The following is a 56494-nucleotide window of genomic DNA, read 5'->3' as shown; positions in this document are numbered from 1 at the left end:
CCCAGGCCGTGTGCATGGACGGCATGCAGTTACGCGGCGTCACCGAGTCGAACGGCATCGGCATCGGATTGCGGTCCAGCGGCGGCACCACGCCCGGCCAATAGTTGCCCAGTTGCAGCCCGTTTCCGTCCGCGCCGAACGCGAACATCGGCCCGACCACCGGGAAGATCACATAGACGACCGGGCCGACCAGCCCGAGCACCAGAAACGTGCGCACCAGATAGTGACTCGGCCAGCGACCGCTGGACACCACCCGGCGCAGCTGCCACACCGCGACCGCGATCGCCGCGACCGGCAGCTCGATGTACACCCAGTGCAGCACCCCGTAGACGACCGGGCCGAGCACGTCGAGCACCCGCCCCATCACCCAGGACGGATCGCCCAGCGCGTGGTCGGCGAGCAGCACGTATTCGTCGAGCACCGCAGGCCTGCTCATGATCGTGACGTGCAACCACACGTCGCCGACCTTGGTGGCGAGGATGAGCAACGCGCCTAGTGCGGCGGCGTGCAGCGCGCTGCGTCGCTCGGTCCCGTCCCAGCGCAGCCACGCGACTATCGCCAGCCCCGTGAGCACGATGACCGGTCCGTTGCCGATCGCGAACGACGCACCGCTCAGCAGCCGGATGCCCGCCCACACCGCGTCGATGGCGACGGCCGCGCTCAGCGCGATGATCCGGTGCCGCGTCGAAATGCCGACCAGCGCAAGGATCAAGCCCGCCCACGGCACCGACATCGATTTGGGGGTACCGACGTAGTCCTGCCACAGACTCCCGAGCGGACCCTGGAACCCTTCGCGTACCGCCACGATCTGCAGCGCGATCAACAGCACCGGCACCGCGGCAACGCCCGCCGCGACCCACACCCGGGTCGGCGGCACACGCAACCGAGGAGCGGCGCTTCCTACTCTGGGTCCCGGGTCTTCGACAAGCACGTCGACCATAGTAAACGGGGGGTGAACGCCATCCCACTGCCCGACTGAACAGTGGGCGACCGATCGCCGGGGGTCTTACTGCTCGAGCTCCTTGACCAGCGCGTCTACCACCGCGACCAGGTCGCCCTGCGCCGCGGCGGCGACTTTGCGCTGCCGCTGGTATGACGCACCTCGCTCCGGGATCTCCGCGACGAAGGCCAATTCGTCCGAGCAGCCGAGCCGTTTGGCGGTCGGCTCCAGCCGGTTCAGCAGATCCGTCACGTCGTCGGTGACCAGTCGCTCGTTGCTCTTGTCGTCGACGATGACGATCGCGTCCAGCCCGTAGCGGGCGGCCCGCCACTTGTTCTCCTGCACGTGCCACGGCGGCAACGACGGCAACGTCTCACCCTCATCGATCCGGCGATCCAGATCGACGATCAGGCAGTGGATCAACGCGGCCAGCGCCGCCAGTTCGGCGCGGGTCGACGTCCCGTCGCACACCCGCACCTCGATGGTGCCCCACTTCGGCGCGGGCCGGATGTCCCAGTGCATGCCGCCGAGCTGTTCGAACACACCGGTTTTGAACTGGTCGTGCACGAAATGCTCGAACTGGTGCCAGTTTTCGAACTGGAACGGCAGGCCCGCGGTGGGTAGTTGCTGGAACATCAGCGTGCGGTTGCTGGCGTAGCCGGTGTCGGCGCCCGCCCACATCGGCGAGGACGCGGACAGCGCGAGCAGATGCGGGTACTGCATGAGCAGCGCGTTCAGGATCGGAAAGACCTTGTCCCGGTGCGAAACTCCGACGTGCACGTGCACGCCCCAGATCATCATCTGGCGGCCCCACCACTGGGTGCGCTCGATCAGCTCGTCGTAGTGCTCCGAGCGGGTCAGCTGCTGGGCCGACCACTGCGCGAACGGATGGGTGCCCGCGCAGAACAGGTCGACGCCGAGCGGGTCGGCGGCGCGCCGGACCGCGTCCATGGTGCCGCGCAGATCGTCCACCGCCTCGCCGACGGTGTCGTGCACCCCCGTGACGAGCTCCACGGTGTTGCGCAACAGCTCCTTGGTCACCTGCGGGGTGCCGTCGTGCGCTTTCAGGTCACCGAGCGAATCGAACACCGCCGCAGCGGTATTCGACAGATCGCGACTCACCTTGTCGACGAGCGCGATCTCCCACTCGATGCCGATGGTGGGCCGGGGCGAACCCGGGAAGGAAACATGTTCTCTGCCTGCCCCGGCCATGTCGGCTCCTGCGCTACTGGATCACACCGCAGGCGACGCGGCCACCCGCGTCGCCCGTTGCTAGCGTCGTGTCATCCGGGCCGGCAACGCCGTCGGCACGGAGGTATCGGTTCGGGATGTTGCCGAAGTTGTCGGCGTCGGCGTGGATCATCAGCGCCTTGTTCTTCAGCTCGTCCAGGGTCACCGCGTCGGTGGTGGTGACCAGCTTGGCCGAGCCGTCCGAGCGCACCTGCAGCGAGCTGAGGTCGCCGCTGGCCGGGTGCGTGTTCGCGCTGCCGACCTGCAGATGGCCACCGGCGGACAGGAAGTCGCCGGACGGGCCGCCGGTCGGCGCGACCGAGTTGGGCTCGCACTTGCCGATCGAGTGCACGTGCAGGCCGTGGAACCCGGGGCGCAGGCCGTGCGCCTCGACGGTGACCTGCAGGTGGTTGCCGTCCTTGACGAAGTTCGCCGTGCCGACCGAGGAGCCCGAGGCGTCCTTCAGGTCGACCTTCACGCCCGCGTTCGCGTCGGCGGTACCGGTTTCCTTGCCGAACTCGCTCAACGGCGGGGCGGACGCACCGCTCCACACCGGCGGGGTCGTTCCCTTGACGTCACTCGACTCCTGGCTGTTGGTGCAGCCTGCGAGGCCGAGTACCGCGACCGCGAGCACCGGGGTCACAGTCCGCCAGGACGGGCGTCGAGTTGTGGACGGGGCCATCGGGGAACTCCTTTACGAGTACCGAGTTTACGAGTAAAGCTGGGTGGACACGTTCGTTACCGGACAAGATGATGCCACGCCCGCCGTGTTGCGCAGTGACAGGCCCGCTCAGCGGCAGGTCACCCAGTTGCGGCGACCGGTCGCCAGTTGTCAGTTACCCGTCACGATGACGGTTACACCGGGCGAGGACTCGCCCAAACCACTCGACTTCGGTTCTGCGGTGATGCCCAACTCTTGCGCGATGGCCAGTCCGGCCTCTTTGTCGCCCGCCGAATTGCCGTAGTACACGGTCGTTTTCGGGATATTGACGCCGGGGTAGTTGCCCGTCTCGACGACATTCCAGCCTTCGGCGGTGAGCTGATTGGCGGTCTTGCCTGCCAGCCCGGCGATCATGCTGTTGTTGAGCACGCGCACCGGAACGGACTTGGCCGCGGCACCGGTGGGGGTGGTCGGCGCCGGGGTGGTGGTCGGCGGCGCGGTCGTGGACGACGGCGGCACCGTGCTGGCCGAGGTGGGTGCGTCGGCCGAGGTCGGCGCGGCGGTGGTCGGCTTGACGGCCGCGGTGGGGGCCGGGGCCTGCGGGACGGTAGTCGCCGACGCCGACTGGTCGGATCCCGCGTTGTCCGCATCGGACTTGGACAGCGACATCGCACCCAGTCCGCCGAACACAATGGCCAGTGCGATCAACACCATCGCCAACGCTCGCAATGGCGGCCCACCGGAGGTGGGATTCGGGTAGCTCACCTACTCGAGCCTAGCCCGGTCATACCTGGAATCCGAGCCGTCGCGCGGCCCTGGCTTTTTGCCTGCTCGCTCGCAACCGGCGCAGCCGCTTGACCAGCATCGGGTCGGCGGCGAGCGCCTCCTGCCGATCCACAACGGCATTGAGCACCTGGTAATACCGGGTGGGCGACATGCCGAACAGCTCCCGGATGGCTTCTTCCTTGGCCCCCGCGTACTTCCACCACTGGCGTTCGAAGGCCAGGATGTCGTGTTCGCGACGGCTGAGACTGTCGCCGTCGCCCGTCGATTCCGCTGCCGTGACATCGTCGCTCGCGGAAGGGTCGCCCTGGATCGCGGAAAGATTCCGTGCCGCTGCGCCGTCCATCTTGCTCCCTCGCCGAGTTACCACCAGACGAAAAATGGTGCTTGTACGTCGCGGATCATTCAACCACGAGACCGTGGGATAGCCAGGGGTACGGCGCGGCGTGTTCGCTACCTGCCGGTAAGCGTGTCGCGGGAAGGTTGCCGCCCCCGCACGGCCGGCGGCCCAGCGGCGCGGCAATAATTGTGTTCATGGCTATCCTCCCGATCGTGATCGTCGGCGACCCGGTTCTGCACAACCCGACCGAGCAGGTCACCCAGTCACCGGAGGAACTGGCCGAGCTCATCGCGGACATGTACGAAACCCTCGACGCCGCGCACGGTGTCGGTCTGGCCGCCAATCAGGTCGGCGTGCCGCTGCGCCTGTTCGTCTACGACTGCCCCGACGTCGCGCCCGACGGCACCGCGAGCAGGCGCCGCGGCGCGGTGATCAACCCGGTGCTGGAGACCTCGGCGATCCCGGAGACCATGCCGGACCCGGACGACGACGAAGAAGGCTGCCTCTCGGTGCCCGGTGAGCAGTACCCGACCGGGCGGGCCGAGTGGGCCAAAGTCACCGGCACCGACGAACGCGGTGAACCGGTGGAGATCGAGGGCAAGGGTTTCTTCGCCCGCATGCTGCAGCACGAGGTCGGGCACCTGGACGGCTTCCTCTACGTCGACGTGCTGATCGGGCGCAATGCCCGCGCGGCGAAGAAGGCGATCAAGCGCAACGGTTGGGGCATACCGGGACTCAGCTGGATCCCCGGGACCGTCGCGGATCCGTTCGGCCATGACGACTGACGCGGACGGCACCTTTCCGCAGATCCCGCTCGGCCGTCGAGTCGTCCTGCGCTACCGGTTGCCCGCGGGTTATCCACAACCACTCACCGATGTGATCGGCGAACTGATCTCGCTGGATCCGCCGACCGTTCGCGACGCCGACGGGCGGACCGTTTCGGTGACCCCGGACCGGGTGGTCGCGCTGAAAGCGGTGGGGCCCAGGCCGATTCGCACCAAGGAGATCAGGTCGCTGGAGGCCGCGGCGGCGGACGCCTGGCCCGGTGTCGAGCACACCTGGATCGACGGCTGGTTCGTGCGGGCCGGGCACGGGTACACCGGACGCGCCAATTCCGCGCTGCCCCTGGGTGGTTCCGAAGGCCCCGCGGTGCTGACGCCGGACGCCATCCACCGGGTCGGCGAGTGGTACACCGCGCAGGGCCTGCCGCTGCTGCTCGCGCTGCCCGACCGGCTCGCGCCCATCCCGCCGGGGTGGGACAGCTGGCGCGAGACCGTCGTGCTGGCCATCGACATCGAGAATTTCGTGCTCCCGCAGGGGCCGTCGATGGTGCGGATCGCCGCCGCGCCGGACGACGCCTGGCTGGAGTTGAACCGTTTCGAGGGCGAAGTGGTGACGCCGCAGCGACTTTCGACGCCGGAGCCGAATGTCGAGGTGCTGACCGCGGTACGCGACGGCGAGCTCGGATTCGCCTCGCTCGGCGTGCCGACGCCGATCGCGATCGGGCGTGGCGCGCTCACCACCGCGCCGGACGGGCGCCGCTGGATCGGGCTCACCTGCGTCGCGGTGGGCGCGGAGCACCGTAGGAAAGGGCTCGGTTCGCTGGTGTGCGCCGAGCTGATCCGGTGGGGTCACGGGCGCGGCGCGACGCACGCGTACCTTCAGGTCGAGCAAGGCAACAGTGCTGCCATCGCGCTGTATCGCGAGCTCGGTTTCGTCGAACACCACATGTATCGCTATGCGGCGCCTGCCGCGCTCGCCCGTACTGCCGACCTGCGGTAGAACGGAATAAGACCCGTATCAAGGAAGGCAGCTGTGCGTCTCGCCACCTGGAACGTCAACTCGATCCGCTCCCGGCTCGATCGGGTTGCGGAGTTCCTGGACCGCCAGGACATCGATGTGCTGGCCCTCCAAGAGACCAAGTGCCGCGACGACCAGTTCCCGTTCGAGCGGTTCGACGAACTCGGGTACGAGGTCGCCCATCTCGGCATCAACCAGTGGAACGGGGTCGCGATCGTCTCCCGGGTCGGGCTGACCGACGTCGAGCTCGCCTTCCCGAACCAGCCCGGCTTCGACAAGGAGGCCGGTGAATCGCTGATCAGCGCGCCCGTCGTCGAGTCACGCGCGCTGGGCGCCACCTGCGGCGGTGTCCGAGTGTGGAGCCTGTACGTGCCCAACGGCCGCGCCCTCGCCGACCCGCACTACGCCTACAAGCTGGAATGGCTTGCCGCGCTGCGGGAAAGCGGTGCCCGCTGGCTCGCCGAAGACCCACAGGCGAAGATCGCCCTGGTCGGTGACTGGAACATCGCCCCCACCGACGACGACGTCTGGGCCCCCGAGCTCTTCATCCACAAGACCCATACCTCCCAACCCGAACGCGACGCCTTCCGAGCCTTCCTCGACACCGGCTTCGCCGACGTCATGCGCCCCTACGCCCCCGGCCCCGGCGTCTACACCTACTGGGACTACACCCAACTCCGCTTCCCCCGCAAAGAGGGCATGCGCATCGACTTCATCCTCGCCTCCCCCACCCTCGCCACCACCACCAAGGACGCCTTCGTCGACCGCGAGGAACGAAAAGGCAAGGGCGCCAGCGACCACGCCCCGGTAATCGCCGAATTCACCGTTTAGCAGCGGGGATCGCCGCAGCCCACTGCTAGACGGCGCACCTCAGTTTTACGGGTTCATTTCGTATGTTCCGGCGAGGGACCTGGCTTGGGTCAATACCTTTTCGAAGCGGGGGCGATCGGCGATCGGGCGGCGGATGAGGTCGAGGGCTCGGGTTTGCTGGGCCTTGGTTGCGGTGGGCTTGGTGTGCAAGGTGAGGGCGTTCTTGGCGAATTCGCGGACGAAATTGTCGAAGATCTGGTCCAGCAGGGCTGGGTCGGTGCCTTCGATTTCTGCTTGTTCGAGGACCAGTTGGGCGTAGGGCAGGGCGGTGAAGAGTTCGCCGAGTGCGAAGAGGAAGTCGACGTCGCGTTGCTGGGTGGCGGTGGGGGATGCGGCGGCGAGCAGGGTTTGGAAGGCCAGGGCCTGGTCGAGGAAGACGGCGACATTCGGTATGTGGGTGAACTTTTCGAAGACCTGGCGCCAGTCGCTGAAGCGGATGCGGCCGAGGCCGCTGCTCGGTCCCTGGCGGAAGAGGAATTCGTCGTCGGCGGGGTCGCGGCGGGTGGGTACCGGGGCGTAGGCGGCGCCGGCCAGTTCGGTGCGCAGCTTCGGGATGGCGGCGCCGGCACGCGGGGCGAGCTTGCGACTCGACCAGCTCAGTGCACCGGAGACGGCGCGGACCGTGCTCTTCGGTGCGGCACCGGCACCGGGCAGGAAGCGCAGGGCGGCGAGGCCCGCGTCGGCGGGGTGGAACATGTAGTTGGCCATGAACTTCAGCGACAGCGCCATGTTCACGTGCACGGTGCCTTCGAGCCGGGGCAGGCCGAACAGGCCGAGCATCGCGATCGGGAAGTACATGTCCTTCTCGAAACCGCGGGCCGCGATCACATCGGCGAGGTCCTCGATGATCCGCTGCCCCTGCCGGGTGACGGTCATCTTCTCGATCGCGTTGAACAGCAGGTAGCGCCGGTCTTCCGGGGAGGCCGACCGCAGGTAATCGATGGCCCGCTCACTGTAGAGCTTCATCGCTATCAGCCGCGCGTACGAGTCGGTCAGCAGTGACTGTACCTGCGGGAACTCGGTCACCTTGTGCCCGAACAGGATTCGGTTCTCGGCGTGCGTCACGGCCTCGTAGTAGGCGTGCTCGCAGGCGCCGACAGCACCGAAGCCGAGATTGAACTTGCCGACATTCACGGTGTTCATCGCCGCGTGGAAAGCCGCCTCGCCGCGGTGCAGGATGTCTTCCTCGGCAACGGGATAGTTCTCCAGATCGAAGGCCGCCACATACATCTGGCTGTCCACGACATTGCCGCGCAGGTGGTAGTTCTCGTGCTGGCTGTCCGCCAGGAAGAACAGGTATCCCTCGTAATCCTGCTGTGTCGGTTTGCTTTCCAGCGCCTTCGAGCTGTCGATGATCGGCTTGTCGGAGCGCCGGCCGAACACCGAGACCAGCGCGGCCTGATTGCCGTTGCCGATGTAGTGCTTGGCGCCGGTGGCCAGGTAGCCGCCGCCGGGCTGCGGCGCGACCATCATGTCGGTGGAGTAGACGTCGGCGCCGTGCTCCTTCTCGGACAGACCGAAGGCGAAGATCTCGCCGGCAGCCAGCAGGGCGGCGGCGCGCCGCTTGGCCGCCGCGTTGTCGCTCTGCCAGATCGGGCCGAGGCCGAGAATGCTGACCTGCCAGACGTACCAGTACTGCATGGAGTAGAAGCCGAGGATCTTGCTCATCATCGCGATCCGCGCGGTGTCCCAGCGCTTGTTCGGATCGCCGTCCGCCTCGGCGGCCGGTGTGAGGAAAGTCGCGAAGACCGCCTCGCGCTTCACGAAATCGAGGAACTCCGCGTACCAGACCCGATCCCGATCCTCCTGCTTGAGCACCGCTTTGCCGCGGGTCTCGAACCAATCGACGGTCGCGCGCAGCAACCGGCGGGTCTCCGCGTCGAACTCGGTGAATTCGCAGGTCTTCGGGTTGAACAGGGTTTCGGTCATCGCTGACTCCTCGGCTGTGGCATAGCGCTCGCACCCGCGTGCAGGTCGCTCGACAAAGACAGTCGGCACTACCCAGCCGACTTCATGCACGACTGTAGCATTAACATTCACACGCGTAGGAAGTTGATCTACAGGCGCAGGACCAGCGAGAACTCCGCAACATGCGCTGCTATGTTGTGCTCATGGGTAGCGATTCGGCCGTGCGACCGCGGCAACGAGCGCCGCACCTCGGCCCGGAACGCCGCCGCCCGCAGGTGCTCGACACCGCGCTGGCCATCGCCGTGGAGCACGGCATCGCGGCGATCACCATGGCCGCCATCGCCGAACGGATGAACGTGACCCGGCCGGTGGTCTACGCCTGCTTCGCCGACCGCGTCGAACTGATCGAAGCGCTGATCCAGCGCGAAGAGAGTTACCTGGTCGACGATCTGCTCGGCGTGATGCGCCGCCGCGACGTGGACGCCGGCGAAACCGTGTTCATCGAAGGCTTCCGCGCACTACTGGAGAAGGCCGCCGCCCGGCCCGACGCCTGGCGCCTGCTCTACGGCAATCCCGATCCGGCCGTTGCGGATTCGTTCGGCCGCGGCCGCGCCCTGGCCATCGAACGCTGCAGCACCCTGCTGCGCCCGACCCTGCGCGCCTGGGGCACCGAAGACGCCGAACGCAAGCTGCCGGTGCTGGTGGAGCTGTGGGTGTCGGCCGGCGAAGGCGCGGTGCGCACACTGCTGGCAGGCGAGGGCGGCTGGACGGCCCAGGACCTCGGCGCCTTCGTCGGCGCAGCGGTCTACCGCGCCCTGCGCCACGCCTGACAAATTGTCAGCAACTTTCTGAACAGCTAGTCGAAATGCCTCCCGATCACCCGATGTTCCGGCAGAATCCGCGCTGACGGGGGCGGATTCCGCCACTGCACCCGCGCGCCCATCACTACGATGGGGACCAGTTGAACCAGGCCACAAGCCAGGCAGGAGGTGCGGTCATGGCGTTCTATCGACAAGTAGGAGCGGTGCCGCCGAAACGGCATACGCAACACCGGGACGAGCAGGGGCAGCTCTATTACGAAGAGCTGATGGGCGAGGAGGGTTTCTCCGGCGATTCCTCACTGCTGTACCACCGTGGGCTGCCGCCCGCGATCGTCGACTCGACGGTGTGGGAGCTGCCCGATCAGTCCACCACTCCGAATCATCCACTGCGCCACCGACATCTGCGGTTGCCCGAGTTGTTCCCCGACGACACCCCGGCCAGGACCGACGCGGTGACCGGACGACGGCTGCTGCTCGGCAACACCGATGTGCGCATCTCCTATGTCGTGGCGAAGGGCAGCTCACCGCTGTACCGCAACGCGATCGGCGACGAGCTGGTCTATGTGGAATCCGGTGCCGCGGTGGTCGAGACGGTCTTCGGCCCGCTGCCCGCGCGCCAGGGCGACCAGGTGCTCATCCCGCGCGCGACCACCCACCGCTGGCTGCCCACCGGCCCGGAACCCTTGCGCGCGTATGTGATCGAGGCGTCCAGCCATATCACCCCGCCGAAGCGGTACCTGTCGAAGTTCGGCCAGCTGCTCGAGCACGCGCCCTACTGCGAGCGCGACCTGCACGGCCCGGCGGAGATCCTGACCGCGACCGGCACCGACGTGGAGGTGCTGGTCAAGCACCGCCCCGGCGGCAAGGTCGTCGGCACCCGGCTGGTGTACGCCACCCACCCGTTCGACGTGGTCGGCTGGGACGGCTGCCTGTATCCGATCACGTTCAACATCAGCGATTTCGAGCCGATCACCGGCCGCATCCACCAGCCGCCGCCGGCTCATCAAGTCTTCGAGGGGACCAACTTCGTGGTCTGCAATTTCGTGCCGCGCAAGGTGGACTATCACCCGCTGTCCATCCCGGTGCCGTACTACCACTCCAACGTCGACTCCGACGAGATCATGTTCTACTGCGGCGGAAACTACGAGGCGCGCAAGGGATCCGGCATCGCACAGGGTTCGGTGTCGGTGCATCCCGGCGGCTACGCGCACGGCCCACAGCCCGGCGCCTACGAGCGCAGCATCGGGCTCGACTACTTCGACGAACTCGCGGTCATGGTCGACACCTTCCGGCCGCTGGAACTCGGCGAAGGCGCTCTCGCCTGTGAAGACCCGGCGTACGCGTGGACCTGGTCCGGACGGGGGCCCGCGTGAAGACTCGCGTCGAAGTACCCGACGATTCCCTGTTCGGTGCGGACAACCTGCCCTACGGGGTGTTCGCTCCGGAGGGCCAGCACTACCGTGTCGGAACACGATTGGGCGATTCGGTCATCGACCTCGCTGCGGCACTGGGTGATCCGGAGTTCGCCGAACCGAGCCTGGCCGCCCTCATGGCACGGGGTCCGGACCATTGGCGGGAGGTGCGTGAACGCATCCGCGAACTGGTAGGCAACGAAATCGATAGCGCCGCAGTACATGCGCTGTCCGAGGTGCAGCTCGGCCTGCCGGTGCCGATCGGCGACTACGTCGACTTCTACGCCAGCATCGACCACGCGACGAACCTCGGCCGCCTGTTCCGGCCGGACAGCGAACCCCTGTTGCCGAATTGGCGGCATCTGCCGGTCGGCTACCACGGGCGGGCAGGCACCGTGGTGGTGTCCGGCACCGAGGTGATCCGGCCGTCCGGCCAGCGCCGGACCGATTCGGGCACACCGGATTTCGGTCCGTCCCGGCGCCTGGACATCGAGGCCGAGCTCGGCTTCCTGGTCGGTGTCGGTTCCGAACTCGGCGATCCGATCGAGACCGGCGAGTTCGCCGAGCGGGTGTTCGGCGTCGCACTGGTCAACGACTGGTCCGCCCGCGATATCCAGGCGTGGGAGTACCAGCCGCTCGGCCCCTTCCTCGGCAAGTCCTTCGCGACCTCGATCGCACCCTGGGTTACGCCGCTGGCCGCGCTGGAATCCGCACGGGTACCGACACCGGAGCAATCCCCGGAGCCCCTGCCCTACCTGCGAGAAAAGGAGCCGTGGGGTCTCGACATCGACCTGACGGTGTCCTGGAACGGGGAGGTGGTCGCGCACCCGCCGTTCTCCCGGATGTACTGGTCGCCCGCGCAGATGCTGGCCCACCTCACCGCGAACGGCGCCGCCACCCGCACCGGTGATCTGTACGCGTCCGGCACCATCTCCGGCCCGGAGCCCGACCAGCGTGGGTCCTTCATCGAACTCTCCTGGGGCGGTAGCGAACCCGTACTGGTGGGCGGCCAGAAGCGCACGTTCCTGGAGGACGGCGACGAGGTGGTCATCACCGCGTCCGCACCGGGCCCCGGCACCGGGCGCATCGGCCTCGGCGAGGTCCGGGGGAGAATTCAGCCCGCGCGTCGTCGCGACTGACCCGAGTAGCCGGACAACAACGACGCGGGGCGGCCGAATCATTCGGCCGCCCCGCGTCGTTTGTCATAAACTATTGTCCCGCAACAGCTCCGCGTCCGGCATTGACCACGGTCACGAACCGGATCAGATCCTCGGTGAGGGTGTCGACGCCGTCCGGGGCGCCACCGTCGTCGTGATGGTGCAGCCAGTCCGCGACGAGTTCGAACATGCCGCCGATGGTGGCCAGCGCCAAGGCCAGCCGAGCCCGCTGCACACCGGCGTCGCTCGCCGGTTCACCGCTCCACACCCGGTCCAGGAAGGCCGCCGACCAACGCCGGTTGCTGCGCCGCATCCGCTCCACCGCGGGCGAGATGCCGCCCGCCTCACCGAAAGTCACCCTGGCCAAGCGCGGGTCGTCGGCGATCGCGTGCACGAACGCCTCGATCACCGGCACGGCGCGCTCGGGCCAGGCCAAGTCGGCGGCCGCGGCGGCGCCGGCGATCACTCGTTGCTGGATCTGCGCGGTGAGTTTCTCTAGCAGTGCGATGTAGCAGGCTTCCTTGCTGTCGAAATGGTCGTAGAACCCCTTGGTTCCGACATACGCGCGCTGGCAGATCTGCTCGATCGATGTTCCCGAATAGCTGTGCTCGGCAAACAGTTCGGTGGCCGCGTCGAGCAGTTGATTGCGCCGCTGTGCGCTGCGCTGTTCGGCGTCGAGTCCACGGATCCGGCGACGAGCCGGCCCCTCGGCAGGCCGCGCGGCGGATTTGCTGCGGGTCATACCTCGACCATAGCTCGACAAGCTTTAGAAAGAGTTCTTGTTGATAACAGGCTCTCATGTTGTAATCGCTGTCACATGATGAGGAAGGACGCACACGTGTCAGTGATCACAGGGGATCGGACCGGTCGTACCCGGTCGGGGCGCACGGTTGCCACGCTGGTGACCATGGCGTGCGCCATGGCCGCCGTGCTGCTCGCCGGCGCAGTCACTCCCACGCAGGCCACCGCAATTCCACTCCCGCACGAAGATTCGTTCTACCAGCCGCCCGAAGGCTTCGAAGCCCAGGAGCCCGGCGCCATTCTCCGATCCCGCGAGGTACGTCTCGCGGCGCTGACCGTTCTTCCGGTGAATGTACGGGCCTGGCAATTGCTTTATCGCACTACGGATCTGAACGAACAACCCACCGCGGCCGTGACCACGGTGGTGCTCCCCGCGCTAGCCGATCCGAATCGGTCCCGGCCACTGGTATCGCTGCAGTTCTACTACGACAGCGCCAATCTGGACTGCTCGCCGTCGTTCGTGTTGCAGCAGGGCGCGGGCCTGGCCGGACTCGAAGGCATCCATTCACAGAGCGAACTGCTCGGGCTGGCCGCGTTGATCAGCCAAGGCTGGGCGGTCTCCATTCCGGACTACGAGGGCGTCAACGGTCACCTCACCGTGCCCAAGGAGCCGGGCTACATGACACTCGACGGCGTCCGTGCCGCCGAACGTTTCGAGCCGCTGGGGCTGGATGGAGCAAACACCCCCGTTGCGTTCTGGGGCTACTCGGGCGGCGGTATGGGCTCCGGCTGGGCGGCCGAAATGCAGCCGACTTACGCACCCGAACTGAACGTGAAAGGCATCGCGCTCGGCGCGCCGACCTCGGATGTGGTGTCGCTGCTGCATGTGAACGGCTCGATGTTCTCCTCGCTGATCGGCATCGGCATTTCCTCACTGCGCAAGGCCTATCCGAAGTTCCGGGAGGCCTCCGACCGGTATCTGAAGCCGGAGGGCCGGGCGCTGATGGACCAGACCGAACGGCAATGCCTGCCGCGCAACGCGCTCACCCAGATGTTCGTCGACTACGGCCGGTTGCTGACCATTCCGATCCCGGACTTCCTCGCGGTGCCCGAGATCAAGGAGGTCTTCGACTCGACCGTGCTCGGCCGCAATATTCCTACCGCACCGATCTTCCTGTACCAGGGCGTGTTCGACGAGGCGGTGCCGGTGTGGACCAATGACCGGCTGTCCCAGCAGTGGTGTGCCGGTGGCGCATCGGTGCTCTACAAGCGCGATCATCTCAGCGAGCATTTGAGCCTGCCGTCGCTCGGCATGGCCGACACGCTCAACTGGCTGAAGGCGCGGCTCGCGCCGAACGCACCCGATCAGTTCGGCTGCCGAACCGAGAATGTCGTGTCCATGCTGGCTGATTTCAACGCGCTGCTGACGCAGATCGAGATCAACCTGAACGCCACCTTCGGCGCGCTCGGTTTCCCGATCGGCCCTCGCGAGCGTTAGTAACAACGTCCGAAGCCTGCCGCCGACCGGAACCCACCGGTCGACGGCAGGCTTTTCTCATTCCACAGCGATGAATTCCGGTCACCCATCACGTCTGCACAGATATCTATCAACTCCGGCCGGGAGGACCATCATGCAGAAGATCGTCACCAACCTCTGGTACGACACCCAGGCAGAAGAAGCCGCCGAGTTCTACTGTTCGCTGTTCGCCGACTCGAAGATCACCCACGTCCAGTACCACACCGAGGCGACCAACCGTCCGACGGATCTGGCGATCACCGTCGACTTCGAACTCAACGGACAGCAGTTCACCGCCATCAACGGTGGCGGCGACTACAACTACACCCATGCCATGTCGCTGCTGGTCAACTGCGAAAGCCAGGACGAGGTCGACCGGCTCTGGGAGGCACTGCTCGCCGACGGCGGCAAGGAGATCGAATGCGGCTGGCTCAACGACAAATACGGGGTGCCGTGGCAGATCTGGCCCGCCGAGGCCACCGAGCTGGTCACCGGCGACGATCGGGAAGCGGTGAACCGCGCCATGCAGGCCATGCTCGGGATGCGGAAGATCGTCCTGCAGCAGATGCGCGACGCCTACCACGGCAAGACGGACTGAGCTCGTACGGCCGGCGCCGGACCGATGCCACCGGCGCCGACCTGCGTCTTCCACCGATCACCTGACGCGCGTTCAGGGTCAGCAGGTACTGTCGGCTTGGAAAATTTCACACGCCAACGGGGGCTCGCACCAGCGGGCTGAGAGGACGGCTAGGGCCGTCGACCGTATGAACCTGACCGGGTAATGCCGGCGTAGGGAGGAAAAATCATGGCATCTGTTGCGTCCAAAGACGGCTCCGAGACAGTCGACACTGTCACCACCGGACCCATCGAAGGCAGCGTCAAGCACTATCACGAGGTCGACGGGCTCCGCGTCCCGGTGCGCCGGGTGAACCTGACCAACGGTGAGCACTTCGACGTCTACGACACCTCGGGTCCGTACACCGACGACTCGGCGGAGATCGACCTGGAGTCGGGTCTGCCGAAGCTCCGCGACACCTGGACCAAGCCTGAGGTCGACGGACCGCCGACCCAGCTCGCCTGGGCCAGGCAAGGCATCATCACCCCCGAGATGCGGTTCATCGCCGCCCGCGAGGGTGTGACGCCCGAGCTGGTACGCGACGAGGTCGCCCTCGGTCGCGCGGTGATCCCGGCCAACCACAAACACCCGGAGCTGGAGCCGACCATCATCGGCAAGAAGTTCCTGGTGAAGATCAATGCGAACATCGGCAACTCGGCCGTCTCGTCCTCCATCGCCGAGGAGGTGGAGAAGATGGTGTGGGCCACCCGCTGGGGCGCCGACACCATCATGGACCTGTCCACCGGCAAGAACATCCACGAGACCCGCGAGTGGATCCTGCGCAACTCCCCCGTGCCGGTCGGCACCGTGCCGATCTACCAGGCGTTGGAGAAGGTGAACGGCGATCCGACCAAGCTCACCTGGGAGATCTACCGCGACACCGTGATCGAGCAGTGCGAGCAGGGCGTGGACTACATGACCGTGCACGCGGGCGTGCTGCTGCGCTACGTGCCGCTGACCGCCAAGCGGGTCACCGGCATCGTCTCGCGCGGCGGATCCATCATGGCCGCATGGTGTTTGGCGCACCACCAGGAGTCGTTCCTGTACACCAACTTCGCCGAGCTGTGCGACATCCTGGCGAAGTACGACGTGACCTTCTCCCTCGGTGACGGCCTGCGCCCCGGCTCCATCGCCGACGCCAACGACGAGGCCCAGTTCGCGGAGCTGCGCACGCTCGGCGAGCTGACGAAGATCGCGAAATCCCATGGCGTGCAGGTGATGATCGAGGGCCCCGGGCACGTGCCGATGCACAAGATCGTGGAGAATGTGCGGCTGGAGGAGGAGCTGTGCGAGGAGGCGCCGTTCTACACCCTCGGCCCGCTCGCCACCGACATCGCGCCCGCCTACGACCACATCACCTCGGCGATCGGCGCCGCGATCATCGCGCAGGCGGGCACGGCGATGCTCTGCTACGTGACCCCGAAGGAACACCTCGGGCTGCCCAACCGCGACGACGTCAAGGTCGGCGTGATCACCTACAAGATCGCCGCACACGCCGCCGACCTGGCCAAGGGTCACCCCCATGCGCAGCAGCGCGACGACGAATTGTCCAAGGCGCGTTTCGAATTCCGCTGGCGCGATCAGTTCGCGCTGTCGCTGGATCCGGACACGGCCCGGGAATACCACGACGAGACCATGCCCGCCGAGCCCGCCAAGACCGCGCACTTCTGCTCCATGTGCGGTCCGAAATTCTGCTCGATGCGCATCTCGGCGGATGTCCGCGAGTACGCGGCGCGTAACCAGCTCACCGATGTCGAGGCGATCGAGGCCGGGATGGCGGCGAAGTCGGCGGAGTTCGTCGACAACGGTAACGCGGTCTACCTGCCCGTCGTTTCGTAGCTTCGTCGACGGGTTCGCCTGTCCGGCAACGCATCCGGTTCCCGCACATCGCTTCAGGTGTGCGGGAATCGGTCGTTTCCGTCCCTGCGCATGATCGCCAGCAGCGACTCGAGGTGATCGGCGGGGACGACTTCCATCCGGTCGCCGCTGCCGCGAATGGTCGCGGCGATGTCGACGGTGATCCGGTTGCGCCACCAGTAGATCGAGCGGCTGACCGGTCTCGACTCCGCCTCGCCCGCGACGAGCAGCTGGGCGAGCAGGCTCATTCCTGCGAAGACGGTGGGGCCGGTGATCGGGTGCACGAGCAGGTGGGTGTGCCTCGGGATGACGAGCAGTGCACCCCAGGGTCCGACGACCGGATAGTCGTCGAGCCAGCGCACGTGCGCCGTGACGAAATCCGAAGCACCGTAGAGCGTTTGGATATCAATGTCGTCCATACCGTCGATCTCGGCCGCCATCAGGTCGAGCCCGCCCTCCGCGCGGGTGTTGCGCTCGGCGATCTCGAACAGATCAGATTCCTTTGCGCCCCAACGCAATGCAGCCGTGTAAGTCACCGGCGTCATGATCTCACCGAAGTCGACCAGCACCCGCTGCAGCAGGCCGGGCGCGACCAACCGCCGCACATCATTGATCAACCCCTTCGTGCGCGCCGAGCAGAGCCGAGTCCGCAGCAGCGGCCGCACCGACTCCAGCCGCGCCATATCCAGATGCCCCGCGGTCAGATCCGCGATCTGCATCTCCAGCCGATCACCGACCAGCGCCGCCCACCGTTGCCGCGGCGCCCGAGCAACCCGCCGCGCCAGCCGCGTACTCGGCAGCACGATCCGAACCCCCGCCGCACCACTGAGCACGAACTCCCCGTCCGACTCCTCGCACCCGAACCCGTGCCGCAGCGCAACCTCACTGACCAGCAGTTTCCACAATCCCGAGGACGACTCCCGCATGACCCCTCGCTCTCGGTCGATACCACCTCCTTCCAGTGTATCGAACATACGTTCGAAGTGAGACGGTGTAGCAGATCCGCGGCCAGGTCAGCTGTGGCTGGGCCGATCCGAGACAGCAGAGTACGTACCTGCAGAGCTTCGGATTCTTAAGGCGGTGGCAGCGGAGCGCTCCGGGGGATAGTCCGGAGGCGGCGGCGTTCCAACAGATATCCCAGAGCGACCACGGCGATCATCGCGGGCACGATCGTGCGCAGATCGATCGGCATGCCGAACAGGTGCGGGACATCGGCAGCGAACTGTGCGTCACGGTGCGACGCACCCGGAAACAGGAACGCACAGGCCGCACCGGTCCACCAGACACCGGCGAACAACGCGCCCACCGCCAGTCGCTCCGGCCCATAGCCGGGGCGCCAGAGATAGATCAGTGCCAGTCCACCCAGGATAGTGGCCAGCGAGATCGTAATACCGTCATGGAATTTGGCATGTGCGGTGAAAGCGGGATTGAAAATGTGCGTCGAGTTGTAGTCGTCGACCCACTGCAGAACGGCGTTGCCGACAGCGGCTATAGACAGTAGCCACCGACCCATCACGGCCTTACCCCAACTTCGGAATCCGTGGTCTTCGGTGACCGACAGCCCGGCGATACGCCCATGAACCTATTCAATGGCAATCCATAACTTCCGCGTTCGCGCCACGCCGGAGCAGCGGTGTCACCCCGGTTCAACGCAAGTCGGAGCTCATTGCGCTTGACCCTGACGTTGCGTGAGGCTCGACGATGCATTCATGACCGACACGTTTTCCGCATTCGATATCAGCCCCGTTCCCGATCCCGCAGTCGACGCCGAACCTGCGGAGCTCTACCGCGGCATCTACGCGATGCCGATGTTCATCACGGCGCCGACGGCGGATCTCGCCGGGTCGGTGGATTTCTGGGTTCGGGGTCTCGGGTTCTTCGATCTGTTCACGGCGCCGGGGCAGGTTACGCACTTGCGCCGCTGGGCGTTTCAGGATGTGTTGCTCGTACCGGGTGAGCGGCCTGCCGATGCGTCGGCGCTCAGCGTGAGTTTCGCGTGTGTGCTGAGCCAGCTCGAGCAGATCGCGACCGCGTGTGAGCAGTTGCGGCCGGGCTGTACAACAGGGCCGCGGGAGATGCCGTGGAACTCGGTGGAGCTGGAGGTCGTCACGCCGGAGAACATCCGGGTGATCATGACGGCGGCCCGGCCCTATGAGCCGAACGGCGCGGCGGCCGAGTACCTGCGGGACATGGGCATCCCGGCGCCCGAGCAGTGACCGGCGTCGGGGCTGACACACTGGACGGTGTGACGAATCGTCCCTTCGCTGAGTCGGCGATAGGCGCCGGCCGCACGGTCGGTGCCGTCGCCGCGCTGGTAGGCGTCACCGTCCGGACGCTGCACCACTGGGATGCGATCGGGCTCGTCTGCCCTTCCGAGCGCAGCTACGCGGGCTACCGGCTCTACACCGCGGCGGACATCGCCCGCATCCATCGGGTACTGGTCTACCGCGAGCTCGGGGTACCGCTGAACGAGGTCGGTGCGTTGCTGGACGCACCGGCAACCGATGCGGCGGCGGCACTGCGCAAACAGCGCGACCAGGTTCGCGAGCGCGTCGCCCGGCTACAGCAGATGGGCGATGCCCTGGATCGCCTGATCGAAGCCAGGGAGTCCGGCATCCTGCTGCCCGCCGAGGAACAGGTGGCGATCTTCGGTCAGCACTGGCAACCCGCTTGGGCCGGCGAGGCGCGCGAGCAGTGGGGTGACACCGCCCAGTGGGCGCAGTTCGCCGAACGTGCCGCGGATCGGACCGCCGAACAGTGGCAACAGATCGCCGAGAGTGTCGAGGCGCTCAACGCGGACCTGGCCGCCGCGTATCGCGCCGGGACGGCGCCGGGCAGCGACTTGGCCAACACGCTGGCGGAGCGGCACCGAGCCTCGATCGGCCTCTACTTCGACTGCACTCATTCGATGCAGGTCTGCTTGGGCCGCAGGCACACTGCCGACCCGGGCTTCACCGCGTTCTACGACGCGATCGAGCCCGGCTTGACCGTGTGGCTGCGCGACATCATCGACGCCAATGCCCGCGCCTACGGCGTCGACCCCGAAACGGCGACCTGGGATTGATAACACTCCCCGATGCGAGTCCATGAACGGCAGCGGACACGACTGCGGCGAATCGCGAGAAGCGGTCTCCTATGAGGAGCACGCGCGGGGAACTAGTGGGAGCCGGTGACCCGAAATCCCTTGGGAACCAACCAGACGGCGACAACAGCGACGACGGCCACAATGGCGGCGGAGACGTAAGCAGTGGTGGTGAGCGCCGCGTCGAACGCGTGCCGGGCGGCGGCGAGGACCTGTTCGCGGGTCGCGGTGTCCAGCCGGCCCGCCACCTCCACCGCACCTCCGATGGATTCCTTTGCCGTATCGAGGTTTTCGCCATGCAACGGCAGGTCGACCATCTCCTCGGTGAAGACGCGCCCGTGGATGCTGCCGAGCAGTGCGACACCGAGCCCGATGCCCAGTTCGTAGTTGGTTTCGGAGACCGCACCGGCCTGCCCGGCGCGTTCGGGCGGCACCGCCGAGACCAGGACGGCGGCGGCCGCGGTGATCGCCAGGCCGTCACCGAGGCCGAAGGACGCGAGCACCAGTGCGACAACGGGATACGTGGTCGGCTCGGGACTGAGCGCGAGTCCGAGGAAGCCGAGCGCCAGCGCGCCGAGTCCGATGGCGAGCACGGCTCGAACGCCGATGTGCTGCATCAACCACGGGGTCGCCAGCGACGCGACCAGCAGCGTCAAGGCCGAGGGCAAGGTGCGTAGCCCCGCCTCGGACGGCGAGTAGCCGTGCACGTACTGCAACCACAGCGAGATCAGGAACAGCGCGGCGCCGATCGCGAGCATGGCCAGCAGCGTGGCGAGGGCGGCGGCCGAGAAGGCGCCGTTGCGGAACAGCCGCACGTCGAGCAGCGGATCGGCGGCGCGGAGCTGGCGGCGGGCGAACCAGGCGAGCAGCAGCACACCGAGCACCAGGATCACCCAGTCCACCGGGTCGGGTGTGCCCTTGGCGACATGCTTGATCCCCCAGGCCAATCCGACAATGCCCGCGATGGACAACACGGCGGCCAGCCAGTCCAGCGAGCCAGCTTGTGGCGCACGGTATTCCGGCAGCAGCCAGGCACCGACCAGCACCGTGAGCACGACCACCGGCACGTTCAACCAGAACGCCGACGCCCAGCCGAACTGCTCGACCACCACGCCGCCGACGAGCGGGCCGATGGTCGCGCCCGCACCGGCCACCGCGGCCCAGATGCCGATGGCGAGGGTGCGCTCGCGCGCGTCGGTGAAGATGTTCCGGATCAGCGACAGCGTCGACGGCATCACCATCGCGCCGCCGATGGCGAGGAGCACCCGTCCGGCTATCAACTGCCATGAGCTCTGCGACGTCGCCGCCACCACCGAGGCCACGCCGAAGAGCACGAAACCCGCAAGGAAGAGCAGCTTTCGACCGACCCGGTCGCCGACCGCGCCCGTGGTGATCAGCAGGCCGCCGAGCACCAGCCCGTAGACGTCGATGATCCACAGCTGCTCGAGCTGCCCCACCTGCAGATCGGCGATCAGCGAAGGCAGCGCTACGTTGAGAATGGTGGCATCCATCGCCACCAGCAGCAGGCTGGCGCACAGCACGGCGAGCATCACCCAGCGGGTGCCGCCCACCGTCGAAACCGCGGCATTCGTCTCCGGCACGCTCGCCGCCATCCTGCCTCCTCGCTCACCCACCGATCCAGCATTCACCGAGTCACAGCAAACACCAAGTAACCAGGCCGCCGGTGCTATCGGAGCGACTGGTCGATCAGCAGGCGAGCGGCCCGATCGGTGCGGTCCACGTCGCCGGTGATCACGCGATCTTGAAGGATGCCGCGCAAGCCCGAAACAAGCAGTGTCGCTACGAGTTCCGGATCGCCGACGGAGGGCAGGCCGCGCAGGCCCGCGGCGAGCGCCTCGATGAAGGTCGCGATGGCGGTCTCGGCGTACTCGGCATACGGGCTGTGCGCCGCACACGCGGCACCGAGAACCTGCAGCATCACCCGGACGCTGGTGCGGCCGTCGCCGGAGGTGTTGGCCTGCCAGAACTCCCACAGTTGCGTGCGCAGTTCGGCGGCGTCGGCAACCTGCGCGAAGAGCGCCGTGAGGTCCGGGCGCTGGGTGGCCAGCGCCTGGACCAGCAGCTCCTCCTTGGTGGTGAAGTAGTAGATCAGCATCCGCGAGCTGGTGCCGAGGGCGGCGGCGAGCGGGCGCAGCGACAGGTCGACGAGGCCGTGGTCGGCGATGTAGCGCACGACGGCGTCGAGTAGCTCGGCGCGTTTGGCGTGGTCGAGGGGGCGGGCCATGGGTTGACTGTAGCGACTGGTACAGGTATCCATGTCATCGTGACTGTAACAATCGCTTCAAAAACTCGGGAATCCGTGGTCGTCACCGGGTACGCGGCCACCACGTCGCTGGCCGAGGACATGGATACGACCTGGTCGGAGCTGCTGCTCGGGCGCAGCGGCATCGGCGTGCTCACCGCGGACTTCGTCGCCGAGTACGACCTGCCGGTGCGCATCGGCGGGCAGCTGAAGTCGCATCCGGGCGAACAACTGACGCGGATCGAACAGCGGCGGCTGTCCTATATCGAACAGCTGGCGCTGGTGCTCGGCCGCGCGGTCTGGCAGCGGGCCGGCACCCCGGAGGTGGACGGCGAACGGCTCGCCGTCGCCATCGGCACCGGGCTCGGCGGCGGGGACGCTTTGATCACCGCGGTAGACGCGATGCGAGCAGGCGGCTACCGGAAGGTGTCGCCGATGTCGGTGCCGATGGTGATGCCGAACGGGCCTGCGGCCACCGTCGGACTCGAAATCGGCGCCAAGGCAGGCATTTTCACACCGGTGTCGGCGTGCTCGTCCGGCTCCGAGGCGATCGCGCAGGCCTGGCGGCTGATCAGTACCGGCGAAGCCGATGTGGTGGTGACCGGCGGCGTGGAGGGTCACATCGATGCGGTGCCCATCGCGAGTTTCGCGATGATGCGGGCAATGAGCACCCGCAACGACGAACCCGAGCGGGCGTCGCGGCCGTTCGACCGGGACCGGGACGGCTTCGTCTTCGGCGAGGCGGGCGCGCTGCTGGTGCTCGAATCCGAGCGGCACGCACGGGCCCGCGGCGCCGAGATGCACGGCCGGGTGCTCGGCGCGGGCATCACCTCCGACGCTTATCACATCGTCGCCTCGGAACCGGCGGGCATCGGCGCGGCCCGGGCCATGCGCAAGGCGATACAGACTGCGGGGCTGCAGGTTTCGGATATCCAGCACATCAATGCCCACGCGACCTCCACCTCGATCGGTGATGCGTCGGAGGCCAACGCGATCGCCGCCGTCGCACCGGATGCGTCGGTTTACGCCCCCAAATCCGCACTGGGACATTCGATCGGCGCGGTGGGCGCGCTCGAATCCCTCGTCACCATGCTGACGCTGCGCGACCAAATCGTCCCGCCCACACTGAATCTCGACAATCGCGATCCGGCGATCGATCTGGACATCGTCCGCGGCGCAGCACGCAAGCAGCGCATCGACTACGCCCTGAACAACTCGTTCGGCTTCGGCGGCCACAACGTGGCGTTGGCGTTCGGCCGGGTCTGAGTTCGCGGTACTCGAACTGTCAGCGCCCGAGAATCGCGGTCGCGGTCAGGGACGCCGCTCCCACCGCCACGCGAACTCGCCGGCCTTGGGCGGGGGGCCGGGCAGATCACCGTCCACGGACAGGCCCGCCACCAGCATGGCGAGCACCCGGCGGCGCAGCTGCGCGGTGCGGTCCGGATCGGGCATGGCGATGGCGGCACACGATTCCAGGATCAGTCCGAGATCCTCGGCGGTGACGCCGGGTCGCAGTTTGCCGGTGGCCTGCGCGCGTCGCACGATCTCGTTGTTCGCCTCGGCGGAGTGCATCACGTCGGGCAGGAACGACTCGTCCGGCGTGAAGGTGCCGGCCAGGTGCACCGTCAGCGAGTGCACGTCGGCGTCGACGACCCGCTCCAGGAATTCGACCAGCGCCCGCCAGCCGTCCGTATCGGCCAGTGCCGCATCGGCTTCCACGTTGTAGCGGCGCAGGCCCTCGTGACAGAGCGTGCGCAACAGGACTTCTTTGCTCGGGTAGCGCCGATACAGCGCGCTGATCCCCACCCCGGCCCGCTCGGCGACGGCGGCGATCGGGGCATTGGCGTCGGCCAGAAACACCGACCGCGCGGCGTCCAGGATGAGCCCGTCGTTGCGAGCCGCCTGCGCTTTGCGGCCGGGTAGGGCCTTCTGAGCTGGAGCATCTGATGACTTCGGCATGATTTCAGCATAGCACTTGAACGGAATGATCCGTTCTGTTACGGTTTAAACAGAACGAAGCATTCCGTTTCAAAAGGAGTTCAGATGACCACCATCACCCCCTTCCGCATCGCCATCGACCAGGCCGAGCTGGACGAGCTGCAGGCCCGGCTGGCCCGCACCCGCTGGGCCGACCAGATCCCCGGCTCCGGCGACACCTACGGGGTGAGCGTCGATCGGGTCCGCCACCTGGTGGACTACTGGCGCGACGGGTTCGATTGGCGCAAGGTCGAGGAGACGCTGAACGCGTACCCGCAGTTCACCACCGAGATCGACGGCCAGAACATCCACTTCCTGCATGTGCGGTCCCAGCAGGACAGTGCCGAGGCGCTGCCGCTGATCCTGACCCACGGCTGGCCGGGGACGTTCGTCGAATTCCTCGATGTCATCGAGCCGTTGACCGCGGCCGGGCACGACCTGGTGATCCCCTCGGTGCCGGGGTACGGATTCTCCGGTCCGACAACGGAAGCCGGCTGGAACGACACCAGGATCGCGAAGGCCTGGGCCGAGTTGATGCGGCGGCTCGGGTACGACAAGTACGGCGCGGTCGGCAACGACGGCGGCGCGCAGATCTCCCCCGAACTCGGCCGCGTCGATCCGGAACACGTTGTCGCCGTGCAGGTTTCCCAGGTCTACTCGTTCCCGACCGGCGATCCGGCCGAAATGGCCGACCTCACCGAGGACGAGGCGCAGTCCTTGGCGACGCTGGACTGGTTCGTCAAGAACAAGATGGGGTTCAACATCCTGCAGTCGCAGCAACCGCAGACCTTGGCGCACGCACTGATGGATTCGCCGGCCGGACTCGTCGGCTGGAACAGCCAACTGCTCGGACCCGACCTCGACGACGACTTCGTGCTGACCAACATCGCGATCCACTGGCTCACCGGCACAGCGGGTTCCGCGATTCGGCACTACTTCGAGAAGTCCAAGGCAGACCAGCCGACCGGACCGACGTCGGTCCCGCTGGCACTGTCGGGATCCAACGGCGACTTCCACGGCATCCGCCGCTTCGCCGAGCGCGACCACAGCAACATCGTCGCGTGGCGGACCCACGATGTGTACACGCACTACCTGCACCACGTCGCGCCCGAGCTGATGTCCACCGAGATCACCGAGTTCTTCGCGCAGTACCGCTGAGCGTCGCATCCACAGCCCACACCCGGCCGGGTGTGGGCTGTTTGCGTCCCCAAGCCATCCAACTGGGCAAACAAAAACTTGTCGCCAGGTATTGAAACGGAATGATCCGTTCTGTTAGAGTTGAAACAGAACGAAACATTCCGTTTCATGAGGAGAACGCCATGAGCACCATCAAGCCTTTCCAGATCGACGTCCCGCAGAGCAAGCTCGACGATCTGGCGGACCGGCTGCGCCGCGCCATCTGGCCGAGTGAACTGCCGGGTGTCGGCGACTCCTACGGCGTGCCCGGCGATCGGGTGCGCGCCCTCGCGCAGTACTGGCTGGAGAGTTTCGACTGGCGGGCGCTGGAGGCGAAGCTGAACTCCTACCCGCAGTTCACCACCGAGATCGACGGCGAGAACATCTACTTCCTGCACATCCGGTCCGCCCGCGCGGACGCGCTGCCGGTCGTCCTCACCCACGGCTGGCCCGGCTCCGTGCTCGAGTTCCTCGACATCATCGAGTCGTTGACCGCGCCGGAATCCGCCGACGACCCCGCCTTTCACGTGGTGATTCCGGCGTTGCCGGGCATGGGTTTCTCCGGCCCCACCCACAGCACCGGCTGGACCATGCGGCGCGTGGCAAAGGCCTGGATCGAGCTGATGGACCGACTCGGCTACCAGCGTTTCGGCGCGATCGGCAATGACGGCGGCTCGATGGTCTCACCGGAGATCGGTCGCCTGGTGCCGGGCCGGGTGGTGGGCGTCCATGTGACGCAGCTGTTTTCGTTCCCGTCCGGCGACCCGGCCGAGTTCGTCGATCTCTCGGCGGAAGACCTGGCGGCACTGGAGCACCTGAAGTGGTTCCAGGACAACAAGATGGCCTTCAATATCCTGTGCAGCCAGCAGCCGCAGACGCTGGCCTACGCGCTCTCCGATTCGCCGATCGGGCTGTTGGGTTGGAACGCACAGCTTTTCGGCGAGAGCCTGGACCCCGAGTTCGTCATCGGCAATGTCGCCCTCTACTGGCTCACCGGCACCGCGTCGTCGTCGGTCCGGTTCTACTACGAAGAGGCGCACAGCACCGACCGTCCCACCGGGCCGACCACGACCCCGACCGCGGTCGCCATGTTCAAAGGTGATTTCCAGTCGATCCGCCGCTTCGCCGAGCGCGACCACAGCAACATCGTCAGCTGGAACTCCTACGACTCCGGCTCGGTGATCGGCGGTCCGAACGATGCCGCAGGCCACTTCGCCGCGCACGAGGCGCCGGAGCTCCTCGTCGGCGATATCCGGCAGTTCTTCGCCGAGATCGGCTGAGTGCCGCCGCACGGCCCGCACCCCCACCGGGTGCGGGCCGTCGCATGCGTCAACCGTTCGAGACTGTCTCTTATGCCATCGAGACTCACGGCCATGGTTCGTCTCGCTCTGCGCTGTTGTACTTAGTTCACCACCAGCTCAACGGCTTTCACCAAGGAGAGAAACACCATGAAAATCGCGGTCTTCGGAGCCACCAGCACGGTCGGTCGCCTGGTCGTCGCGCAAGCCATCGAGGAGGGTCACGAGGTGACCGCCTTCACCCGCAGCGCGGCAGGGATCGAACAGCGGCACGAGCGGCTGCACATCGTGGAAGGTGATGTGCTGGATACGCATTCGGTCGAGCGCGCGGTCGCCGGTCAGGACGCGGTGCTCGTCTCGCTCGGCGCGGGCCGCAAGGGCGTGATCCGGGCCGAGGGCACCCGCGCGGTACTCGAGGCCATGAATCGGACCGGGGTGAAGCGGTTGATCGTGCAGACCACCTTGGGCGTGGGCGAGAGCCGGGCGAACCTGAACTTCGTGTGGAAGTACCTGATGTTCGGGATGCTGCTGCGCCAGGCCTACGCCGACCACGTGCAGCAGGAGGCCTACGTCCGCGCCAGCGACCTGGACTGGACGATCGTGCGGCCCAGCGCCTTCACCGATGGGCCGCGCACCCGTGGCTTCCGGCGCGGCTTCCCCGCGGACGAGCGCGGGCTCGCGCTGAAGATCTCCCGCGCCGACATCGCCGACTTCATGCTCGAGCAGCTGACCGACACCACCTACCTGCGGCAGACCCCGGGCATCTCGCATTGAGTGGCCGGCCATGCCACGACGCGCCGCGGCCCACGCTCCGAACCCCGGTGCGTGGGTCGCCACTGCCCGAAAATACGTTGAGCCAACAACTCTCGTCCTAAGCGTGCTCGTGCAGTTCACCCCAGGCCGGGAACGGATCCGGGTAGCCGGCCCACTCGGCCGACCCGGCGGCGAACTCCGCATCGGTGAGCAGTGCATTGGCGAGCAGGGCCCGCACCTTGTCCCGATCGAGCTTGATCCCGATGAAGACGATCTCCTGTCCGGCAGGCACTTCCAGCGCCGACCACCACGCGGCGGGCTCGAAGACGAGATTCGGCCCGGCCTGGGACCAGACGGCCGCCAAGGTGGCGCGGCTGGCGATCCAGCAGAAACCCTTGCTACGCAACAGCCCACGCAGTTCACCGAGCGCCTCGGACAGCCGCAGCGGATGGAACGGCCGGTCGGCGGTGTAGGTGAGGCTGCGGATGCCGTACTCCTCGGTCTCCGGCGTGTGCCCGCCCGCCAGCTCCTCGTCCCAGCCCTCGGCCTCCGCCGCGACGACCGGGTTGTACCGGCCGGTGCCGAGCACCTCGCTCAACTCGACCACACCGTTGGTCGTGCGCAACACATGGGCGCGCGGATTGAGTTTGCGCACAGTCGCTTCCACCGCACCCGCAGCCGCGGCGCCGACCAGATCGGTCTTGTTCACCAGCAGCACATCGGCGAATTCCACCTGATCCACCAGCAAGTCGGCGATGGTGCGGGCATCGCCCTCGCCCGCCTGTAGATTCCGCTCGGCCAGCGCCTGCCCGCGGGCCACCTCGGCGAGGAAGGTGGACGCGTCGACGACCGTCACCATGGTGTCCAGCCGCGCGATATCGCCGAGCTTGAACCCGTCCTCGAACTCCCAGTCGAAGGTGGCGGCCACCGGCATCGGCTCGGAGATGCCGGTCGACTCGATCACCAGCTGGTCGAACCGCCCCTCCCGCGCGAGCCTGCCCACCGCCTCGATCAGGTCCTCGCGCAGCGTGCAGCAGATGCAGCCGTTGGTCAGCTCGACGAGCTTCTCCTCGGTGCGATCGAGGTGCCCCTGGCCGGCCACCAGCGCGGCGTCGATGTTGACCTCGCTCATGTCGTTGACGATGACCGCCACCCGGCGGCCCTCCCGGTTGGCGAGGATGTGATTGAGCAGTGTCGTCTTGCCCGCGCCGAGGAAGCCGGACAGCACGGTGACGGGGAGCAGGTCGGCGGGAGGTGAGGTGGTCATGGCTTAATGATAATGGTTTTCATTTGCTGCCAGCAGGCCGGGTCGCCGGTTGCGCGTGGCAACTGGGCCCGACGGTCGTAGGGTTTGTCTGGTGAAGCTGTTGCCATTGACCCCCGACGGGCAGACCCCCGTCCGGGTGCTCACCATTGCCGGAACCGACTCCGGTGGCGGCGCCGGAATCCAGGCCGATTCGCGCACCATGGCCCTGTGCGGGGTGCACGCCTGCGTGGCTGTCGCGGCGGTGACGGTGCAGAACTCGGTGGGGGTCAGCGACTTCCACGAGATCCCGCCGCACATCGTGGCGGGCCAGGTCCGCACCGTGGCCACCGATATCGGGGTCGGCGCGGCCAAGACCGGCATGCTCGCCTCGACCGCCATCATCGAGGCCGTCGCGGCGGTCTGCCGGGAGGTGGGCATCGGCCGGGACGGGCAGATCCCGCTGGTGGTCGATCCGGTCGCCGCCTCCATGCACGGCGACCCGCTGCTGCACGAGGAGGCCCTGGACGCCGTCCGGCACACGCTGATTCCGCTGGCGACGGTGGTGACGCCGAACCTCGATGAGGTCAGGCTGATCACCGGCATCGAGGTCACCGACGACGCGTCCGCCCGCTCGGCCGCCGAGGCACTGCACAAACTGGGTGCGCAGTGGGCGATCGTGAAGGGCGGGCACCTGCGCGCCTCGGAGTACAGCACCGACCTGCTCTTCGACGGCGCACAGTTCCTGGAGTTCACCGCGCCGCGGATCGGCACCGGCAACGACCACGGCGGCGGCGACACCCTGGCCGCGGCGATCGCGTGCGCGCTGGCCAACGGGTATCCGGTGCCCGAGGCGGTGGAGTTCGCCAAGGAGTGGACCTATCGGTGCCTCGCCGCGTCGTACGACCTCGGCGCGGGGCACGGTCCGGTGTCGCCGCTATGGCGGTTGCACCACGACTGACATCGGGGGCGACCCCCGGAAATTGGGGGGTGATCCACCGCCCCAGCAGCCCCTTAAGGGGGCGGTTCTTGTCGGTGGGTGCTGAGACAATAGAGGTGTCGCAAACGCGGTTGGCCTCGATGAAGCGGTCGAACCAGAACAACGTCGTTCGGGTGGATGCGACCAAAGTTCCAGCGCCGGCCCCGGCGATGCCGCGGTCGGCGAGGCAAGGCGCTATTCGCCGGAAAAGGCAAGGTGCAGTGGCAGATCAGTGTCGATGACGATGCCGTTGAGCCGAGCATTGGCCTCGGTGAGCGCGGCGATGGTCTCGGCAAGGTAGGCAACGAACTTCTCGATCGGCATCGGCTGCGTCTTCAACCGGTTCGCGCCGAGCCACCAGTCGGTGGCCGAACCGACCGCGCCGAAAATCGAGTAGATGACGAGCTCGACACTGTCCACCTCGACCGCGGTGTCGGCGACCAATTCGGCGAACAGATCAGCGGCCCGTTTAGCGGACTGCCGCGCCGATTGCAGCGCGCGTTCGGAGTCGTCGGACTGCTGCGCGAAATGACTGTGCAGCATGAACCGGAAAACGTTGGGGTGCTGCGACACCACCAGCGCGTACTCCGCGGCGCCGCGGCGCACCAGCTCGCGCGCCGAATCGTTGGTCAGATCCACGCTCGACATCAGCTGCTCCCACAGCATGTCGCGGACCCGGTCGACGATGGCGTTGTACAGGTCGGTCTTGTCCTCGAAGTGCCGGTACAGCTTGGGTTTCGCCGCGCCGGCCTCCTTGGCGATATCGCCCATGCTGACTTCCGGGCCGAACTTGTCCAGCGCGCGGAACGCCGCGTCGACGAACTCCTCGCGCACCTTCAGCCGGTGCTCCCGCCAGCGCTCCGTGCGTGCGTCGACGCGCTTGCGTGGCACCTCGTCTAATTTTCGCCCGCTGCGCATCACAATTCCGGATGCTACCTGCTACCAGCGGTACCGATGACCGGGTCGCGCCGTTGACATCGGCTGAGGCGTGGGACACACTCGGAAAACTACCCAGAACCGGTGGTATCAGGTTCCGAACGCAGAGAGCCGGTGGGGACGATGACGTCCGCGATCCACACCCGAGTCCTCATTGTCGGCAGCGGTTTTTCCGGCCTCGGCATGGGCATCGCCCTCGACAAGGCGGGTATCCACGATTACCTCATCGTGGAGCAGGCCGCGGAGATCGGCGGCACCTGGCGCGACAACACCTATCCCGGCTGTGCCTGCGATGTGCCGACCCATTTGTATTCGTATTCCTTTGAGCCACGCACGACTTGGCGGCGGCTGTTCTCTGGGCAGCAGGAGATCTTCGACTATCTGAAGGACGTCGCCGACAAATACCGGCTGCGGCCGCACATCCGTTTCCGGCAGCACATGGCCCACGGGTATTGGGACGAAGCCGAGCGACGCTGGCACGCGTTCAGCGCGGACGGTCAGGAATATGTCGCGCAGTTCCTCGTGTCCGCGGTGGGTGCCCTGCATATTCCGAGCATTCCGGAGTTTCGCGGCAGCGCCGACTTCACCGGTGCCGCGTTCCACTCCGCGCAGTGGGATCACGGGGTCGACCTGGCAGGCAAGCGGGTCGCGGTGATCGGAACGGGCGCCAGCGCGGTGCAATTCGTGCCGGAGATCATCGGCGAGGTGGCGGCGTTGACGGTGTTCCAGCGCACCGCGCCGTGGGTGATGCCGCGCGCGGATGTGGAGTTCTCCGAACGTTTCCGGCGGGCGCTAGGCAGGGTGCCCGGCCTGCGATTGGCGCTGCGCAACGGAATCTATTGGGGCGCCGAGGCCGGCGGGTACGCGATGAACTGGCGGCCCGCGCTGCTGAAGGTGCTCGAGCAGGTCGGCAGGCGCCACATCGAGCGTCAGATCGCAGATCCGGTGCTGCGGGCCCAGGTGACGCCGGACTATCGGGCGGGCTGTAAGCGGCTGCTCGGCTCGGACACCTACTATCCGGCGCTCGCCGATCCCAAGACCGAGCTGGCCACCGCACGCATCGACCATTTCACCGAGGACGGCATCGTCACCGCCGACGGTGTCGAGCGCCAGGCCGATGTGATCATCTACGGCACCGGTTTTCACGTCCTGAATTCGTATAAGAATCTGCCGATGGTCGGTCTGCGCGGGGTGGACCTGACCGAGCGCTGGGACCGGGAGGGCGTGCAGGCGCACCGCGGGATCACGGTCGCCGACATGCCGAACGCCTTCTTCCTGGTCGGGCCGAACACCGGCCTAGGCCACAACTCGATGATCTTCATGATCGAGGCACAGATCCACTATGTGCTGCAGGCGATTCGGCGGGTACGCGAGCAGGGCGCGGTCGCGTTGGTGCCGCGGCGGGCGGCGCAGGACCGATTCAATGCTCGGCTGCAGCAAGGGCTTTCGCGTTCGGTGTGGAACACCGGCGGCTGCCAGAGCTGGTATCTGGACGAGCACGGGAACAATCGGACGCTGTGGTCCGGGCTCACCTGGCAGTACTGGCTGCAGACCAGGCGGCTCGACCCGGCGGAGTACGAGTTCATCGGTCCCGCACCGAGTTCCCCGACGCGGCGCACGGTCGTCCTGGAAGACATTCCGATCCAAACCTTTCCAACGCCCCACCGCAACGGTCGGTCGACCCGCCCGCCCCGCAACCCCGAGGACGTTCAATGAAGAACTTCACAGACAAAGTCGCCGTGATCACCGGCGCGGGCTCCGGCATCGGCCGGGCGCTGGCACTGGCACTCGCCCGGCGCGGGGCTCGGCTGGCGCTGTCGGACATCAACACCGAATCAGTGGCCGACACCGCGGGGCGTTGCGAAAAGCTCGGTGCGACAGCGGTTCCCTACGAGCTCGACGTCGCGCACCGGGCTGCGGTGTACGCGCACGCGGCGGCCGTGCGCGGCGAATTCGGACAAGTGAACCTGGTCATCAACAACGCGGGCGTGGCCCTCGGCGCCGATGTCGAGGACATGACGTGGGACGACTTCGACTGGCTGATGAACATCAACTTCTGGGGTGTCGCGCACGGCACCAAGGCCTTCCTGCCCGACCTCATCGGCTCCGGCGACGGACACATCGTCAATGTGTCCTCGGTGTTCGGGCTGGTCGGCGTGCCGACCCAAAGCGCCTACAACGCAGCCAAATTCGCGGTACGCGGTTTCACCGAGGCGCTGCGGCAGGAGATGCGGATCGCCGGGCATCCGGTCGGTGTCACCTGCGTGCATCCGGGCGGCGTGAAGACGAATATCGCGGTGAGCGCCCGCGGCATCCCCGACGACGTGGACGTGGAGACGATCCGCCGCGGCTTCGACGCGCTCACCCTGACCAGCCCGGACTCCGCCGCGAAAACCATCCTGCACGGCGTTACCAAGAACAAGGCCCGCGTGCTGATCGGCGCCGATGCCCGCGCCATCGACCTGATCCCCCGCCTGCTCGGCCCGGCCTACGAAGACCTCGGCGTCCCGCTGTACCGGGCGGGCAGGCGGACGGCGGCACGGTTCGGTATCGCCTTGTAGGACAGAGCGATCAGCGACGCCGGGCCGTGCTGGAGCGAGGTGGCACCGGCGGCGGCGGAATCAGCAGGCCCGCGCTGGTGCGTGAGCCCGCCTGCTTGAGTCGTTCGTGCACCGGCGTGAGTTCGAAGCTGTGCACGCCGTCGAGGGTCGCCATCTTGGTGGTCACATAGTGATACAGATCGTCGGAGGTGTCCGCGGTCAGCACGGCGAAGATGTTGAACGGCCCGGTAACCGCCGCGGCATAGGCGGTTTCGTCGTGCTCGGCGATGGCGCGGCCGACCGCAGCCAGTTGCGCCGGGGCCACCCGCAGCCAGAGGAAGGCTGAGAGGCTGGAACCCAGTGCGGCAGGGGCGATGTCGAGATCGAAGTAGAGAATGCCTGCGGCCTGTAGGGCCGCGATACGGCGAGCCACCCGGCCGATGCTCATGCCGGTGGCACGTGCCAGCACGGAGTAGCTCGCGCGCCCGTCGCGGGCCAGCAGCTCGAGCAGTGCGTCGTCCTCGTCCCGGAGCTGTAGGTCGGCCTCGGTGTAATCTGTTGCGGCCGTGGCGTCCTCGCCCTCGATGCGCTTCGCCTGCCTGCCGCGCCAGTCGACCGCACCCGGTCCGACGAAGCGGTGCAGGATCATCGCCGCGGCGATGTCGTGCACCGGCGCCGTGCGCTGTAGTCGCTGCACCAGCAGGTCGTCGCGATCCTGCTGGGTGCGCGGGTGCAGCGAGAAGTTGACCTCGGCGCCGGCCGCCGCGATGGCGACCCACGCCGCGTCGTCGCGGCGGGCCAGCGCCTCACCGACCTGCCGCGCGCCGTCCGGACGGCAGTGCACCCGGATGATCCAGTCGTTCTCGCCGAGCGCACGGGAGTCGACCGCGCCGATCACCCGGACCACGCCGTCGCGGCGTAGCCGCCGGTATCGGCGGGCGACGGTCTGCTCGGCGACGCCCAGTTCGGCGGCGACCCGGTTGAACGAGACCCGGGGATCGAGCTGTAGCGCCTGCACGATCTGCGTATCGACGCCGTCCAAGATGGAGTTTTTGCCTATTTCAGCGGCGCTCATAGGGAGGAAATGTACGCCGAGTCGGCATCGTGGCGTCCGTTCGACCCGATTCTCCGGATACTCGACGCCGTCTCCACACTCCCCGATTTCGAGAGAGGACAACGGCTTTGCGCAAATGGCTGCCGCTGCTGACGGTGTGTCTGGGCACCTTCATGCTGTTGGTCGACGTCACCATCGTGAACGTCGCACTGCCCGACATGCGGAACGATTTGAACGCGTCGTTCAGCTCACTGCAATGGGTCGTCGACGGCTACGCCCTCGCCATGGCAGCGCTCATGCTCGGGGCGGGCTCGATCGCCGACCTGGCCGGGCATCGCCGCACCTACCTGGCCGGATTGCTGCTGTTCGCGGCGTCCTCGCTGGTCTGCGGCCTCGCACCGAACCCGACCGTGCTCATCCTCGCCAGGGTGGTGCAGGGGATCGGCGCGACGACCATGGCGTGCACCACCTTCGCCCTGCTGAACAACTCGTACACCGAACGGGACCGGGGCACCGCGTATGGGGTCTGGGGCGCTGTCGCGGGCGCGTCCAGCGCCGTCGGGCCGATCATCGGCGGCGTCCTCACCGATCTCGCGTCCTGGCGCTGGATCTTCTTCGTCAACCTGCCGGTCAGCGCGGTGGCGGTGGCGCTGTGCCTGTGGGTACTCGCCGACGGGGAGCGGGCGCGGCGCGGCCGGATCGACGTCGCGGGCATGGCGGCGTTCACCGTCAGCGCGGCGACCGCTACCTACGCGCTGATCCGGGCCAACGAGCACGGTTGGTCGAATTCGCTGACCTGGTGGTTGCTGCTGGCCGCGGCGGTCTCGCTGGTGGTGTTCCTGCTCGTCGAACGGGCTTCGGCCCACCCGATGCTCGACCTGGCGCTGCTGCGTGACCGTTCGTTCGTAGGAGTACTCGTCGCCGCGGGTGCGCTGTTCTTCGCCGCCTTCAGCGCGCTGATGTACACCCAGATCTGGCTGCAGTCGGTGCTCGGACTGAGCGCGATCCAGGCGGGCGCGGTGGGACTTCCGTTGTCCGTCATGGCTTTTCTGGTATCCGGCGGCTTCGGCCGGTATCTGCACGGCGAGCACCGCGGCCGGATCATCGCGGGTGGTCTCTTCGCCACCGGCCTCGGCGGCGTGGCGGGCGCACTGCTGGTGCACGGCGAGGCGGGTTGGGCGGCACTGGTTCCCGGGTTCCTGGTCATCGGGCTCGGGGTCGGACTGGCCACCGCGACGTTGAGTTCGGCCGCGATGGCGGCGGTTCCATGGCAGCGGGCCGGAATGGCAACGGGCGCGGTCAATACCGCGCAGCAGCTGAGCTTCACCCTCGGGATCGCCACGCTGGGCAGTGTTTTCACGGCCCGAGCGGCGGATGTGCTCGCCGAGCGGGCGGTGCCGGACGCGCAGGCCTCGGCGCGCGCTGTGGGCGGCGGCCAAGCCGCGGTATTGGTGCAGCAGGTGCCTGGCGAGGCGCAGTCCGCGCTGGCGGCGACGGTGCGGGCCGCCGCGGCGGCGGGTGTCCAGGGCACGCTCGCGGTCAGTGGTGTCGTCGGCTTGATCGGCGGCGCACTCGTGTTGCTGCTGATGCGGCGCGGCGCGGCGGCGCGGGAAGTGACCGAAGAGGCGGTACAGCTGCCCGCCTGACGGGCACCCGGCCTGCTGTTCCGGGCCGGGTCACGGAACTGTCGCTGAGCGAGGACCGAGCGCCTCGCTCAGCGGCGGTCAGCGCTTCTTCGGATCGATGATGCTCTGCTCGGGCGCGGACTTGGTCTTCTTGTCCGCTCGCTTCTCTTTCAGCGACTTCCCGGATTTCTTCGACATCGAGCTGCGCGGAGACTTGTCGGACAAACGTGGTCCTTTGCTCGGAGGACCTGAACGGTCCCGGTCCCCCCGACCGTACGCTACGCCCGCCCACGCCGGGACCGATCCGCGCTGGTCGCCACGCCCCCCAGGAACCTCACAGCTGGGGCCCAGCTCCGTGACAACGTGGCGGCCGAAGGTAGTCCCTATGACCGAGACTGTGACCGTCGCGGCGGCGGAATTAGCCGAGACATCGGGTGCGCCCGTGCTGGACGTGGTGATACCCGTCTACAACGAAGAGACCGACCTCGGCATCTGTGTGCGCAGGCTGCATGCGTATCTGCGCGAAGGGTTCCCCTTCCCGGCGCGGATCACGGTGGCCGACAATGCCAGCACCGACGCCACCCTGCAGGTCGCCGAGCTGCTCGCCGAGGAACTCGACGGCGTGCGGGTGCTGCACCTGGATGCCAAGGGGCGTGGACGGGCGCTGCGCGCGGCCTGGGAACATTCCGATGCGCAAGTGGTCGCCTATATGGATGTGGACCTGTCCACCGATCTGAACGCGCTGCTGCCCCTGGTGGCGCCGCTGATCACCGGGCATTCGGACCTGGCGATCGGTACCCGGCTCAGCGCGTCCTCGCGGGTGGTGCGCGGGCCGAAGCGCGAGATCATCTCGCGCTGCTACAACCTTTTACTGAAAGCCTCACTCCAGGCGCACTTTTCGGACGCTCAGTGCGGGTTCAAGGCGATGCGCAGCGAGGTGGCGCGGCAGTTGCTGCCGCTGGTGCGCGACGGGGAGTGGTTCTTCGACACCGAGCTGCTCGTGCTCGCCGAGCGGGCCGGGTTGCGCATCCACGAGGTGCCGGTGGACTGGATCGACGATCCGGACAGCCGGGTCGACATCGTCGACACCGCGCGCAAGGACCTGCTCGGTATCGGGCGGTTGACGCGGGCGCTGGCCACCGGGGCGTTGCCGCTGGAGGAACTGCGCCGTGCGGTGGGGCGCGAACCGCTGGTGCCGGGGGTGCCGCTCGGGATGGTCGGCCAGCTGGTTCGTTTCGCGATCGTCGGCGTGCTGAGCACGCTGGCCTATCTGTTGCTCTATGTGGTGCTGCAATCGTTCACCGATGCGCAGGTGGCCAACTTCCTGGCGCTGTTGATCACGGCGGTCGCCAATACGGCGGCCAACCGGGCGTTCACCTTCGGGGTGCGCGGGGCGACGGGTGCGGTGTCGCATCAGTTCCAAGGTTTGGTGATCTTCGGGATCGGACTGGCGCTGACCAGCGGATCACTGTTCACCCTGCACCATTGGGCGCCGGACGCGCCGGTGCATCTGGAATTGTTCGTGCTGGTACTCGCCAATCTGGTGGCCACGATCCTGCGATTCGTCGGCTTGCGGTGGGTGTTCCGGAATACGCCGAACCCGGCGCGGAAGGCGCTCGCAACGGCCGGCTCCGACGCTGGTTCGGACGCAGGCGACGAGGAAGGTGTTCGATGACCGCGACACTCGCGCCGCCCACCGCGGCTCCGGCACAGCCCGCGCCCGAGCGTAGGACCCGTTGGGAATACCCGGCATTGGCGGTCCTGCTGATCGGCACGACTGTCGCGTACCTGTGGAATCTGAGCGTGAACGGCTGGTCGAATTCGTTCTATTCCGCTGCGGTGCAAGCCGGTTCGGTGTCGTGGAAGGCATTCTTCTTCGGGTCGTCGGATGCGGCGAACTCGATCACCGTGGACAAGCCACCCGCCGCGCTGTGGCTGATGGAGCTCTCGGTGCGGGCGTTCGGGTTGAACAGCTGGAGCATTCTGGTGCCGGAGGTGCTGCTCGGTGTCGCGAGCGTGGCGCTGCTGTGGGCGACGGTGCGCAGGCCGTTCGGGCCCGCCGCCGGGCTGCTCGCCGGACTGGTGCTCGCGGTGACTCCCGTTGCGGTGCTGATGTTTCGCTTCAACAATCCGGACGCGCTGCTGGTCTTCCTGATGGTTGCCGCGGCGTGGGCGATCACCCGGGCGGTCGAGGACGGGCGCTGGCGCTGGCTGGTGCTGACCGGGGTGTTCGTCGGGTTCGGCTTTCTCACCAAGCAGCTGCAGGTGCTGCTGGTTGTTCCGCCGCTGGCTCTGACCTATCTACTCGCGGGGCCGCCCAAGCTGGGCAAACGCATCGTGCAGCTATTGGCCGCGGGTGTCGCCATGGTGGTCGCGGCCGGTTGGTGGTTGCTCGCCGTGGAACTGTGGCCTGCCTCGTCGCGGCCGTGGATCGGTGGGTCGCAGAACAACTCGATTCTCGAGCTCACACTCGGCTACAACGGGCTCGGCCGGCTCAGCGGCAACGAGAGCGGCAGTGTCGGACCCGGTGGTGAGCTGCCGCCCGGCGGCAACGGCATGTGGGGTAGCACCGGCATCACCCGCATGTTCGAGGCAGCGCAGGGTGGCCAGATCGCCTGGCTGATCCCCGCCGCGCTGGTGGCCGTGGTTGCCGGAATGCTGTTGCGCGGCAAGGCTCCCCGAACCGATCTACAGCGGGCCTCGCTGATCCTTTGGGGCGGTTGGCTGTTGGTGACCGGCTTGACCTTCAGCTTCATGGCGGGGATCTTCCACCAGTACTACACGGTGGCGCTTGCTCCGGCCGTCGGTGCACTCGTCGGCGCGGGAGCGGTGCTGCTGTGGCGTGCGCGGCACCGACTGTGGGTTCGGGCGATGCTCGCGCTCGCCGTCGGGCTCACCACCGCGACCGCGTGGATGTTGTTGTCCCGCAGTGTGCATTGGGTGCCGTGGTTGCGGTGGACCGTGCTCGTTGTCGGTGTACTCGCGACAATCGCCGCGCTCGTGCCCGCCCGGCGCAAACTCGCCGTCATCTCCGCGCTGACCATCGCGTTCACCGGGCTGGCCGGGCCGACCGCGTATGCCATCGACACCATTGCCACGCCGCACGAGGGTTCCATCCCGTCGGCGGGTCCGAATGTGGGCGCGTTCGGCATGTTCGGCAGGCCACCGTGGGCCGAGGGGATGGACGGTCCCGGTGCGCCTCCGCCCGGCGGCGCACCGAACGGCCACGCACCCGGCAGGCACCCTGGGAACGGGCCGGGTCAGGGCCCTATGCCGACCGGTGGTCCCGGCCGGGAAATCATCACCGCGGGTGGTCTACTCGGCGCCGGCAAACCGAGCGAAAAAGTGGTGTCCCTGCTCGAACACAACGGCACCACCTACACCTGGGCCGCCGCGGCCATCGGCTCGAACAGCGCTGCGGGCTACCAACTCGCCACCGAACTCCCGGTAATGCCCATCGGCGGCTTCAACGGCAGCGACCCCTCCCCCACCCTCGATCAATTCAAAGAATATGTAGCCCAAGGAAAGGTCCACTACTTCATCGGCAGCAACCGCGGTGGACACTACGGAGGGATCGGCCCCGCCCCCTCCGGCACCAGTTCCCAGATCTCCCAATGGGTTCAGGAGAACTTCACCGCCACCGAAGTAGACGGAGTCACGCTCTACGACCTCACCACCCGCTGAATCGACCCGAGACCGCGGATCACGGCCCGGCACGTGTCGTGAAAGCCCCGTAGCGGCAGCGAGTTTCGCTGTCGCTACGGACGGTGCTACTACGCGGCCGGGTAGGTGGCTTCGAGCCATTCGGCGTAGGTGGGACCGGCGAGGACGGCGTGCGGACTGGGGAGCAGCGTGCCGTCTTCGAAGGCTTCGCGGTCCGGGTTCTGCGGGTCGCCGACTTCGATGATGTGGGCCGGACCGCCGCGGCGGGCGGCGAAGAGGGTGGCGGCGCCTGCCATGGTTTCGGGTTGCGGGCCCGCGATTTCGGGGAACGGAGCCGCGGTGGCGGTCGGGTCGACGGCGAGATCGACGAGCGCCTCGGCGACGGTGCGGGCGGCCACCAGCTGCGTGCGCATGGCGGCGATATGCGCTGTGTCGCCCTGGGTGCCCCACTGGGTCATCACCTCGACCAGTTCGTGGAACTGGGCGGCGCGCAGGATACGCACGGGCAGCGGGCCTTCCAGCAGCTTCTGCTCGTGGACCAGCTTGGCGGCGTTGTAACCCGCGGTGGCGTTGTCGATGCCGATGATGGAGACCGCGACCAAGCGCTCGACGCCGGCCTGCTGACCTGCCTCATGCAGATTGCGGGCGGCCGCGGTGAAGAATTCGGTGGCGATGTCCTTGTCCGCGGAGGGGGTGCTGGCGGCGTCGATGACGACCTGCACACCGTCGAGCGCCTCGACCAGACCCGCGCCGGTCTCGAGGTCCACGCCGTTCTTCCGCGAGAACGCGACGACCTCGTGCCCCCGCTCGGTCAGCACATCCACCACATGCTTGCCCAGCCGTCCGGTCGCCCCGGCCACCGCGATCTTCTTGGTCGTCGTCATGCTTCCCGCTCCTCTGTGTCATTGCGTTGTTCCGCGTTCACAGAGAGGACGACGCAGCGTCAGCGAGTGTGACATCCCGTAAAAGCCCAGGTAGCAGGGGGTTCAGCTGAGCATTGTCAGGAGCCGCTCGTGCACTACGTCCCGGACCGCGGGGGCGAGATCGGGCTTTTCGGCGAGGAGTTCGAGCATGCGCAGGATTTGCAGGGCTTCGATGCGCAGGGGCAGGTCGGGGTCCGTGGGGTCGAAGCCCGCGCTCTCCAGGAAGTCGGGCCAGGCGGTGGGGAGGGAGTCCGCGAGGCTGACCGACCAGGCCCACCAGGCGGGGTCGAAGAGGGGGTCGGCGAGGCGGATGGACTCGAAATCGAGCAGACCGGTGATGGTTTCGCCGTCGGTGAGGATGTTGACGGGGGTGAAATCGCCGTGCGCGAGGACGGTGGGGCGGTCGGCGAAGAGGGTGGGCAGGGATTTCAGGGTCCGGTCGAAGTTGGCTCGGTGCGCCGGGCCGAGTTTCAGGGGTGCGACCCAGCCGGTCGCGCTTTCGACCAGGCGGGTGGGACTGGCCCAGAGGTCGTCGAGTTGCAGACCCGCGGTCGGCAGACGGCGGAACGCGGCGAGCAGGGTACCCATCTCGCGGGCGAGAGCGGCGAACCGCGGGCTGTCGAGGTCGAGTTCGCCGCTGGCTGGGACCGGGACGCCGGGCAGGGCGTCGAAGACGATCCAGGCCGGGTCGGCGTCGAGGTCGAAGCGGCGGATGCGCGGAATGGTGATGCCGCGTTTGGCGGCGGGCTCCAGCAGGGTGTGCATCACCCGCAGGCGGCGTTCGGCGTCGTCGGGGTTGCGGTAGCGCTGCAGCACCATCCGGTCGCCGTCGGCGAGGGTGAGCAGGTCGGTGCGGTTCTGGAACCCCCATTCGGCGGGCGCGCTACCGGCAATCGGCTGGCCGAGGGTCTGCTCGAGCCCGCCGTACTCCGCACTGTCCATACGGCAGACCCTAAGGCACGCACGGACTGTTGCGCGCCGATCGGGTCAGCACATTCAGCGCGGCGCGTTCAACGCCGCGTGCAGCGTCGCCGCCCACTGCTGGACGATCTGCTTGCGACGCGCGGAGTCATCGGTGAGCACGTCGGCCAGGCCGAGACCGCGGGCCAGGTCGAGGGTGGCCTGAACCAGGTGATGGGTGACCGGATCGGCGTCGTCGACACCGAGCGCCTCCACCGCGCGCCGGTGCGAGACCCGCCCGAATTTGGCTTCCAACGGGACAATTCGCTCACGCAGCGCCGGATCGGCGGCCGCGTGTGTCCAGACCTGTAGCGCCGCTTTGAACAGCGGGCTGGTGTAGGACTCGACCAGGCCGGCCACCACGGCCTCGGTGCGGCCGACCCCGTCGGCCAAGGCGGCGACCGCGATCGCCTCGTCCTTGGCCTGCTGGGTCCGGCTGTCGAACATGTACTCGAGCGCGGCGGTGATCAGGTCTTCCCTGGTCGGGAAGTGATGCTGCGCCGCGCCCCTGGACACCCCGGCCCGCTCGGCGACGACCGCGACCGTCGCTGCCGCCCAGCCGGTTTCGGCCAGGCAGTCGATGGTCGCCTCCAACAGGCGCTGCCGGGTGGCTCGGCTGCGGTCCTGCTTGGGTTCGTGGGGTGTCGCCATGGGGCTATTCTGCCCAGCTCGGCGGACGGCGCTGCAGGAAGGCCGCCATGCCCTCGTGCACCTCGGCGGTGCCGAAGAAGCTCGCCGAGCGCTTCGCCAGCTCGTCGGCCGAGGCATCGAACTCGGCCAGCATGGCCGCGTTCACCAGTCGCTTGCTCTCGGCCAGCCCCTGCGGCGAGCCCTTGCGCAGCTCCGCGCGCAGCCGCGCCACCTCGGCCACCGGGTCGGTAGCACTCGCGGTGATCAGCCCGATCTGTTCGGCGGTGTCGGCGCCGAACTTCTCGCCGGTCAGGAAGTACCTACCGGCCGCACGCGAGGTGAGCCGCGGCAGCAGGGTCAGCGAGATCATGAACGGGGCCAGCCCGATTCGCACCTCGGTGAGGGCGAAACTGCTGGTCGGACCGGCCACCGCGATATCGCAGGCCGCGACGATGCCCATGCCGCCTGCGCGCACGTTGCCGTCGATCTGGGCGATCAACGGCTTCGGGGTGGCGAGGAGGCGGCGCAGCACACCGATCATGGTGCGGGTGCGGTCGTCGGCCGCCACCGCGGGGTCGGCATTGCTCGCCTCGGTGAGGTCGGCGCCCGCGCAGAAGGTGTTGCCGGTGTGCGCGAGCACGATGCCCCGGACCGCGTCGTCGGCGGCCGCGTCGTCGAGTCCCTGCAGGAGTTCGGCAACGAGCTTGGACGACAACGCGTTCCGGTTGTGCGGCGAATCGAGGGTGAGCGTCGCGAAGCCGTCCGCGACGTCATAGCGGACGAACGGACCGGTCACGGTCTCGGTCATGTGGGAAGGCCTCTCAGTAGGACTTCGGCAGGCCCAGCGAGTACTGGGCGACGAAGTTCAGCACCATTTCGCGGCTGACCGGGGCGATCCGGCCGATCCGCGCAGCGGCCAGCATGGCGGCCAGGCCGTACTCCTTGGTGAGACCGGCGCCGCCGTGGGTCTGGATGGCCTGGTCGAGTGCCTTGATACTCGCCTCGGCCGCAGCGTATTTCGCCATGTTGGCCGCCTCAGCGGCACCCATCTCGTCGCCGGTGTCGTAGAGCGTCGCCGCCTTGCGCATCATCAGCTTCGCCAGCTCCAGCTCGATCTTCACCTGGGCCAGCGGATGCGAAATGCCTTGGTGCGCACCGATCGGCGTCTTCCACACGGTGCGTTCCTTGGCGTACTCCACGGCGCGGTCGATGGCGTAGCGGCCGAGGCCGATGGCCATCGCGGCGCCCATCACCCGCTCCGGGTTCAGACCGGCGAACAGCTGCATCAGTGCGGCGTCCTCCTTGCCGACCAGCGCGCTGCCGGGCAGGCGAACATCATCGAGGAACAGCGTGAACTGGTGGTCCGGCTCGATGATGTCCATTTCCTGCGGCGTCTTGTGGAAACCCTCGGCATCGGTCGGCACGATGAACAAGGCGGGCTTGAGTTTGCCCGTCTTGTGATCCTCGGTGCGCGACACGATGAGCACGGCCTCGGCCTGGTCAACGCCGGAGATGAAGATCTTGCGCCCGTTGAGGATCCAGTCGTCCCCGTCGCGACGCGCGGTGGTGGTGATCTGGTGCGAGTTGGAGCCCGCGTCCGGCTCGGTGATGCCGAAGACCATCTTGGCCGAGCCGTCGCCGAGCTTGGGCAGCCACTGCTGCTTCTGCTCGTCGGTGCCGTACTTGGTGATGATGGTGCCGCAGATGGCCGGGGAGACGACCATGAGCAGCAGGCCTGCGCCCTGGGCGGAGAGTTCCTCCATGACCAGCGCCAGCTCGTACAGGCCTGCCCCGCCGCCGCCGTACTCCTCGGGGAGGTTCACGCCGAGGAAGCCGAGTTTGCCTGCCTCGTCCCACAGTTCGGTCAGCGGCTCGTTGGCGCGGGCTTTCGGCAGTACGTAGTCGCGGTAGTTGTACTTCGCGGCAAGCGCGGCGACCGCAGCCCGTAAAGCGGTCTGTTCTTCAGTCTCGATGAAACTCATGCCTGCACCTCGCTGACGCTCGGTTCCGGCATGTGCTTCGCACGCTGGCACATGATTCGTTCGCTTCGCTCTCTCATTTGCTCTCCTGGGATTCCGTGCCCTCGGCAGGGTCGACGACGGCGAGTACGGCACCGACTTCGACCTGCTGGCCGACGGTGACATTGACGGCGCTGAGCACACCGGCGGCGGGCGCGGCGATGGTGTGCTCCATCTTCATCGCCTCCAACCACAGAATGGGCTGGCCCTGTTCGACGTGGCTGCCGACCTCGGCACCGAGCCGGATCACGCTGCCCGGCATGGGTGCCAGCAGTGAGCCGGTGGCCACCTGGTCGGCGGGATCGCTGAAACGCGGCAGTCTGCGCACGCTGACCGGCCCGAGCGGGGAGTCGACGCACACCAGATCGCCGTAGCGGGCGACGGCGAAGTGCCTTCGCACCACACCTTTTTCGCCGGGAACGGCGAGAACGACGCGATCCGGTGTCGTTTCGACGAGCTCGAGTCCGTCGAAACCGTCCACCGAGACGACACCGCGGGTGTAGCGGTAGCCGATGTCGTGTGTCCCGCTGGTGCGGCTCTCGAACAGCTTGTGCGTGGACTGGGACGGCAGGTTCCGCCAGCCACTGGGCAGCCCGCCGCCGACCCGGGCGGTGCGGCGATTGGCCGCGGCATCGGCCAGCGCGGCAGCCACGATGGACAACGCCTCGTCGGACTCCGACACCAAAGGTGCTGACAGCGTGTCGAGTCCGTGCGTGCCGAAGAACGCGGTGTCGGTATCACCCGCGAGGAAGGCGGGGTGCCGCAGCACCCGCACCAGCAGGTCGCGGTTGGTCACCAGACCGTGAATCTTTGCCCGATGCAAGGCGTTGGCCAGCAATCGCGCCGCCTCGCTGCGGGTTTCGGCATAGGAGATGACCTTGGCGAGCATCGGGTCGTAGTGCACGCCGACCACCGACCCGTCCACCACGCCGCTGTCCAAGCGCACGCCCGGCCGGTCCAGCAGCCCGAATTCCGTTGCCACCGAGGGGATGTCGATGTGGTGCACGGTGCCGCTCTGCGGCTGCCAATCATGCGCCGGGTCCTCGGCGTAGAGCCGGACCTCGATCGAATGCCCGTACATCGCAGGGGGTTCGGCGGACAGTGCCGCCCCGGCGGCCACCTCTAGTTGCAGGCGAACCAGATCCAGGCCGGTGGTGCATTCGGTGACCGGATGTTCCACCTGGAGGCGGGTATTCATCTCCAGGAAGAAAAAGTCGCCGCGCTCGTCGGCCAGGAACTCCACGGTGCCCGCACCGGTGTAGCCGATGGCACCCGCAGCCAGCCGAGCCGCCTCGAACAACCGGTCGCGCATCCCGTCGACCCGCTCGACGAGCGGCGACGGCGCCTCCTCGATCACCTTCTGATGCCTACGCTGAATGGAGCATTCGCGCTCGCCGACCGCCCAGATAGTGCCGTGCGTGTCGGCCATCACCTGCACCTCGATGTGGCGGCCGGTCTCCAGGTACCGCTCGCAGAACACCGTGGGATCGCCGAAGGCCGACGCCGCCTCGCGCCGCGCCGCCTCGATCTGCGGCTCGAGGTCGCCGAGGCTGCGCACCACGCGCATGCCGCGACCACCACCACCGGCCGACGCCTTGATCAGGACCGGCAGGTGCGCCTCGGTGACCTCGGCCGGGTCGAGCTCGGCCAGCACGGGCACACCGGCGGCGTCCATCATCTTCTTCGAGGCGACCTTGGACCCCATCTGCTCGATGGCCTCGACCGGCGGCCCGATCCACACCAGCCCGGCGGCGAGCACCGCCTTGGCGAAATCGGCGTTCTCGGAAAGGAATCCGTAACCGGGGTGGATCGCGTCCGCACCGGCGGCCAGCGCCGCCTCGATGATCAGCTCGCCGCGCAGATAGGTCTGCGCGGGCGTATTGCCCGGAAGCAGCACTGCCGCATCGGCTTCTGTGACGTGTGGAGCCGCGGCATCGGCGTCGGAGTAGACCGCTACGGTGCCCAGACCCATCCGACGGCAGGTGGCGAACACCCGGCGGGCGATCTCGCCACGATTGGCAACCAGAACAGTGTTGATCAGCCGGCCGCCGGCGCCCATGGAATCGCTGCGCGATGTTGTCATGGTCCCCCTCACATTCGGAAGACGCCGAAGCCATCGGCGCCCTTGATCGGGGCATTGTGAATGGCCGACAAGGACATTCCCAATACCGTTCGGGTATCGCGCGGATCGATGACGCCGTCGTCGAACAGGCGCCCGGACATGAACATGGCCAGCGACTCGGCCTCGATCTGCGCCTCGATCATGGCGCGCATCCCGGCGTCGGCCTCCTCGTTGAACGGCATGCCCTTGGCCTCGGCGGCCGCCCGGCCGACGATCGAGATGACACCCGCCAGCTGCGCACCGCCCATGACGGCGGATTTCGCGCTGGGCCAGGCGTAGACGAAGCGCGGGTCGAAGGCGCGCCCGCACATGCCGTAGTGCCCGGCACCGTAGGAGGCGCCCATCAGCACCGAAATGTGCGGCACCTTCGAGTTGGAGACCGCGTTGATCATCATCGCGCCGTGCTTGATAATGCCGCGCTGCTCGTACTCCTTGCCGACCATGTAGCCGGTGGTGTTGTGCAGGAACAGCAATGGGGTGTCGGTTTTGTTGGCCAGCTGGATGAATTGGGTCGCCTTCTGCGACTCCTCGGAGAAGAGCACGCCGCGCGCGTTGGCCAGGATGCCGATCGGATACCCGTGCAGCTCAGCCCATCCGGTGACCAGGCTGCCGCCGTACAGCGGCTTGAACTCATCGAAGTCGGAGCCGTCGACGATGCGCGCGATCACCTCACGCGGGTCGAACGGGATCTTCAGGTCGGTGGGGACGATGCCGAGCAGGTCCTCGGGGTCGTAGAGCGGCTCGATCACCTCGGTGCGCGGCGCGGGCCCCTGCTTGCGCCAGTTGAGCCGCCGGACGATGGAACGGCCGATGCGGATCGCGTCCTGCTCATCGACCGCGTAATAGTCGGCCAGGCCCGAAACGCGGGCGTGCATGTCGGCGCCGCCGAGCGATTCGTCGTCGGACTCCTCGCCGGTAGCCATCTTGACCAGCGGCGGGCCACCGAGGAAGACCTTGGAGCGCTCCTTGATCATCACCACGTGATCGGACATGCCGGGGATGTAGGCGCCGCCAGCGGTCGAGTTGCCGAAGACCAGAGCGATGGTCGGGATACCCGCGGCCGAGGCCTGGGTGAGGTCGCGGAACATCCGGCCGCCGGGGACGAAGACTTCCTTCTGCGTCGGCAGATCCGCGCCGCCGGACTCGACCAGGGAGATCACCGGCAGCCGGTTCTCCCGAACGATGTCGTTGATGCGCAACGTCTTTCGCAGCGTCCACGGGTTCGAGGTGCCGCCGCGCACGGTCGGGTCGGGCGCGACGATCATGCATTCGACGCCCTCGACAATGCCGATGCCCGCGATAGTGCTTGCGCCGACGTGGAATTCGCTGCCCCAGCCCGCCAACGGGCACAGCTCCAGGAACGGCGAGTCCTCGTCGATGAGCAGTTCGACGCGTTCGCGCGCGGTCAGCTTGCCGCGCTTGCGATGCCTGGCCAGCTTGTCCGGGCCGCCACCGGCGATCGCCTTGGCGAACTCGCCCTCGACCTCAGTCAGCTTGGCCGCCATGGCTTCCGCCGCCGCGGCGTACTCCGGCGACGCGGTGTCCAGCGTGCTGCGCAGTGTCGTCATGACTGGTACCCCAATCGTTTGGCGGCGAGGCCGGTGAGGATCTCGGTGGTGCCACCGCCGATGCCGAGGATGCGCATGTCGCGGTACTGGCGCTCCACCTCGGATTCGCGCATGTAGCCCAGCCCGCCGAACAGCTGGACGGCCTGGTTGGCCACCCACTCGCCCGCTTCGACGGCGGTGTTCTTGGCGAAGCACACCTCGGCGATCAGGTCGGTCTCGCCGTTCGCGCTGCGCTGCGCCACGTCTCGGGTGTACACCCGGGCCACGTCGATGCGGCGGGCCATCTCGGTGACCGTGTTCTGCACGGCCTGCCTGCTGATCAGCGGGCGGCCGAAGGTTTCCCGGCTGCGTACCCACTCCAGGGTCAGGTCGAGACAGCGCTGCGCACTCGAATACGCCTGCACCGCAAGGCCGACGCGCTCGCTGACGAACGCGCCCGCGATCTGGAAGAAGCCGGAGTTCTCCGGGCCGACCAGGTTTTCCGCGGGCACCCGCACGTCCACGTAGGACAGTTCGGCGGTGTCGGAGGCGCGCCAGCCCATCTTGTCCAGCTTGCGGCTGACCGTGAAGCCCGGCGTGCCCTTCTCCACCACCAGCAGCGAGATCCCGCCGGAGCCAGGGCCACCCGTGCGCACCGCGGTGACCACGTAGTCGGCGCGGCAGGCCGAGGTGATGAAGGTCTTGGCGCCGTTGACGATGTAGTGGTCGCCGTCGCGGCGTGCGGTGGTGGTGAGATGCCCGACGTCGGAGCCGCCGCCGGGTTCGGTGATGGCGAGCGAGCCGATCTTCTCCCCCGCCAGCGTCGGGCGCACCCAGCGCTCGATCTGCGCGGCGTTGCCCGAGGCGATCATGTGCGGGACCGCGATGCCACAGGTGAACAGCGAGGCGAACAAGCCGCCGGAGGCGCCGGCCTGGTGCATTTCCTCGCAGACGATCATCGCGTCGATGCCGTCACCGCCGGAACCGCCCACGGACTCGGGGAATTGGATGCCCAGCAGGCCGAGCGCACCGGCCTTCTTGTGGAGTTCGCGCGGGATCTCCCCCTCGCGCTCCCAATCATCCATATAGGGCAGGACTTCACGCTCGGCGAAACCCCTTACCGTGGCGCGCAATTCGCGCCGCTCAGGCGTATTCCACGGACTGACACTCATGACAACAGCTCCAATGGGATGTCGAGATGACGGGACCGCAACCATTCGCCGAGTCCCTTGGCCTGGGGGTCGAATCGAGCCTGGTAGGCGACACCCTGACCGAGTAGGCCTTCGATGATGAAGTTCACCGCCCGCAGGTTGGGCAGCATATGCCTGGTGACCGTCAGCGGGGCCGTTTCGGGCAGTAGCTCTTTGACGCGCTCGACGGTGAGCGTGTGCGCCAGCCAGCGCCACTGCTCGTCGGTGCGCACCCAGACACCGATATTGGCGTTGCCGCCCTTGTCACCGCTGCGGGCCAGCGCGATCGTGCCCAGCGGAGCACGCCGGGTTTCGCTGCTGGGCAACGGTTCCGGCAGTTCGGGCTCGGCAACGTCGGCCAACGTCAGCGTGTCGGAGGCAGGTGCGATATCGACGCGCGAGCCGTCCGGCAGCACCGCGATATGCGGCACCTCGGTGGCGGCGACAAACCCCGGCGTATACACACCGTAAGGAGAACCGTTGCCGGGCAACGTGGTAAAGCTGCAACCCGGGTAGCTGGCCAGCGCCAGTTCGACGGCCACGCTGGAGAACGCACGCCCGACCTTGTTCGGGTCCGGATCGCGCACCACGCAGCGCAGCAGCGCGCTGGCCTGCTCTTCGGTCTCGGCGTCCGGGCGATCCAGCCGCGCCAGTGTCCAGTCGAGTTCGGCGGGCCGGGTGGGCAACCAGGACTCCAATTGCCGTTGCGCCAGTGCGGCTTTCGCCTCGATGTCGAGGCCGGTGAGGATGAACTCCATCTCGTTGCGGAATCCGCCGAGCGTGTTCAGCGACACCTTCAACTGCTCCGGCGGGGCCTCGCCGACGACGCCACTGATCAGCACCCGATCGCGGCCGTCCTCGTCGAGGCGGATGGAGTCCAGTCGCGCGGTCACGTCGGGCCCGGCGTATCTCGGTCCCTGGATCTCGTACATCAGCTGCGCTTCGACGGTGTCGACGGTGACCGCGCCGCCGGTGCCGTCGTGCTTGGTGATGACGCTGCTGCCGTCCCTGCGGATTTCGGCGATCGGGAAGCCCGGTCTGCCCAGATCTTCGAGCTCGGTGAAGAACGCGTAGTTGCCGCCGGTGGCCTGGGTGCTGCATTCGATGACATGCCCCGCGACCACCGCGCCCGCGAGTGCGTCGTAATCGGTTCGGCTCCAACCGAAGTGGGCCGCGGCCGGGCCGACGATCACCGAGGCGTCGGTGACCCGGCCGGTGACCACGATGTCGGCGCCCGCGTTCAGGCATTCGACGATGCCCCAGGCGCCGAGGTAGGCGTTGGCGGTGAGCGGTGCGCCGAGGCCGAGTTCGCTTGCGCGCGCGAGCAGGTCGTCGCCTTCGACGTGCGCGATCTTCGCGTCCAGCCCGAGGTCGGCGGCCACCTTACGGAGGCGCTGGGCCAGGCCGGCCGGGTTGAGGCCGCCCGCGTTCGCGACGATCTGCACGTTGCGTTCCAGCGCGAGCCCGAGGCAGTCCTCGATCTGCTTCACGAAGGTCTTGGCGTAGCCGAGGCTCGGATCCTTCATCCGGTCGCGGCCGAGGATCAGCATGGTGAGCTCGGCGAGATAGTCGCCGGTGAGCACGTCGAGCTGCCCGCCCTCGAGCATCTCGCGCATGGCGCTCAGGCGGTCACCGTAGAAACCGGAACAGTTGCCGATCCGGAGCACATCCGGGTCGGCGGCCAGCACACTCATCAGTGGGAATGCCTCCTGTAACGGCGGACAGGGCACAACCGCGTGCCGCACCCATGAAGTCCGCGTTCCGGAGACCAGCATCACACCCGCGCCAGAAAAAAGCAAGCGCGCGTGCTTGTTAATGATCAGTGGTTCAGATCACGTCCGACCGCGCCGATCAAACCACTGACGCAACCCGCACGCGCGAGTTACGCAATCGCCGTTCGGAGACCAAAGGGGGCCGCGCACACGCAGTGCCGCAGACGCTGCAAAATCAACACAATGTCCTCCGACGTCACTGTGTTGATCCTGTTCGCGCTTGCCGGGTTTCTGCTCGGCGGCGTCTACTCCACCTGGAAAACGGCGCGGAAGCTGGCGATCGCGCTGGCGGTGCTCGCCGTGCTGGCGATCGCGGGCGGCATCGCCTGGTGGATCGGCGGCTGACTCAGTTCTCGGACAGCTTGAAGATGCGCAGGTCCTCGGGGACCCCGCTGAGCGGCGCGGCAAAGAAGCTGCGGCGGTACGGCTTCACCGTGTGACCCAGTTCGGCCAGGGTCTCCGGCTGCAGCGACTGCAGCGTCGCCTCGGACAGCATGGTGTTGCCGTTGCCGCCCGCCTCCATCACCCTGGCCGCGATGGTGACGTCCACGCCGAGCCAGTCGCCGCCGATCTCCCGCGGTGAGCCGGTGTGTAGTCCGATCCGCATCTGCGGGCGGTAGTCGCGCACCTTGACGTCGGTCAGGTTGCGCTTGGCATTGATCGCGGCGCGCACCGCCCGTTCGGCCGAGGGGAACACCGCCATCACGCCGTCGCCCATCCGCTTGACCACCTGACCGCCGCGCTCGGCGATCGGCGGCTCGATGGCCTTGGCGACCCGGCGCAGCAGCTCCAGCGTCGCCTCGTCACCCGCGGAGAGCGACCAGCTGGAGAAGGCCACCAGATCGGTGAACATGACAGTTACTTCCGCGTTACCTTTGCCGCGGCCGACACGTTCCAGCATCGCCTGCCAGACCTGCAAGGCGCCGAAACCGATTTCCCGAGCCGCACTCGGAGTGTCACCGACCAGTTTGTCCGCGGCACGAGCGACGGCGCGCGCACCACCGGGACCGGTCACCGACAGTGGATCGCCGAACGAGGGATCACCTGGCAGCTGCTCCCGCGCCTTGCGGAGCACACCGATGAAGTCCGACCGATTGTTCGCCACGTTCATCAACGCCGAGAGCTGACCTTTATGCAGCCCAGCACGGGAACGACGGATCGGACCGTCCTCGTCTGCGGGCACCAGCGGGATGACGACCTCGGGCGGACGGCCGTGCTCGTCCTCCGGCTCCGACCCGGGCGCAGCACCGCCGGGAGGTGTTTCGCTCACGCCCAGAGGGTATCTCAGCCGACCTGTCGTCGGCGGATCGCTGATCATGGCCACCTGCTACCTCCCGACGGACTGAGCGGGCACGACATTGGGGCCGCCGATGGATAACGAGCTGGTTGCTGACTCGAACTCTACTCGCGGTTTCGGCATGGTTGAAGCGACGTGTTTCACAGTTTTTGCGATGTTCACATGGGCCATTGACCAGTAATAATGCGGCCTCGCGCATCCGCGCTCGCAAGCGCTCCAAGCGGCCCTTTCCCTAACGCCATCGGCCCGGTGCGAAGGAATCGCACCGGGCCGATGTCACACCGTCCGCCGGGCAGTGGCGGGGCGGTGACGGGGCGCGCGGACCTCCCGACAAGGTCGGCGCCCCAGACCCGAGTGGCGAGGGAAGGCGACTCGGGTGGCTTGTGCCGTCAGGCGTCGCGCTGGTTGACCATAACCAGCGCCGCACCGTAGACGATCGCGGTGAAGCCGATGAAGTAGAGCAGGCTGCCCCACGGACCCCAGTGCCAGTTGGCACCGGACTCGGAGACGCTGAGGAAGTGGCTCGCGTTCTGGAAGGGCAGGAAGGGGGTGACATTGCGGCCGAAGCTGCCGAAGGCGCCGAGCAGCGGCTCGATCAGCAAGGACCACAGCACGATCAGCGAGATCGCCGCCGCGGACTGGCGGACCAGCACGCCGACGCCGATGGCGACCGCGATCATCAGGAAGGCGTAGATCGGGATGCCGTAGACGGCCCGCCACTGCCCGTCCAAGGTCAGGTTCGCCGCGGGAGCGGACCCGCCGATGGCCTTGGCCACGCCGATGGCGACGAAGGCGAGGATGGTGGTGAGCACGGCACTGAAGGCACCGACGAGGACCGTCTTGGTCACCAGCACCTTGATGCGATTGGGCACCGCCTGGAACGTCGTCCGGATGACGCCGAACCGGTACTCGCTGGTCACGGTCAACGCCGCCATGATCATCAGCACCATCACGCCGAAGCCGACGACACCCGCCGTCGCGGTACTCACGTCGAGCACCGGGGTCCCCTCCGCGGGGTTGTCGCCCGCGGACTTGGTGACCAGCGCGAACAGCGCGGCGAGCCCGATGGCGAGCACCACGACGATGCCGGAGCACCACCAGGGCGACCTGGTCGAGGTGAGCTTGATTCGTTCTGCTGCCAGCACGCCCATCAGAGCGCACCTCCCATCGCCTGATCGAAGCCTTCGCCGTGGTACTGCACGGCGCCACCGGTCATCCGCATGAACGCCTCCTCCAGCGAAGCGCGTTGCGGCGCAAGCTCGAACAGCGTGATGTCGTTCGCGCCGGCCAGCTTGCCGACCGCGTCACTGGGCACACCCGCCACGACGAGCGCAGGCCCGTCCTGACCGCTGCCGTCTTCGCGGACCGTCATGCCGTTCGAGGTGAGCACGCTGCGCAACTGGTCGAGCTGCGGGCTGCGCACGCGCACCGACTGCTCGGAGGCGCGCTCGATGAATTCCTGGGTGGTGGTGTCGGAGATGAGCTGGCCACGGCCGATCACCACGAGGTGTTCGGCGGTCTGCGCCATCTCCGAGAGCAGGTGGCTGGAGACCAGGACGGTGCGTCCCTCGGCGGCCAACCGCTGCATGAAGCGGCGGATCCAGAGGATGCCTTCGGGGTCGAGGCCGTTGACCGGCTCGTCGAACAGCAGCACCTGCGGGTCGCCGAGCAGGGCGCCCGCCAGGCCGAGCCGCTGGGACATGCCCAGGGAGAAGCCACCCGCGGTCTTGCCCGCCACCTCGGACAGGCCGACCAGCCGCAGCACCTCCTCCACCCGGGACTTGGCGATGTCGTTGGACGCGGCCATCCACTCCAGGTGGGCGCGCGCCGAGCGATTCGGATGCACCCACTTGGCGTCGAGCAGCGCGCCGACGGTGCGTAGCGGATGGTCCAGTTCGCGGTATGGCTTGCCCAAGATGTGTGCGGTACCTGCGGTCGGCTTGTCCAGCCCCAGGATCATCCGCATCGTCGTCGACTTACCGGCTCCGTTCGGGCCCAGGAACCCCGTCACCTGTCCGGGTCGAACGGTGAAGGAAAGATCCTGAACCGCGACGGTCTGCCCGTAGTGCTTGGTCAGCCCTCTCAGCTCGATCATGACCACCAGCATTCCGGAAAATGCCGCGACGCGCGTCACTACAAAGTGTCGAGTTCGATCATCCTCGAGGATGACTGCACCCTGACTACCCCTGTTACGGCACCCTGACCCACCCCTGAGCAGGCAAGATCAGGTAGACGACCTGGTCAGAGCGAGGGAGACGACGCCTGCGCCCAGAACCGCTTGGGAATGCGACCCGCCTGGCGCGCCAGATAACCCGCACGCACCGCGGCCGCCATCGCCTCGGCCATCAACTCCGGTTGCCGGGCCCTGGTGACCGCGGTGGCCAGCAGCACGGCCGAGCAGCCGAGCTCCATGGCCAGGGCGGCGTCGCTGGCGGTGCCGATGCCCGCGTCCAGGATGACCGGGACCTTCGCCTCCGCGACGATCATCTCGATGTTGTGCGGATTGCCGATGCCGAGACCGGTGCCGATCGGCGAGCCCAGCGGCATCACCGCGACGCAGCCCGCGTCCTCCAGCCTGCGCGCGAGGATCGGGTCGTCGGTGGTGTAGGGCAGCACCACGAAGCCGTCGTCTACGAGTTGCTCTGCGGCGGTAACCAATTCGATCGGATCGGGCAGCAGGGTGCGCTCGTCGGCGACCACCTCCAGCTTCACCCAGTTGGTGTCGAGCGCCTCACGCGCCAGCTGCGCGGTGAGCACCGCCTCGGCCGCGGTGCGACAGCCCGCGGTATTGGGCAGCGGCGCGATGTTCAAGCGCTTCAACAGATCCAGCACGCCGGTGCCGCCCGCCGCGTCCACCCGGCGCATGGCGACGGTGGTGAGCTCGGTGCCGGAGGCGATGAGCGCCTCCTCGAGCACGGCGAGGTTGTCCGCGCCGCCGGTTCCCATGATGAGGCGGGAACCGAACTCGCGGTCCGCGATGCGCAGTGGGGCGTAAGCGCTCTCGACGTCAGCCACCCTGGACCGCCGTCAGTACCTCGATCTGCCAGCCGCGACCGACCGGCTCGTCCCAGCGGGACTTGGGGAACACCGCGCCGTCCACCGCGAGCGCGATGCCCTGCGACGGCAGCTCCAGCCGGGTGAGCAGCTCACGGACGGTGAGGGTTTCGGCGAACTCGTGATCTGTGCCGTTCACGGTGACGCCGATGGGTACGGATGTCGAAGTCATCGAACTCCTCCTGCGGATGACAAAGGGGACGGCTGGTGAGCCGTCGAAAAACGTTGCGGGTCGGCGGGTTCCGCCTCGGGCAACGGGGTATCGGCGAGCTGGGCGAGTACCGCGTCCACGGTAAGCGGCATGGTCAGCATGCCGTTGCGGCCGTGGCCGGTGGCCGCGATCACCCGGTCGCTCAGTCTACCGAGCAAGGGCAGGTTGTCCGGGGTGCCCGGGCGCGAACCCGCGCTCGCCTCGGCCAGCTCGTATTCGCCGATGCCAGGGAAGATGGCCTCGGCGTCGGCGATCAGGTCACGGACACCGGCGACGGTCACCGCGGTATCGAAACCTGCCTCGTATTGTGTTGCCCCGACCACGATTCCGTCGGGACGGGGAACGAGATACACCGACCGGCCGTGCACCCTCGCCCGGACGACGCGAAGCGGTGCGGGGGCAACGCCGGGACGATGGCGCAGGCGCAGGATCTCGCCCTTGATCGGACGGACCGGCAGTTCGGGCCACAGCCGCGCGGAGCTGGCGCCCGCGGCGAGTACGACCTGATCGTGGGTGAGTTCGTCGAGCGCCGTGACGGATTCGGCGCGGACCTGCACGCCGGCGGCCGCCGCGGCCTCGCGGAGCGCGGCGAGCAGGCGACGATTGTCGACGGCGGGCTCGGCGGACGCGTGCAGCCCGGCCCGCACCGTGCGTGCGAGATTCGGTTCCAGCGCGCGGACACCCGCGCGGTCCAGCACCTGGAGCTCGTGCCCGCGGCCACCGACCCACTCGGCGACCGTGCGCAGGTCCGCCGCGTCGGCCGCGTCCAGCGCGACGGTCAGTGTCGCGTCGGCCACCAGCACCGAGACGCCGGTGGCGGCTTCGACGCGGGTCGCGAACTCCGGCCAGCGGGCCAGCGAGGCGGCGCCGAACGCGAGCACCCGGTCCTCCCCCGGCCAGCCCTCGGACAACGGGGCGAGCATGCCGCCCGCCACCCACGACGCGCCGGATCCGACGGCGGGATCGAACAGGGTGACCGACCAGCCCGCCTCGGCGGCCCGCCAGGCCACACCGAGCCCGATGACGCCGCCACCTACGACGGCCAGCGTCCGCATCCGTTTCCACCTGCCTTTGGTCTCCGAGGGGCGGCGTGCTCGGGTCCCGTCCTGGTCGACCCGGCTACGGGCCCGCCGCTGTGGTCGATGTGTGGCGGGCGCGGGTCCCTTCGCAGGGACCGCCGCGACCGCCTCGTCGGCCCGGCGCTCGTGCCGCCGTTCGCATCCCCACGGTAGCGCGGCTACGGTCGAGGGCGTGCAACCCTCCCACCCCGCTCGACCCGCATCGCCCCGGGAGCGCTTGGCAACCGCTCGCCTCTATCTCTGTACCGACGCCAGACGGGACAAGGGCGATCTGGCCAAGTTCGCCGAAGCGGCCTTCGCAGGCGGGGTCGACATCATCCAGCTCAGGGACAAGGGTTCGCCCGGCGAAGCGAAGTTCGGCCCGCTGGAGGCGCGCGCCGAACTCGGCGCCCTCGCCGAACTGAAGGCCGCCGCGCGCAGGCACGGCGCGCTGGTCGCGGTGAACGACCG

At 67.6% G+C, this 56494-nt stretch carries 54 protein-coding genes and 1 riboswitch (1 of these 55 cut by a window edge); of the genes, 23 read left to right on the top strand and 31 right to left on the bottom strand.

Going from position 1 to position 56494, the window contains the following annotated elements; genetic code table 11:
- From NN4_RS29180 to napA, 5 genes are all read right to left on the bottom strand, one after another.
- Positions 1-862, bottom strand: the 5' portion of a protein-coding gene (locus NN4_RS29180) for a phosphatase PAP2 family protein (RefSeq protein WP_371865756.1). Its footprint begins 428 nt before the window's first position; the window shows 862 of its 1290 coding nt (coding positions 1-862); it begins with the start codon at positions 860-862; its stop codon lies beyond the left edge, outside the window.
- A 144-nt stretch (positions 863-1006) separates the two neighbouring features.
- Positions 1007-2152 carry a glutamate--cysteine ligase gene (locus tag NN4_RS29175; protein WP_107659716.1) on the bottom strand — a complete coding sequence of 382 codons (1146 nt, stop codon included), beginning with the start codon at positions 2150-2152 and terminating at the stop codon, positions 1007-1009.
- Between the two features lie 13 nt (positions 2153-2165).
- The gene (gene sodC, locus NN4_RS29170; RefSeq protein ID WP_147138277.1) at positions 2166-2852 is read right to left on the bottom strand and encodes a superoxide dismutase[Cu-Zn]; all 687 of its coding nucleotides are present in this window, start codon (positions 2850-2852) and stop codon (positions 2166-2168) included.
- 150 nt (positions 2853-3002) lie between these two features.
- Positions 3003-3596, bottom strand: coding sequence for a LytR C-terminal domain-containing protein (locus tag NN4_RS29165; protein WP_147138274.1), 594 nt, complete (start codon positions 3594-3596; stop codon positions 3003-3005).
- Between the two features lie 19 nt (positions 3597-3615).
- Positions 3616-3960 (bottom strand): nucleoid-associated protein NapA, encoded by a 345-nt coding sequence (gene napA, locus NN4_RS29160; protein ID WP_135233768.1) that lies wholly within the window; start codon positions 3958-3960, stop codon positions 3616-3618.
- A 188-nt stretch (positions 3961-4148) separates the two neighbouring features.
- On the opposite strand from napA, the gene NN4_RS29155 reads away from it, so the two are divergent.
- From NN4_RS29155 to NN4_RS29145, 3 genes are read left to right on the top strand one after another with little or no spacing between them, the layout of a single operon-like run.
- On the top strand, positions 4149-4739 hold the full coding sequence (locus NN4_RS29155; protein ID WP_147138271.1) for a peptide deformylase: 591 nt from the start codon (positions 4149-4151) through the stop codon (positions 4737-4739).
- A complete protein-coding gene (locus NN4_RS29150) occupies positions 4729-5736 on the top strand; it encodes an N-acetylglutamate synthase, CG3035 family (RefSeq protein ID WP_147138268.1) in 1008 nt (335 codons plus the stop codon). Before NN4_RS29155 ends, NN4_RS29150 begins: the two co-directional genes overlap by 11 nt.
- Positions 5737-5769: 33 nt before the next feature.
- A complete protein-coding gene (locus NN4_RS29145; protein ID WP_147138265.1) occupies positions 5770-6585 on the top strand; it encodes an exodeoxyribonuclease III in 816 nt (271 codons plus the stop codon).
- Between the two features lie 45 nt (positions 6586-6630).
- Here NN4_RS29145 and NN4_RS29140 read toward each other — a convergent pair whose 3' ends face one another.
- Entirely contained in the window at positions 6631-8553 is a 1923-nt protein-coding gene (locus tag NN4_RS29140) for an acyl-CoA dehydrogenase family protein (RefSeq protein WP_147138262.1), read from the bottom strand.
- 182 nt (positions 8554-8735) lie between these two features.
- Here NN4_RS29140 and NN4_RS29135 point away from each other — a divergent pair, with 182 nt between their 5' ends.
- The 3 genes from NN4_RS29135 to fahA all read left to right on the top strand — a co-directional run bounded on the left by NN4_RS29135 (position 8736) and on the right by fahA (position 11904).
- The gene (locus NN4_RS29135) at positions 8736-9362 is read left to right on the top strand and encodes a TetR/AcrR family transcriptional regulator (protein WP_147138260.1); all 627 of its coding nucleotides are present in this window, start codon (positions 8736-8738) and stop codon (positions 9360-9362) included.
- A 167-nt stretch (positions 9363-9529) separates the two neighbouring features.
- On the top strand, positions 9530-10726 hold the full coding sequence (locus NN4_RS29130) for a homogentisate 1,2-dioxygenase (RefSeq protein WP_147138257.1): 1197 nt from the start codon (positions 9530-9532) through the stop codon (positions 10724-10726).
- Positions 10723-11904 carry a fumarylacetoacetase gene (fahA, locus tag NN4_RS29125; RefSeq protein WP_246181146.1) on the top strand — a complete coding sequence of 394 codons (1182 nt, stop codon included), beginning with the start codon at positions 10723-10725 and terminating at the stop codon, positions 11902-11904. The genes NN4_RS29130 and fahA overlap by 4 nt, the downstream gene beginning before the upstream one ends.
- Positions 11905-11974: 70 nt before the next feature.
- Here fahA and NN4_RS29120 read toward each other — a convergent pair whose 3' ends face one another.
- Positions 11975-12664 carry a TetR/AcrR family transcriptional regulator gene (locus NN4_RS29120; protein ID WP_147138251.1) on the bottom strand — a complete coding sequence of 230 codons (690 nt, stop codon included), beginning with the start codon at positions 12662-12664 and terminating at the stop codon, positions 11975-11977.
- A gap of 96 nt (positions 12665-12760) precedes the next feature.
- Here NN4_RS29120 and NN4_RS29115 point away from each other — a divergent pair, with 96 nt between their 5' ends.
- The 3 genes from NN4_RS29115 (at position 12761) to thiC (ending at position 16634) form a co-directional block, all read left to right on the top strand.
- A complete protein-coding gene (locus NN4_RS29115) occupies positions 12761-14161 on the top strand; it encodes a lipase family protein (RefSeq protein ID WP_186818683.1) in 1401 nt (466 codons plus the stop codon).
- A 133-nt stretch (positions 14162-14294) separates the two neighbouring features.
- A complete protein-coding gene (locus NN4_RS29110; RefSeq protein WP_147138245.1) occupies positions 14295-14777 on the top strand; it encodes a VOC family protein in 483 nt (160 codons plus the stop codon).
- Between the two features lie 106 nt (positions 14778-14883).
- A riboswitch (TPP riboswitch) is annotated at positions 14884-14992 on the top strand.
- Complete coding sequence (gene thiC / locus NN4_RS29105; RefSeq protein WP_147138241.1) at positions 14985-16634, top strand: phosphomethylpyrimidine synthase ThiC; 1650 nt, start codon at positions 14985-14987, stop codon at positions 16632-16634. (Overlaps the previous riboswitch by 8 nt.)
- Before the next feature lie 53 nt (positions 16635-16687).
- Here the strand turns inward: thiC and NN4_RS29100 are convergent, their stop codons facing one another.
- Together NN4_RS29100 and NN4_RS29095 are read right to left on the bottom strand one after the other, a co-directional pair.
- Entirely contained in the window at positions 16688-17578 is an 891-nt protein-coding gene (locus tag NN4_RS29100; protein WP_147138238.1) for a hypothetical protein, read from the bottom strand.
- Between the two features lie 146 nt (positions 17579-17724).
- A complete protein-coding gene (locus NN4_RS29095; protein ID WP_147138235.1) occupies positions 17725-18165 on the bottom strand; it encodes a DUF6640 family protein in 441 nt (146 codons plus the stop codon).
- A 196-nt stretch (positions 18166-18361) separates the two neighbouring features.
- Here NN4_RS29095 and NN4_RS29090 point away from each other — a divergent pair, with 196 nt between their 5' ends.
- Positions 18362-18868: a VOC family protein gene (locus NN4_RS29090; RefSeq protein ID WP_147138232.1), complete on the top strand. Its 507-nt coding sequence runs from the start codon at positions 18362-18364 to the stop codon at positions 18866-18868.
- A gap of 29 nt (positions 18869-18897) precedes the next feature.
- The gene (locus NN4_RS29085; protein ID WP_246181145.1) at positions 18898-19716 is read left to right on the top strand and encodes a MerR family transcriptional regulator; all 819 of its coding nucleotides are present in this window, start codon (positions 18898-18900) and stop codon (positions 19714-19716) included.
- Between the two features lie 92 nt (positions 19717-19808).
- Here the strand turns inward: NN4_RS29085 and NN4_RS29080 are convergent, their stop codons facing one another.
- Both NN4_RS29080 and NN4_RS29075 read right to left on the bottom strand, forming a co-directional pair.
- Positions 19809-21347, bottom strand: a complete 1539-nt coding sequence (locus tag NN4_RS29080) for an MFS transporter (protein WP_222595193.1) — start codon at positions 21345-21347, stop codon at positions 19809-19811.
- Positions 21348-21421: 74 nt separating this feature from the next.
- Entirely contained in the window at positions 21422-21979 is a 558-nt protein-coding gene (locus NN4_RS29075; protein WP_147138226.1) for a TetR/AcrR family transcriptional regulator, read from the bottom strand.
- Positions 21980-22018: 39 nt separating this feature from the next.
- On the opposite strand from NN4_RS29075, the gene NN4_RS29070 reads away from it, so the two are divergent.
- Entirely contained in the window at positions 22019-23263 is a 1245-nt protein-coding gene (locus NN4_RS29070) for a KasA/KasB family beta-ketoacyl-ACP synthase (protein ID WP_147138223.1), read from the top strand.
- A 45-nt stretch (positions 23264-23308) separates the two neighbouring features.
- Here NN4_RS29070 and NN4_RS29065 read toward each other — a convergent pair whose 3' ends face one another.
- Positions 23309-23956 (bottom strand): TetR/AcrR family transcriptional regulator, encoded by a 648-nt coding sequence (locus NN4_RS29065; protein WP_147138220.1) that lies wholly within the window; start codon positions 23954-23956, stop codon positions 23309-23311.
- Positions 23957-24040: 84 nt separating this feature from the next.
- Between NN4_RS29065 and NN4_RS29060 the strand changes: the two genes are divergently transcribed.
- The 3 genes from NN4_RS29060 (at position 24041) to NN4_RS29050 (ending at position 27222) form a co-directional block, all read left to right on the top strand.
- Positions 24041-25132: an epoxide hydrolase family protein gene (locus NN4_RS29060; protein WP_147138216.1), complete on the top strand. Its 1092-nt coding sequence runs from the start codon at positions 24041-24043 to the stop codon at positions 25130-25132.
- A gap of 161 nt (positions 25133-25293) precedes the next feature.
- Positions 25294-26430 carry an epoxide hydrolase family protein gene (locus NN4_RS29055; RefSeq protein ID WP_147138213.1) on the top strand — a complete coding sequence of 379 codons (1137 nt, stop codon included), beginning with the start codon at positions 25294-25296 and terminating at the stop codon, positions 26428-26430.
- Positions 26431-26598: 168 nt separating this feature from the next.
- Positions 26599-27222 (top strand): NAD(P)-dependent oxidoreductase, encoded by a 624-nt coding sequence (locus NN4_RS29050; RefSeq protein WP_147138210.1) that lies wholly within the window; start codon positions 26599-26601, stop codon positions 27220-27222.
- Between the two features lie 97 nt (positions 27223-27319).
- Here NN4_RS29050 and NN4_RS29045 read toward each other — a convergent pair whose 3' ends face one another.
- On the bottom strand, positions 27320-28468 hold the full coding sequence (locus NN4_RS29045) for a GTP-binding protein (RefSeq protein ID WP_147138207.1): 1149 nt from the start codon (positions 28466-28468) through the stop codon (positions 27320-27322).
- A 91-nt stretch (positions 28469-28559) separates the two neighbouring features.
- Between NN4_RS29045 and thiD the strand changes: the two genes are divergently transcribed.
- Positions 28560-29405 (top strand): bifunctional hydroxymethylpyrimidine kinase/phosphomethylpyrimidine kinase, encoded by an 846-nt coding sequence (gene thiD, locus NN4_RS29040; protein WP_107659736.1) that lies wholly within the window; start codon positions 28560-28562, stop codon positions 29403-29405.
- A 213-nt stretch (positions 29406-29618) separates the two neighbouring features.
- Here the strand turns inward: thiD and NN4_RS29035 are convergent, their stop codons facing one another.
- Entirely contained in the window at positions 29619-30314 is a 696-nt protein-coding gene (locus NN4_RS29035; RefSeq protein ID WP_246181144.1) for a TetR/AcrR family transcriptional regulator, read from the bottom strand.
- A gap of 168 nt (positions 30315-30482) precedes the next feature.
- Here NN4_RS29035 and NN4_RS29030 point away from each other — a divergent pair, with 168 nt between their 5' ends.
- Positions 30483-32075 (top strand): flavin-containing monooxygenase, encoded by a 1593-nt coding sequence (locus NN4_RS29030; protein ID WP_147138204.1) that lies wholly within the window; start codon positions 30483-30485, stop codon positions 32073-32075.
- Complete coding sequence (locus NN4_RS29025) at positions 32072-32920, top strand: SDR family NAD(P)-dependent oxidoreductase (protein WP_147138200.1); 849 nt, start codon at positions 32072-32074, stop codon at positions 32918-32920. The genes NN4_RS29030 and NN4_RS29025 overlap by 4 nt, the downstream gene beginning before the upstream one ends.
- A 10-nt stretch (positions 32921-32930) precedes the next feature.
- Here the strand turns inward: NN4_RS29025 and NN4_RS29020 are convergent, their stop codons facing one another.
- Positions 32931-33974 carry an Lrp/AsnC family transcriptional regulator gene (locus NN4_RS29020; RefSeq protein ID WP_147138197.1) on the bottom strand — a complete coding sequence of 348 codons (1044 nt, stop codon included), beginning with the start codon at positions 33972-33974 and terminating at the stop codon, positions 32931-32933.
- A 107-nt stretch (positions 33975-34081) separates the two neighbouring features.
- On the opposite strand from NN4_RS29020, the gene NN4_RS29015 reads away from it, so the two are divergent.
- A complete protein-coding gene (locus NN4_RS29015; protein WP_147138194.1) occupies positions 34082-35599 on the top strand; it encodes an MFS transporter in 1518 nt (505 codons plus the stop codon).
- 78 nt (positions 35600-35677) lie between these two features.
- Here NN4_RS29015 and NN4_RS46665 read toward each other — a convergent pair whose 3' ends face one another.
- On the bottom strand, positions 35678-35803 hold the full coding sequence (locus NN4_RS46665; RefSeq protein ID WP_255508388.1) for a hypothetical protein: 126 nt from the start codon (positions 35801-35803) through the stop codon (positions 35678-35680).
- 160 nt (positions 35804-35963) lie between these two features.
- Here NN4_RS46665 and NN4_RS29010 point away from each other — a divergent pair, with 160 nt between their 5' ends.
- The gene (locus NN4_RS29010) at positions 35964-37253 is read left to right on the top strand and encodes a bifunctional glycosyltransferase family 2/GtrA family protein (protein WP_246181143.1); all 1290 of its coding nucleotides are present in this window, start codon (positions 35964-35966) and stop codon (positions 37251-37253) included.
- Positions 37250-39262, top strand: coding sequence for a glycosyltransferase family 39 protein (locus tag NN4_RS29005; RefSeq protein ID WP_147138191.1), 2013 nt, complete (start codon positions 37250-37252; stop codon positions 39260-39262). The genes NN4_RS29010 and NN4_RS29005 overlap by 4 nt, the downstream gene beginning before the upstream one ends.
- Before the next feature lie 89 nt (positions 39263-39351).
- Here NN4_RS29005 and NN4_RS29000 read toward each other — a convergent pair whose 3' ends face one another.
- From NN4_RS29000 to NN4_RS28960, 9 genes are all read right to left on the bottom strand, one after another.
- Positions 39352-40125: an SDR family oxidoreductase gene (locus tag NN4_RS29000; protein ID WP_147138188.1), complete on the bottom strand. Its 774-nt coding sequence runs from the start codon at positions 40123-40125 to the stop codon at positions 39352-39354.
- A gap of 102 nt (positions 40126-40227) precedes the next feature.
- Entirely contained in the window at positions 40228-41106 is an 879-nt protein-coding gene (locus NN4_RS28995; protein ID WP_147138185.1) for a phosphotransferase family protein, read from the bottom strand.
- 54 nt (positions 41107-41160) lie between these two features.
- Positions 41161-41775 carry a TetR/AcrR family transcriptional regulator gene (locus NN4_RS28990; RefSeq protein WP_147138181.1) on the bottom strand — a complete coding sequence of 205 codons (615 nt, stop codon included), beginning with the start codon at positions 41773-41775 and terminating at the stop codon, positions 41161-41163.
- 4 nt (positions 41776-41779) lie between these two features.
- Positions 41780-42562 carry an enoyl-CoA hydratase family protein gene (locus tag NN4_RS28985; protein WP_147138177.1) on the bottom strand — a complete coding sequence of 261 codons (783 nt, stop codon included), beginning with the start codon at positions 42560-42562 and terminating at the stop codon, positions 41780-41782.
- A gap of 13 nt (positions 42563-42575) precedes the next feature.
- On the bottom strand, positions 42576-43736 hold the full coding sequence (locus NN4_RS28980) for an acyl-CoA dehydrogenase family protein (RefSeq protein ID WP_147138175.1): 1161 nt from the start codon (positions 43734-43736) through the stop codon (positions 42576-42578).
- A gap of 73 nt (positions 43737-43809) precedes the next feature.
- Complete coding sequence (locus NN4_RS28975; RefSeq protein WP_246181142.1) at positions 43810-45855, bottom strand: acetyl/propionyl/methylcrotonyl-CoA carboxylase subunit alpha; 2046 nt, start codon at positions 45853-45855, stop codon at positions 43810-43812.
- A gap of 8 nt (positions 45856-45863) precedes the next feature.
- On the bottom strand, positions 45864-47462 hold the full coding sequence (locus NN4_RS28970; protein ID WP_147138172.1) for an acyl-CoA carboxylase subunit beta: 1599 nt from the start codon (positions 47460-47462) through the stop codon (positions 45864-45866).
- Positions 47459-48613, bottom strand: a complete 1155-nt coding sequence (locus NN4_RS28965) for an acyl-CoA dehydrogenase family protein (RefSeq protein WP_147138170.1) — start codon at positions 48611-48613, stop codon at positions 47459-47461. The genes NN4_RS28970 and NN4_RS28965 overlap by 4 nt, the downstream gene beginning before the upstream one ends.
- The gene (locus tag NN4_RS28960; RefSeq protein WP_147138167.1) at positions 48610-50325 is read right to left on the bottom strand and encodes an acyclic terpene utilization AtuA family protein; all 1716 of its coding nucleotides are present in this window, start codon (positions 50323-50325) and stop codon (positions 48610-48612) included. The genes NN4_RS28965 and NN4_RS28960 overlap by 4 nt, the downstream gene beginning before the upstream one ends.
- A gap of 261 nt (positions 50326-50586) precedes the next feature.
- Here NN4_RS28960 and NN4_RS45235 point away from each other — a divergent pair, with 261 nt between their 5' ends.
- Positions 50587-50748, top strand: coding sequence for a CG2302 family histidine operon protein (locus tag NN4_RS45235; RefSeq protein ID WP_186818682.1), 162 nt, complete (start codon positions 50587-50589; stop codon positions 50746-50748).
- 1 nt (position 50749) lies between these two features.
- Here NN4_RS45235 and NN4_RS28955 read toward each other — a convergent pair whose 3' ends face one another.
- From NN4_RS28955 to thiO, 6 genes are all read right to left on the bottom strand, one after another.
- On the bottom strand, positions 50750-51514 hold the full coding sequence (locus tag NN4_RS28955; protein WP_147138305.1) for an adenylate/guanylate cyclase domain-containing protein: 765 nt from the start codon (positions 51512-51514) through the stop codon (positions 50750-50752).
- Positions 51515-52089: 575 nt separating this feature from the next.
- Positions 52090-52851 carry an ABC transporter permease gene (locus NN4_RS28950; RefSeq protein ID WP_147138164.1) on the bottom strand — a complete coding sequence of 254 codons (762 nt, stop codon included), beginning with the start codon at positions 52849-52851 and terminating at the stop codon, positions 52090-52092.
- Entirely contained in the window at positions 52851-53795 is a 945-nt protein-coding gene (locus NN4_RS28945; protein ID WP_147138160.1) for an ABC transporter ATP-binding protein, read from the bottom strand. Before NN4_RS28945 ends, NN4_RS28950 begins: the two co-directional genes overlap by 1 nt.
- 146 nt (positions 53796-53941) lie before the next feature.
- On the bottom strand, positions 53942-54715 hold the full coding sequence (locus NN4_RS28940) for a thiazole synthase (RefSeq protein WP_107659752.1): 774 nt from the start codon (positions 54713-54715) through the stop codon (positions 53942-53944).
- Positions 54708-54926, bottom strand: a complete 219-nt coding sequence (gene thiS / locus NN4_RS28935) for a sulfur carrier protein ThiS (RefSeq protein WP_107659753.1) — start codon at positions 54924-54926, stop codon at positions 54708-54710. Before thiS ends, NN4_RS28940 begins: the two co-directional genes overlap by 8 nt.
- Positions 54923-56020, bottom strand: a complete 1098-nt coding sequence (thiO, locus tag NN4_RS28930; protein ID WP_147138157.1) for a glycine oxidase ThiO — start codon at positions 56018-56020, stop codon at positions 54923-54925. Before thiO ends, thiS begins: the two co-directional genes overlap by 4 nt.
- Positions 56021-56216: 196 nt before the next feature.
- Between thiO and NN4_RS28925 the strand changes: the two genes are divergently transcribed.
- On the top strand, positions 56217-56494 hold a 278-nt coding region (locus NN4_RS28925; RefSeq protein WP_186818680.1), incomplete at its 3' end, for a thiamine phosphate synthase.

Source organism: Nocardia ninae NBRC 108245 (assembly GCF_007990755.1).
GTDB classification, from domain to species: Bacteria; Actinomycetota; Actinomycetes; order Mycobacteriales; family Mycobacteriaceae; genus Nocardia; species Nocardia ninae.
This window is presented reverse-complemented; position numbering and strand designations above follow the sequence as displayed.

Coding starts and splice junctions, on each gene's coding strand:
- NN4_RS29175 (WP_107659716.1), bottom strand. CDS start 2,152: ATGGCCGGGGCAGGCAGAGAACATGTTTCCTTCCCGGGTTCGCCCCGG.
- sodC (WP_147138277.1), bottom strand. CDS start 2,852: ATGGCCCCGTCCACAACTCGACGCCCGTCCTGGCGGACTGTGACCCCG.
- napA (WP_135233768.1), bottom strand. CDS start 3,960: ATGGACGGCGCAGCGGCACGGAATCTTTCCGCGATCCAGGGCGACCCT.
- NN4_RS29155 (WP_147138271.1), top strand. CDS start 4,149: ATGGCTATCCTCCCGATCGTGATCGTCGGCGACCCGGTTCTGCACAAC.
- NN4_RS29150 (WP_147138268.1), top strand. CDS start 4,729: ATGACGACTGACGCGGACGGCACCTTTCCGCAGATCCCGCTCGGCCGT.
- NN4_RS29140 (WP_147138262.1), bottom strand. CDS start 8,553: ATGACCGAAACCCTGTTCAACCCGAAGACCTGCGAATTCACCGAGTTC.
- NN4_RS29135 (WP_147138260.1), top strand. CDS start 8,736: ATGGGTAGCGATTCGGCCGTGCGACCGCGGCAACGAGCGCCGCACCTC.
- NN4_RS29130 (WP_147138257.1), top strand. CDS start 9,530: ATGGCGTTCTATCGACAAGTAGGAGCGGTGCCGCCGAAACGGCATACG.
- NN4_RS29120 (WP_147138251.1), bottom strand. CDS start 12,664: ATGACCCGCAGCAAATCCGCCGCGCGGCCTGCCGAGGGGCCGGCTCGT.
- NN4_RS29110 (WP_147138245.1), top strand. CDS start 14,295: ATGCAGAAGATCGTCACCAACCTCTGGTACGACACCCAGGCAGAAGAA.
- thiC (WP_147138241.1), top strand. CDS start 14,985: ATGGCATCTGTTGCGTCCAAAGACGGCTCCGAGACAGTCGACACTGTC.
- NN4_RS29100 (WP_147138238.1), bottom strand. CDS start 17,578: ATGCGGGAGTCGTCCTCGGGATTGTGGAAACTGCTGGTCAGTGAGGTT.
- NN4_RS29095 (WP_147138235.1), bottom strand. CDS start 18,165: ATGGGTCGGTGGCTACTGTCTATAGCCGCTGTCGGCAACGCCGTTCTG.
- NN4_RS29090 (WP_147138232.1), top strand. CDS start 18,362: ATGACCGACACGTTTTCCGCATTCGATATCAGCCCCGTTCCCGATCCC.
- NN4_RS29080 (WP_222595193.1), bottom strand. CDS start 21,347: ATGGCGGCGAGCGTGCCGGAGACGAATGCCGCGGTTTCGACGGTGGGC.
- NN4_RS29075 (WP_147138226.1), bottom strand. CDS start 21,979: ATGGCCCGCCCCCTCGACCACGCCAAACGCGCCGAGCTACTCGACGCC.
- NN4_RS29065 (WP_147138220.1), bottom strand. CDS start 23,956: ATGCCGAAGTCATCAGATGCTCCAGCTCAGAAGGCCCTACCCGGCCGC.
- NN4_RS29060 (WP_147138216.1), top strand. CDS start 24,041: ATGACCACCATCACCCCCTTCCGCATCGCCATCGACCAGGCCGAGCTG.
- NN4_RS29055 (WP_147138213.1), top strand. CDS start 25,294: ATGAGCACCATCAAGCCTTTCCAGATCGACGTCCCGCAGAGCAAGCTC.
- NN4_RS29050 (WP_147138210.1), top strand. CDS start 26,599: ATGAAAATCGCGGTCTTCGGAGCCACCAGCACGGTCGGTCGCCTGGTC.
- NN4_RS29045 (WP_147138207.1), bottom strand. CDS start 28,468: ATGACCACCTCACCTCCCGCCGACCTGCTCCCCGTCACCGTGCTGTCC.
- NN4_RS29030 (WP_147138204.1), top strand. CDS start 30,483: ATGACGTCCGCGATCCACACCCGAGTCCTCATTGTCGGCAGCGGTTTT.
- NN4_RS29025 (WP_147138200.1), top strand. CDS start 32,072: ATGAAGAACTTCACAGACAAAGTCGCCGTGATCACCGGCGCGGGCTCC.
- NN4_RS29020 (WP_147138197.1), bottom strand. CDS start 33,974: ATGAGCGCCGCTGAAATAGGCAAAAACTCCATCTTGGACGGCGTCGAT.
- NN4_RS29010 (WP_246181143.1), top strand. CDS start 35,964: ATGACCGAGACTGTGACCGTCGCGGCGGCGGAATTAGCCGAGACATCG.
- NN4_RS29005 (WP_147138191.1), top strand. CDS start 37,250: ATGACCGCGACACTCGCGCCGCCCACCGCGGCTCCGGCACAGCCCGCG.
- NN4_RS29000 (WP_147138188.1), bottom strand. CDS start 40,125: ATGACGACGACCAAGAAGATCGCGGTGGCCGGGGCGACCGGACGGCTG.
- NN4_RS28995 (WP_147138185.1), bottom strand. CDS start 41,106: ATGGACAGTGCGGAGTACGGCGGGCTCGAGCAGACCCTCGGCCAGCCG.
- NN4_RS28990 (WP_147138181.1), bottom strand. CDS start 41,775: ATGGCGACACCCCACGAACCCAAGCAGGACCGCAGCCGAGCCACCCGG.
- NN4_RS28985 (WP_147138177.1), bottom strand. CDS start 42,562: ATGACCGAGACCGTGACCGGTCCGTTCGTCCGCTATGACGTCGCGGAC.
- NN4_RS28980 (WP_147138175.1), bottom strand. CDS start 43,736: ATGAGTTTCATCGAGACTGAAGAACAGACCGCTTTACGGGCTGCGGTC.
- NN4_RS28975 (WP_246181142.1), bottom strand. CDS start 45,855: ATGACAACATCGCGCAGCGATTCCATGGGCGCCGGCGGCCGGCTGATC.
- NN4_RS28970 (WP_147138172.1), bottom strand. CDS start 47,462: ATGACGACACTGCGCAGCACGCTGGACACCGCGTCGCCGGAGTACGCC.
- NN4_RS28965 (WP_147138170.1), bottom strand. CDS start 48,613: ATGAGTGTCAGTCCGTGGAATACGCCTGAGCGGCGCGAATTGCGCGCC.
- NN4_RS28960 (WP_147138167.1), bottom strand. CDS start 50,325: ATGAGTGTGCTGGCCGCCGACCCGGATGTGCTCCGGATCGGCAACTGT.
- NN4_RS45235 (WP_186818682.1), top strand. CDS start 50,587: ATGTCCTCCGACGTCACTGTGTTGATCCTGTTCGCGCTTGCCGGGTTT.
- NN4_RS28955 (WP_147138305.1), bottom strand. CDS start 51,514: ATGAACGTGGCGAACAATCGGTCGGACTTCATCGGTGTGCTCCGCAAG.
- NN4_RS28950 (WP_147138164.1), bottom strand. CDS start 52,851: ATGGGCGTGCTGGCAGCAGAACGAATCAAGCTCACCTCGACCAGGTCG.
- NN4_RS28945 (WP_147138160.1), bottom strand. CDS start 53,795: ATGATCGAGCTGAGAGGGCTGACCAAGCACTACGGGCAGACCGTCGCG.
- thiS (WP_107659753.1), bottom strand. CDS start 54,926: ATGACTTCGACATCCGTACCCATCGGCGTCACCGTGAACGGCACAGAT.
- thiO (WP_147138157.1), bottom strand. CDS start 56,020: ATGCGGACGCTGGCCGTCGTAGGTGGCGGCGTCATCGGGCTCGGTGTG.